The organism is Nonomuraea sp. NPDC050547, from assembly GCF_044457345.1.
Taxonomy (GTDB): domain Bacteria; phylum Actinomycetota; class Actinomycetes; order Streptosporangiales; family Streptosporangiaceae; genus Nonomuraea.
In genome coordinates this window covers 56,182-113,245 of sequence record NZ_JBITGW010000006.1, presented here as the reverse complement: position 1 = coordinate 113,245, position 57,064 = coordinate 56,182, and the positions used below count along the sequence as shown (strand labels likewise).

Sequence of the window (57,064 nt, the reverse complement as noted above, 5' to 3'; positions counted from 1 at the left end):
CAGGAGCGCGCCCACCGTGAGGGCGGCGGGCTCCCACAGATGCGCCCGGCCGCCGAGCAGGGCGATCACGGCCAGCGCGGTGGCGGTCCAGGTGACCGCGGGGCGCCTCGCGGTCCTGATCGCCGCTTTCATCCGGTACGGCTTCGCCGATGTCGTTGTCGCCGGCATGGGTGCCGTGAAGGGCAGCGTCGGAGTGCCGGCCGGGGCGGCGCTTCGGCCGGCGCGGGGCTGGTTCGGTTCGGTGGGGGGTCTGGCGTGGTCCGGGTCCCAGGGGTCGCCTGGGGAGTGGCCGGAGCGGGCGATGCCGGCGAGGGTGGACAGGGCGCCTCGGGCCCACCAGGCGGCGAAGAAGACCGCGGCCACGTAGCCCGCCAGCGTGAGGAGGTCGACGGCGCGGGTCAGGGTGTCGGCGGTGCCGTACAGGCCGGACTCGCGGAACAGGCGCGGCACCGTGTAGCCGAGCAGCAGTGTCACGGTCCAGCACGCGGCGACCCCGAGCCGGCTCAGGGCGCGGGTGAGAGGGGCGCCGGTGACGGCGTAGAGCTCCAGCTCACGCCGCCGCACCCGGCGCATGCGCACGCCCCACACCGCCTGTGTCGCCGCCAGCGCGGGCAGGGAGGCCAGGGAGAGCAGGAGTGCCGCGACGGCGTACGGCAGTGTCTCCTCCCTGGTCGCGGCCCGTTCGGCGAGCATCTGGACGGCGGCGGGCAGCGCGATCGAACCGGAGAGCGCGATGAGCGCGAGCCGGCGCGCGGCCCTGGCGTGCGTGCGCAGCCCGGTCACCACCCGTGCGCCGGGGAGGGGGGAAATCTCGGTCGAAAGCATGACGTCATGATGGCGTCACCGAGCGTGTCCGTGCCGGTGAACGGGCTACTCGGATGGAGCCCTAGATCCTTCGTAGACGATCAGGTCGAGGAGGCCGGGGAAGCGGTCGTCGAGGTCGGCGCGGCGGAGCCTGATGAAGAGCTTGCGGCCCTCGGGGCGCTGGCAGATGACGCCGCTCTCGCGCAGCACCCGCCAGTGGGCGGTCAGGGTGGACTTGGGCACATCCGGCAGGATCGAGCCGCAGAACTCTTCCTCTTCCGAGGCGGCCAGTTTCCGCACGATCGCGGCGCGGACCGGGTGCCCGATGGCGGCCATCACATCCACCAGGTCGATCTGGTCGCGTGTCGGATGCAACATACGGCCCATTGTACGCATCTCCCGAACAGTGATTTGACAGGCACGGTACGTCCGTACGAGGATTCCGAACTGACAAACGGTGTCGGCTTCCGGTGGCGTCGGGTCGTGAAACCGGGGTGGGGGTTGTGGTGTTCGGGTGGGGGAGTCGGCTGAGGAGGGTCGGATGTATGACGTGGTGATCGTGGGCGGCGGGCCGGTCGGGATGTTGCTGGCCGGGGAACTGGGGTTGCAGGGGGTGCGGGCGCTGGTGCTGGAGCGGCTGGCCGTACCGACGGGGGAGTCCAAGGCGGGGACGCTGCACGCGCGGACGGCGCAGAGCCTCGACCGGCGCGGGCTGCTGGAGGCCGTCGGGAGGGCGAGCTACGGGAGCCTGCGGTTCCACTTCTCCGGGATGTTCGGGCTCGATCTCGGGGCGGTGGCCGGGGACGGGCCCAGCCTGGTGGGGAGCCCGCAGGCGTGGGCGGAGCGGGTGTTCGCGCGCCGGGCGGCGGGGCTGGGGGCGGAGATCCGGCGGGGGCAGGAGGTGACGGAGCTGGTTCAACATGAGGACCGGGTGGTGGTGACGGTCGGCGGGCGGGAGGTGGCGGCCCGGTTCGTGGTGGGGACCGACGGGGCGCGGAGTGTGGTGCGGAAGGCCGCCGGGATCCCGTTCACGGGGACGGGGGCCCGGGTGGCCGCCTTGATGGGGGATGTGCGGCTGGAGGATCCGTACGGGCTTCCTGGGGGCTACCACCGCACGCCCCGCGGCTGGCTGATCGCCTGGGTGAATCCCGCCGGGCACAGCCGGATCACCACCTATGACTTCCGCGCGCCCCACGCCGACCGGGAGGCGCCGGTCACGCTGGAGGAGCTGCGGGAGGCGGCCGAGCACATCGCGGGCGTTCCCGTGCCCATGCGCGATCCGCGTGCCCTTTCCCGGTACGGCGACGCCGCCCTGCAGGCCGAGCGCTACCGGAGCGGCCGGGTCCTGCTGGCCGGGGACGCGGCGCACGTGCACTTCCCGTGGGGTGGGCAGGGCCTCAACACCGGACTGGAGGACGCGGTCAACCTGGGCTGGAAGCTGGCGGCGGAGGTCCGGGGGCGGGCGCCGGCCGGGCTGCTCGACAGCTACCACGCCGAGCGGCACCCGGTGGCGGCGCGGGTGCTCTGGAACGTCAGGGCCCAGACGGCGCTGGCCAACCCGGATCCGTCGGTGGATCCGCTGCGGGAGCTGTTCGCGGAGCTGATGGGCTTCGACGAGGTGAACACCTACCTGAGCGGGATGATCAGCGGCGTCGACACCGCCTACGACGTCGGCGTGCCGGGGGCGGGGCGGATGGCCCCCGATCTGGCGGTCAAGACCGAAGACGGCGACATACGGCTGACAGAGTTGCTGCGCGGCGGGAGACCGTTTCTCCTGGACCTGGCCGGGCGGGACGATCTCGTCGAGGCGGTGTCCGGATGGCCGGTGGAGGTGGTGCGCGGCCGGGCGGAACACGAGGCGGAGGCCCTGTTGATCCGTCCCGACGGTTACGTGGCGTGGACCTCTCGGGCCGGGGCGGACACGCTGGGTGAAGCACTGGGACGCTGGTTCAAACCTGTTACGGACGACTATTTGTGGTGATCGAGTGAAATTTCCGGACAGGAGGTGGTGGAGTCTGTTAGGAAGGTCGCGATCCACACCCGGTAGCTAGAGAGGTACACCGTGTCGCGCGACGAGAAGGACAGACCATTCGAGGACGAGCAGGGCAGGTCGTTAAACCCGGACATGACCGGTGACGTGCTCTCCGACCGGTGGGAGACGGACGCCGCGGACACCGACGAGCAGCCGGCCGTCGTGCTCAGCGAGACCTACCACCTGCCGGGCGACCCGGGCACGCCCGGGGAGCGTTCGGAGACCTACCATCTGCCCGAGCCGGACGCCCTGGTCCACCAGGACATCCTCCTGGACCAGAGCGCCCTGAAGAGCCACCCCGACCCGGCCGACCCGCTCGACCTGAACACCGGCGCCGACCACGGCCTGGACCGCCCGGCAGGCACCGCCTACGACGCCGTGGCGGGCTACGACTCCGGCACGCCCGCCTACGAGCCCGGCACGGCCTACGAGCCCGGCACCGGCTATGAGGCCGGCACGGGTTTCGAGTCAGGCACGGGCTATGAGGCCGGAACGGCGGGCTACGAGGCCAGCACGACGGGACCTGGATACGACGCCGGAGCCGCGGGAGCCGGTTACGACGCCGTAGCAGGGCCCGACGGAGACCGCGACGAGAACGAGCCCGGATACCTGCCGCTGGACAAGTCCTACGAGCGCCCGTTCGGCGGCGATGACGACGAGCCGCGCCGGGGCTTCCTCGGTTCGGGCTGGAGCGGTTCCGACGAGCAGGACCAAGGGCAGGGGGAGGTGCGGCGCCGTACCAAGATGCTGATCGTCGCGGCGGCGGCCATCGTGGTGATCGGCGTGGGCGCGGGCTGGATGCTGACCGGTTCCGGCTCCGAGCCCTGCAGCGGCGCGCAGTGCTCAAGCGCCGGCCAGGTGAGCACCCCGGTGGCCCCGCCCGCCGAGGAGACGGAGGACCCGGCGGACCAGCCCATCGAGGCCACCCCCGAACCCGACATGTCCGAGTCGGTCACCCCGACGCCCACGGTGAGCCGAGCCCGAGCCACCCGTACCCCGGCTCCCCGCGCGACCCCGACCCGCGACGCCGACCCCACCCCCAAGGCGACCTCCAAGGGCACCCGCGCCCCGGACCCCAAGGACCCGGTCACCGACAACGCCAACGACCCCGAGCAGCCGCGCGCCACCGAAGCCCCCTCGGCCAAGCAGACCACCCAGCCCGCCCAGGCCCCCACCACCGCCGCCCCGGTCCCCGCGCCGACGGAGAGCAAGAAGCCCGGCGGCCTCCTGGACTGGCTGTTCGGCTGACGACCTCCGGGGCTCGCTTGGCAGGACGAGCCGCGGAACCCCAACGCGGGCGGCCCCGGCCGCCCGCGTTGCGCTGTGATGCGGGCTGCGGTGTGGACGGTGCCTCCGCGGTGTTGTGCGGGCCGCGGTGTGTTGTGGCATCGCGTGGGGGTTGCTCCCGGTTGCGGTCCCTTCAGCCCGCCATCCGTTACGGCACAGCCGCCCCACCGCCACCCGCCGACGTGAGCGTGCGTGTCGTGGGGGTCGCTTCTCCCGTCGGACGGGGTCCCCGCCACAACGGCGATGCGGTTACCGGTCAAGATGCCGTAACCGGCCAGGATGCGGCCATCGGCCAACACCAGGAGACCGGCCAACATGCGGTAGCCGGTCAGTGGGTCGCCTTGATGGCCGGCTTCCTGGGCGCGGCCTAGCTGGATGACGGGGTCGCCACTTGGCGGGCTGACGGATCGCCGTGGCGGCGAGTGCCACGTCCGACGTGAGAAGCGATCCCCCCGATCGGCGCCGGCGGGCGTCGGCGGGTGGTGGGGGTGTGGCCGGCCGTAACGGATGGTGGTGGGTTCGGGGGTGAGAGGTAGACGCGCGGGCGAGAGCGGGAGGCACGGGGAGAGCGGGAGGCACGGGGAGAGGGGCGGCGCGGGGAGGGGAGAGTCTGGCACACTGGGAAATCGCTTTCCAGGAGGTGTCGTGGTCACCCTCGAAGATGTGGCGAGGCAGGCGGGTGTTTCGCTGGCGACCGCCTCGCGTGTGCTGAACGGCAGTACCCGCCAGGTGGGCGCCGGCCTGCGTGCCCGCGTCGAGCAGGCCGCCGACGAGCTCGGATACCGGGCCAACATCGCCGCCCAGACCCTTGCCCGCGGTGCCAGCAACGTGATCGGCATCGTGGTGCACGATCTCACCGACCCCTACTTCGCGGCGCTGGCCGACGGGGTCATGCGGGCCGCGGCCGGGGAAGGGCTGCTGGTCATGGTCGGCACCACCCACCGCGACCCCGAGCAGGAGATCGCCTACGTCGCCACGCTCAACGCGCAGCGCGTGCGGGCGGTGCTGCTGGTGGGTTCGCGGCTCGACGATCCCGAGGTCACCGGACGGCTGCGCGCCGAACTCGACCGCTACCTGTCCAGCGGCGGCCGGGTCGCCTGCGTCGGCCAGGACCTGCTCGGCGTCGACACCGTCGCCCCGGCCAACGGGGAGGGGTCGGCGGCGCTGGCGCGTTCGCTGGCGGGGCTGGGGCATCGGCGGTTCGCGGTGCTCGCGGGCCCGCCGCGGCTCATGACCGCCGCGGACCGTTGCGCCGGATTCGTCACCGCTCTCGAACAACTCGGACTCCCGCGCCCCCGGATCGTCCACGGCCCGTTCGACCGCGACGGCGGTTATCAGGCGGCGCAGGAGACGGGCGACGCGACCTGCGTGTTCGCGGTGAACGACGTCATGGCCGTGGGCGCGCTGGCCGCCTACAGGGAGCGGGGCGTGCGGGTGCCGGAGGACGTGTCGGTGGCGGGGTTCGACGACATCGCGACCCTGCGCGACCACGCGCCCGCGTTGACGACGGTGCGATTGCCGCTGGCCGACATGGGTGCGCGGGCCCTGGAGCTGGCCCTCACTTCGGCCGACAAGCCCGTGGTTGAGCCGGTGCGCGGCGAGGTGGTCCTGCGCGAAAGCGTCCGCCCGCTCTGATGCCCGCACCCCTCGCCGCCGTGGGCCCGCACCCGACCTCCTTGCCTGCCGTTGTCCACACCCCAGATCCGTGCGGTTGCGGCTCGGGTCCTTTGTGCCGGTACGGCGGCGGCCCCGCCGTACTCCCGCGTGTCGCTTGATCGGCGGCGCGCGTGCCACCACCCCCTTGGGAGAACACTGTGAAACTGTCCGTCAGCACGCTGGGAATGCCGGGCGACAAGCTCGACCGGGCGATCGAGGTGGCCCTGGGACACGGCTGCCAGGGGCTGGAGCTGCGGCTGCACCCCGACACCGGCGTACACGCGGGACTGAGCCGCGACGAGCGCGCGGCGGCGCGGAAGGCGGTGGAGAGCACGGGTCTGGAAATCTCCGCCCTGGCAGGCTATGTACGCGTATGTGAGCCAGGTCCCGACGAACCCCTCATCGAGGCGCTCCTCGCCGACCTCAAGCTCGCCGCCGACCTGGGAGCGCCGGGCGTGCGGGTGTTCCCGCGCGGCGACGACCCGGCCGTGGGCGCGCGCCGCCTCCAGGCGGTCTCCGGTACGGCACGCGAGCTCGGCCTGCGCGTCCTCGTGGAAACCCACGACCTGATGGCCACCGGCGCCAAGGTCGCCGCACTCCTGGACGCCGCCGGCTCCCCGGACACCACCGGCGCCCTCTGGGACCTCCTTCACCCGTGGCGCCACGGCGAATCCCCGGCCGACACGCTGTCCGCCCTGGGCTCGCACCTGGCGTACGTGCAGGTCAAGGACGCGGTGTCGGCCAACGACAGTACACCGGTGCCGATGTGGTCGGGTTCCGTGCCGCTGGACGAGTGCGGGGACCTGCTCCAGTCGGCGGGGTACGACGGGTGGGTGTCGCTGGAGTGGGAACGCACCTGGTACCCCCAGGTCGCCCCGGTAGAGGACATCCTCCCCGGCGCCGCCGAATGGGTCCGCCGCTACCAGCCCTGACCCCGCTCACCCGACCCGCCGCCCCTCCAGACACCCGGTTGCCCGCAGCCGGCCGACCCTGGAGCCCTCCGCCTGCCCGCATCGGCGCCACACCTGCCCACCAGCCCCTGTAGTCCTCCAGGCACCCGCCGCCCGCCCGCTGCCCAGTAGTGGCCCGCCGGTGCGCGGTGCGCCGTCTCCGGTGGGATGCGGCTGGGTTTGTGTCCTGAGGCGGCCGTCCGTGGCATGCGGCGGGCCTTGGCGGTCCAGGGTGGCGTTGGGGGGTGGGTGGGGCGCGCGTAGGGTGGCGGCGGCGGTGTGTCGTTGCGGTGGTGGGAGAGGGGAGTCGCGTGAAGGACAAGGTGCTTGTCGTCGGCATGGACGGCCTGCGGTTCGACCGGTTGCTGGCGTTGCGTCCCAAGGTGCTGGGGGAACTGCTCGATACCGGTGCGCATGGGACGAGCCTGCTGCCGTATGGGGAGGCCGGGGCCGTCTCCACGGGGGCCAAGGGGGAGGTCATGCGGCTGGGGGAGAGGTCGATCGCGTCCAGGACCGACTCGGGGCCGGGGTGGTCGTCGATCGCCACCGGTGTGTGGCCGGACAAGCACGGCGTGGTGGATAACAGCTTCACCGCTCCTGATTTCGCGAAATATCCGGACTTCCTGACCCGGGCCAAGCGGGCCGACCCCGCCCTGACCACCTCGGCCCTGTTCTCGTGGGCCGCGCTGGCCGAGCACGGGGCGTTCGGGCAGAAGATCGACACCCGCGTGGTCCTGGACGGCTTCGCGATCACCTTCACCGAGGGCGACAGGCAGATAGCCGACGCCGCCGAACGCCACTTCGCCGAGCAGGCTCCCGACCTGGCCTTCGTCTACTTCGGCGACACCGACGAGGTGGCCCACCGCCTGGGCCCCCACTGCCCGGAGTACGCCGACGCCCTCCACACCCAGGACAACTACCTGGGCCGCGTCCTCACCTCGATCAAGAACCGCTCCTCCTACCCCGCGGAACGCTGGACCATCCTGGTCACCACCGACCACGGCCACCTGGACGAAGGTGGTCACGGAGGGGTCTCTCCCGAGGAACGCACCACATTCGTGATCGCCGCCCGCCTGGGCGAGAACCTCGGCGGCCGCACCCTCCCAGAGGCCCGCCTGGTGGACATCGCCCCCACCGCCCTGGCCCAGCTGGGCATCACCCCCACCTCCGCCTGGAACCTGGACGGCCACCCCCTCCCCCTCTAACCCACCCGAGATCCGCCACCCATCCGGGATCCGCCACCCGCCCGGGATCCGCCACCCGCCCGGGATCCGCCACCCGCCCGGGGGTTCCAGGGCGCCCGCTTCACGCGCCCGCCTTGACCCCAAGCGCGCCTCCAGGGTCGCGAGCGCCTGCCTCCCGACTCCGGGGCTCCGCCTGCCCATGTGGACGCGCCGCCCCAGGCGCCGTACCCGCCAGAGAGGCCACGTGCCGCAAGAGCCCACCAATCGCGAGAGCCCACGGACCGAGAGGGCCCACCGACCGCGAGGGCCACGGACCGCGAGGGTGGTCGCGTGCCACGGAGGCGCGTGTCGTGAAGGTCCTGTGGTGTGAGGAGGTCCACGCCCGAGGGCAGGCGCGCCACGCGGGGAAGCATCGCTGCGAGGGGGCGCGTGTCGGGAGAGGCGCCTGGCACGTGACTGCACGTTGAAAGGGCCGCGTGGCGTGAGGAGCGGTCCCCTTCTGCCCAAGTTTTTCATCACTTGTTGAATTCTCGCCATCCACGCGCCACACTGTGAACGAAGGGTGTCTCTCAGGAGGACGGCGAATGAAGACCGCACTGGAGTTTTCCGAGATCCACGCCGGCATGCTCGCCGAAGCAGGCGGCAAGGCCGCCAACCTGGGTGAGCTGACCAGGGCGGGCCTACCGGTCCCCCAAGGCTGGGTACTGACCACGGACGCCTACCACCAGGCAGCGGAAACCGCGGGACTCCAGGAGGTCATCGCCCAAGGCGGCGACCTGGCGGCGAAGGCGCGGCAACGCCTCCTGGAAACCACCATCCCCGCCGAGGTGGCCGAGGAAGTCAGGAAGGCCTACGCGGGGCTGGGGGAGTCGGCCCCGGTGGCGGTGCGGTCGTCGGCCACGGCCGAGGATCTGCCGTTCGCGAGCTTCGCCGGCCAGCAGGACACGTTCCTCAACGTGGTGGGGCCGGACGACGTGCTGCGGGCGGTGCGGAAGTGCTGGGCTTCCCTCTGGACGGACCGGGCGGTCGCCTACCGCGAGGCGAACGGGATCGACCACGCGGCGGTCCGCATCGCGGTGGTGGTCCAGGCGATGGTGGACGCGGAGGTGGCGGGGGTGATGTTCACCGCGAACCCGGTCACCGGCCGCAGGCGGGAAGCGGTGATCGACGCCAGTCCCGGCCTGGGCGAGGCGGTGGTGTCGGGGGCGGTGAATCCGGACCGGTTCGTGGTCGACGTGGCCACGGCCGAGATCCGCGAACGCCACGCCGGTGACAAGAAGATCGCCATCAGGTCGTTGCCCGGCGGCGGCACCGAACGCGTCGAGACCGACGTCGACGGCTTCTGCCTCACCGACGCGCAGGTGCGGGCGCTGGCCGAACTCGGGGCCCGGGTCGAGGGACACTATGGCGCGCCGCAGGACACCGAGTGGGCGATCGACGCCGGCGGGCGGCTCTGGCTGACGCAGGCGCGGCCGATCACCACGCTCTATCCAGTGCCCGAGACCCTGCCCCAGACCCCGCCCGGCACCGGACACGACGGGCTGCGCCTGTTCTTCTCGATCAACGTGGCGCAGGGGGTCATGGGGCCGTTCACGCCGATGGGGAGCGCGGGCATCAAGCTGATGAGCGCGGGCGCGGCCAGGATGGCGGGGTACCCGCCGGCCGACCCCCACCAGGGCGCCGGCCCGGTGGTCGAGGCGGGGCAGCGGCTCTGGGTCGACCTGACCAAGGCGGCACGCAGCCGCGTCGGCCGCGCCGTACTGCCGAGAGTGCTCTCTGTCGCGGAGGCGCGCACGGCGGTGCTGTTCAAGGCGCTGATGGACGACCCGAGACTCTCGATGACCTACCCGTCGCGGCGGCCGTTCCTTCGTGCGGCGCGGCGGATCGCGCGGGCGGCGGGCGCGCCGCGGCGGATGCGGTGGGCGCTCACGCGGCCCGAACGCGCGCTGACCTACACGCGGCGCGTCGGCGACGAGCTCACGCGGCGCCTGGAACTCCCGGAGGACGTTTCCCCGCAGGCACGGATCGACCATGCCGAACGCCTGCTCGGCGCCACCTTCCCGATGATCTTCTCGATCATGCCGATCGTGCTCGTGGGGTACGGGATGTTCGGGCTGGCGTCGAAGCTCTCGGGCGTGCCGATCTCCGACATGCAGGACGTCCTGCGGAGCATGCCCCACAACCCGACCACCGAGATGGACATGGAACTGTGGCGGCTGGCCACGCGCATCGAACCGTTCGGTGACCGGTCGGTCGAGGAGGTCACCCGCCTCTACCAGGCAGGACAACTGCCCCGTGTGACCCAGGAGGCCATCTCCGGCTTCCTCGCCACCTACGGTCACCGCGGCGTCGCCGAGATCGACCTCGGTGTCAAGCGCTGGTCGGACGATCCGTCCCACATCATCGGCGTCCTGGCCAACTACCTGCGCATGGACGACCGCCTCGCGCCCGACGCCCTGTTCGCGCGCGGCGCCGCCGAAGCGCAGGCCGCCGTCGAGCGCGTCGCTGCCGCCGCCGCGCGCAAGGGCCGGTGGCGCGCCGCGATCGTCCGCCGCGCACTGGACCGCACCCGCCGTCTCGGCGGGCTGCGCGAGCTGCCCAAGTACTACGCGGTGCTGATCTTGGCAGGGGTACGGCGGAGCATGCGCGTCGTCGGCGAGCACCTGGTGGCGCAGGGCGTCCTCGGCACCCCCGACGACATCTACTTCCTCACCTTCCAGGAGGCCAGAACCGCCCTCCAGCCCGCGAAGAGCGAGGACGACCTTCGCGGACTGGTGGCCGGGCGCAAGGCGGCCCACGAGCGGGAGGAGCGGCGCAGGCACGTCCCCCGCCTGCTGCTGTCGGACGGCACCGAACCGGAGGCGCTGTCGATCGCCGCCGCCGAGGGCGCCATCACCGGCACCCCGGCCTCGGCGGGCATCGCGACCGGCCCGGCCCGCGTGGTCATGGACCCGGCCGGCGCGCACCTGGAGCCGGGCGAGATCCTGGTCTGCCCGTCCACGGATCCGGGCTGGACGCCGCTGTTCCTGACGGCGGGCGGCCTGGTGATGGAGATGGGCGGCGCCATGTCACACGGCGCGGTCGTGGCCAGGGAGTACGGCATCCCCGCGGTGGTCGGCGTCACCCGCGCCACCGAGCGCGTCACGACCGGCGAGACCGTCACCGTGGACGGCGCCGCCGGAACCATCACCCAAGAAGCCGCCGGAACCATCACCCAGGAAGCCGCAGACACGATCACCCATGAACGCGCGTGACACGATCACGAAGGAGCACGACCAAGCCCACGACCCCGCCTAACCGACCACCTCGGCATAACGCCGCTTCATCGCGGCCACCACCTCGTCCGGATCGGCGGCCCAGACGTCGGCGTTGAAGATCTCCACCTCGATGTCACCGGTGTACCCGGCGGCGAGCACGGCACGGGTGATCGGCGGGAAGTCGATCACCCCGTCGCCCATCATCCCCCGCCCGAGCAGCACGTCGGCAGGCAGCGGATGCAGATAGTCGCACACCTGGTAGGACGCGATCCGCTCACCCGCCCGAGCGATCTGCTCGAACACCTGCGGGTCCCACCACACGTGGAAGGTGTCCACCACCACCCCGACCTGCTCACCGGGGTACGGCATGGCCAGATCCAACGCCTGCCCAAGCGTGGACACGACAGCCCGATCGGGGCAGTAGAGGGGATGCAGGGGCTCCAACGCCAGCCGTACGTTCCGCTCCCCGGCATAGGGCGCCAGCTCGGCCAGCGCCTCGGCCACCCGCTCCCGCGCCCCGGCCAGATCCCGCGAGACTCCATCCTCCAGCGGACTCCCAGGGGTCACCCCCGGCAGCCCGCCCACGACCAGGACGAGACAGGCGGCCCCCAGCTCGGCGGCCTCGTCGACGGCCCGACGGTTGTCATCCAGGGAGGCGGCCGCGGTCATGAAGCCGCCCCGGCACAGGGACGACACCCGCAGCCCCGCCGCGCGCACCAGCTTGGCGCTGGCGGCCAGACCCTGCTCGGCCACCTCCTCGCGCCACAACCCGACGGCCTCAAGCCCGTGCCGCACACAGCCGTCCACGGCCTGGGCGACGGTCCAGCTCTTGGTGGTGCGCTGGTTGAGCGACAGCGGGTTCACCGGCCGTTCACCGCCAGCAGCGCCGTCATCCGGCGGACCGCGAGCTCCTGGTCCGCCAGCAGCCCCGCCTGGTCGGCCAGCCGGAACACCTCCGCCAGGTGGGTGATCGACCGGGCCGACTGCGCCCCATTGACCATGCTGAACGCTTCCTGATGACCGTTGAGCCAGGCGAGGAAGACGATGCCGGTCTTGTAGTGGAACGTCGGCGTCTCAAAGATCTTGCGGGACAACGCCACCGTCGGCTCGAAGATCGCATCGTAGAGAGCGAGGTTCCGGGTGCGGAGCTGCTCGTCGGGAGCCGACTCCGCGGCTGTCAGCGCCCGCAGGGCGGCGGCCGCCGCGGGGGCGATCGCGTCGAAGATGCCGAGGAGGGCGTGGCTGCCCGACTTGATGAGCGACGGGTAGTTGAAGTCGTCGCCGGTGTAGAGCCGGACGCCCTGGGGGAGGGCGGCGCGCAGCCGTACCTCGTGATCCTCGTCGAGGAGGGAGACCTTCACGCCGTCGACCATCGCGGCGTTGGCGTGGATCAGCTCCAGGAACGACTCGGTGGCCGCCTCCACGTCGCGCGAGCCCCAGTATCCGGCCAGCTGGGGGTCGAACATCTCGCCCAGCCAGTGCAGGATCACCGGCCGGTCGGCGAGGCCGAACAGCTTGCCGTACACGCGGTGGTAGTCATCGGGGCCGGTGGCGGTCCCGGCGAGCTGGCGCGAGGCCATGATGATCACGCCGGCGCCGGTGGCCTGGACGGTGTCGATCTGCTCGGCGTAGGCGTCGGTGATCGCCTGGACGGTGTCGGCTTCCGGCGCGTGGTCGGTCCCGGCGCCGCATGCGACCAGCTCGGCCGGGTCGCCGAACGCGCGGGCCTCGCCGGCGCTGCGGCTGATCAGCTCGCGGGTCGCCGCCCAGTCCAGGCCCATGTTGCGCTGGGCGGTGTCCATGGCGTCGGCGACGCGCAGGCCGTACGACCAGAGGTGGCGGCGGAAGCGCAGTGTGGCGGACCAGTCGACCGCGGCGGGCGCGCCGGGCGTGTTGTCCCCGAGCGGGTCGGCCACCACGTGCGCGGCCGCGTAGACCACCCGCGCGCCGGCGGGGCCGGCGCCGGGCTCGGGCCAGGTGACGGGGTCGCGCAGCGTGTACGCGCCGCCGGGCAGCCGGATTCTCACAGGCCCGTCACCTCGATCCTGCGGCCCTCGGTCGACGAGCGCAGCCCCAGCTCGGCCAGTTGCACGCCGCGGGCGCCCGCGGCGAAGTCGTAGGGGAACGGGGCGTCCTCCAGCACGTGGCGCAGGAACAGCTCCCACTGGATCTTGAACCCGTTGTCGTACTCCGCGTTGTCCGGCACCTCCTGCCAGTCGTCGCGGAAGCGGGCGGTGACCGGAAGGTCCGGGTTCCAGACGGGCTTCGGGGTGCCGGCGCGGTGCTGGATCCGGCAGTTGCGCAGCCCGGCGACGGCGCTGCCGTGCGTGCCGTCCACCTGGAACTCCACCAGTTCGTCCCGGTTCACCCGCACGGCCCAGGAGGAGTTGATCTGGGCGACGATGCCGCCCTCCAGCTCGAAGATCCCGTACGCGGCGTCGTCGGCCGTCGCGTCATAGGTCGCCCCCTGCTCGTCGACCCGGGCCGGGATGTGGGTGACGGCCTTGGCGTAGACGGACTGGACGCGGCCGAACAGGTTCTCCAGCACGTAGTGCCAGTGGGGGAACATGTCGAGGATGATGCCGCCGCCGTCCTCGGCCCGGTAGTTCCAGGAAGGACGCTGGGCCTCCTGCCAGTCGCCTTCGAACACCCAGTAGCCGAACTCCCCGCGTACCGACAGGATCCGCCCGAAGAAGCCGCCGTCGATCAGCCGCTTGAGCTTGAGCAGGCCGGGGAGGAACAGCTTGTCCTGGACGACGCCGTTCTTGACGCCGCGGGCGGCGGCGGCCTCGGCGAGTGCTACGGCCTCCTCGACGGACTCCGCGGTGGGCTTCTCGGCGTAGATGTGCTTGCCGGCCTCGATGGCCTTGAGCACCGACTTGACCCTGGCCTGGGTGACCTGGGCGTCGAAGTAGATCTCGGCGCGCTCCAGCGCGGCGTCGAGGTCGGTGGTGTAGTCGGTGAGCCCGTGCCTGGCGGCGATCTCGGCCAGCTTGGCCTCGCTGCGGCCGACGAGGATGGGATCGAGCCTGACCCGGGTGCCGTCGGAGAGGGCCAGCCCGCCCTGCTCGTTGATGGCCAGGACGGACCGGACCAGATGCTGCCGGTAGCCCATCCTGCCGGTGACGCCGTTCATCACCACGCCGATTCTGCGCATCGAGACCTCTTCCTTGGAAAGCGCTTTCCAGGACCGTACGGCGGGCGCGGGTGCCGTTGCAATACTGTGTGCCACACAATAACGTGCGACCATGCCCGACGACGTGCCGCTCGCCACCCACCTCCAGGAGCTCCGGCGGGGCACCGTCGTGCTGGCCTGCCTGCTCGCGCTGGAGCGGCCCAACTACGGCTACGCCCTGCTCGACGACCTCGCCAGCAGCGGCTTCGCGGTCGAGGCCAACACGCTCTACCCGCTGCTGCGGCGGCTGGAGAGGCAGGGGCTCCTGGTCAGCGAATGGAGCATGAAGGAGTCGAGGCCGCGCCGGTTCTACCGGACGAGCGAGGCCGGGGCGGCGCTCGCCGCGCTCCTCGGCCGCGACTGGGAGCGGCTCGACGCCGCGCTGGCGACCCTGAGAGGGGCTCCGGGCAAGCACGTACCCGGGAGGTAGGGGACGGGTGGTACCTGAGACCGACGCGAGCCGCGCGCGCCGTCGCATACGGTCGTGAACCATGCGTCGTTTCCTGTTGGGTGCCGTGCTCGCCCTGACCGTCGCGGGTGCCGCCTCCCAGCCGGGCGCGCAGCCACTCGACCTGCCCGCGATCACCGCGCCCGCCCTGGCCGAACGCTACGCCGCCAACGCGCGGGACGGTTCCGGACGGCAGTTCCTGGCCCTCGACCGGACGGGCGACGGGCGGGCCGTCGAGGTGGTGGGCGACCTGGCCGCCGCCGACTCGGTGATCATCTTCGTGCCGGGCACCGGATACGGCCTGGCCCAGTTCAACGACAGCACCGCCGCGCCGGGCGGCGCCGCCCGCGCCCTGCACGCCCGCGCCCAGGCCCTGGCCCCCGGCACGAAGGTCGCGGTCATCGGCTGGCTCGGCTACGACGCGCCCGAGATGACCGACCCGGGCGTCATCACCACGCTGCCCGCCGCGAAGGGCGCCAAGGCCCTGCGTACCCTGGTGACCGCCCTTCTGCCCAAGCGGATCGCCCTGGTCTGCCACAGCTACGGCACGGTCGTCTGCGGCGAGGCCGCGCCCGCCCTGCCCGTCACCGACATCGTCGCCCTGGGCAGCCCCGGCATGGGCGTCGCCGGCGCCGCCGACCTCCGCACGCCGGCCCGCGTGTGGACGGCGCTGTCCGGCCGCGACGACGTCTTCCGCCCAGGGGTACGGCTCGGCCCCATCGGCTTCGGCGCCGACCCGAACGTCGCGGCCTTCGGCGCCCGGATCATCGACGGCGGCGACGGCCGCCACACCGACTACCTCCGCCCCGGTCCCACCCTCGACCGGATCACCAGAATCGCGCTGACCGGCCGAGCCTGACGGCCCCTCGTCGCGAGCCAACCCGGGGCCAACAACGATCCAACGGCCGCGCCCTAGCGTTGCTCGACGACTGGCCGGAGGAATCTCAGGAAGGCACCGATCGCCATGATCGACGGGGACGGCACGACGGCACGCCCGGACATGCACTGGACCGAGGGGTAGAAGCGCGGCGCCGCCTCCGCGGAGGCGGCGTCAGACCTCGCCCTTGGTCTCCAGCCGGTCCAGGGCCTTGGTGAGCGGATGCGCCGTGAGGCCGATCTGCCACTCGCGGGCCCCCAGCGAACGCAGCCGCTCGGCCACCGTCGCGTCGTCGAGCACCGCGGGCGGCTCCCACGTCAGGCGGCGGACCGCGTCGGGCTGCAGGAGGTTCTCGGTGGGCATCCGGTGCTCGTCGGCCAGCGCCGCCACCACCGCGCGCGCGGCGGCCAGGCGCTTGGCGGCGGCCGGGTCACGGTCGGCCCAGCGGTTGGCCGGCGGCGGGCCGTCACCGGGCGAGCTCGGCGCGGGCAACTGGCCGTCGGGCAGCGCCCGCGCGCGGCTGACCGCCGACAGCCAGTCGGACATGTAGCGCCGCGCGCTGCGCCCGGTGAACGCGGAGATCTCGGTGAGCGCCTTCTTGGTGCGCGGCACCTCCAGCGCGGCGGTCACGATCGCGGCGTCGGGCAGGACGCGGCCGGGGGCCAGATCCTTCTCCCTGGCGATCGTGTCGCGCATCGTCCACAGCTCGCGCACGATGGCCAGCGCCCGGACGTTGCGGACCTTGTGGATGCCGGAGGTACGCCGCCAGGGGTCGGACCGCGGCGACGGCGGCGGCGTGGCCAGCACGGCCGCGAACTCCTCCTGGGCCCACTCCAGCTTGCCGCTCTCCTCCAGCTGCGCGTGAAGCTCGTCACGCAGCTCCACCAGCACCTCGACGTCGAGCGCCGCGTAACGCAGCCAGTCCTCGGGCAGCGGCCTGGTCGACCAGTCGGCCGCCGAATGGCCTTTCTCCAGCCGCAGGCCGAGGACGGTCTCGACCATGGTGCCCAGGCCCACGCGCTCGTACCCGAGCAGTCGCCCGGCCAGCTCGGTGTCGAACATCCGGCGCGGCCGGAAGCCGATCTCGGCCAGACACGGAAGGTCCTGCGAGGCGGCGTGCAGGACGACCTCGGCATCGGACACGGCCGCGTCGAGCGCGCTCAGGTCGGGACAGCCCATGGGGTCGATGAGCGCGCTTCCCGCGCCGATGCGGCGCAGCTGGACGAGATAGGCGCGGTTGCCGTAGCGGTAGCCGGAGGCCCGCTCGGCGTCGACCGCGACGGGCCCGCTGCCGGCGGCGAACGCCTCGATCGTGCGGGCCAGCCCCGCGGCGTCGGCGATCACCGTCGGGATACCCTCGCGCGGCTCTAGCAGCGGGACGACGGTCTGTTCTTCTGTCACTGCCGAAAGGACTCCGGATCTTCACGATGGCGCGGCAGCGTGGCCACGTCGGGCGGGAGGGGTGGGATCCCCGCCGCCAGGCACATGAGGTCGCACCAGGCGGCGACGTGACCCGAGAGGTCCTCCTCCGTCGGGGACCAGGACGCCCTCAGTTCCAGCTCGGTGGTGACCGGGTCTTCCGCTTTGTTGCCGAACCCCTCGGACACGGCCCTTGTCACAGTACCGCCAGCGGCGGTGTAAGCGGCGTGGTGGGACTCCAACGCCTCGGTCAGCCAGCTCCACGCGACCGGGCCGAGCAGCGGATCGGAGGTGATCTCCGGCTCCATGTCGGCCCGCACGTAGGCGACGAGGCGGAAGGGGCCGTCCCAGCCACGCTGGCCGTCAGGGTCGAACAGCAGGATCAGCCGCCCCACCGCCAGCTCGTCGTCGTCGCGGTAGACGGACGCGCCGATGGCGGCCGAGTAGGGCGCCAGCCGCTGGGGGGCGGGCAGGTCCTCGAGTTCGATCTCGGGCCGCACGTCGATCGGCCGCAGGCTCTCCGCGGCGCGCAGGAACGCCGGGGGAGGCGGCGGCCGGTCACCGACGGTCATAGTCGAAGCGTAGGTCGCTGACGGACGGAAGGGGACCACGGGGGTGCTCATACGATGTGCTCAAGCCGCGGCCGTCACCAGCGTCCGGGTCCGCGCGGGCACCTGTGGCGCCCCGAGGAACACGGCCAGCCCGCAGTCCGTGCACGCCCAGTCGGGGCACGTGTCAGGCTCGTGCCCGTCAACGCAGAGCGGCTGCTCGAACAGCCGCTCGCCGGCGCAGTCGGGGCAATGTTCACTGCGGAGGGAGCTCCACAACGCGGTCATCGCACGGGGCCTTTCTTGTGATCGTGGGTCTGACGGTGACACGGCTCGCTGACAATTCCCCGCAACGCGCTCGGCGTGTCCCGAAAGTGGTTGCCGAATCGATGCCGCGCGGCGGCTTGGCGAACTCTTGATCCAGAATTTCCCGCCTTGCTCCGGTGCGCGGACCACGCGAGTGCCGTGGCAGGCTTGGAGCGTGAATCTCGACGACTCCGCCTTCCTGCGCGCCTGCCGCCGTCAGCCCGTCCCGCACACCCCCGTGTGGTACATGCGGCAAGCCGGCCGTTCGCTGCCCGAATACCTGAAGGTGCGCGAGGGCACGGCGATGCTGGCCGCGTGCGCCGACCCGGACCTGATCGTCGAGATCACCCTGCAGCCGATCCGCCGCTACGGCGTCGACGCCGCCATCTTCTTCAGCGACATCGTCGTCCCGCTCAAGGCCATCGGCGTCGACCTCGACATCAAGCCGGGCGTCGGCCCCGTCATCGCCAGCCCGATCCGCGACGCCAAGGGCCTGCAGGCCCTGCGCCCCCTGGAGCCCGGCGACGTCCCCTACGTCACCGAGGCGATCGGGTCGCTGGTGGGCGAGCTCGGGTCCACGCCGCTCATCGGCTTCGCGGGCGCGCCGTTCACGCTGGCGTCGTACCTGATCGAGGGTGGCCCCTCCAAGAACCACGACCGCACCAAAGCCATGATGTACGGCGAGCCGGACCTCTGGCACGCGCTCATGGACCGCCTGACCGGCATCGTCCTGGAGCACCTGCGCATCCAGGTCAGGGCCGGGGCCTCGGCCATCCAGCTGTTCGACTCCTGGGTCGGCGCGATCGCGCCCGCCGACTACCGCGAGTTCATCGCGCCCCACACCAGCCGCATCTTCGCCGGGGTGCCGGAGGTGCCGCGCATCCACTTCGGCGTCGGCACCGGCGAACTGCTCGGCGTGCTCGGCGAGGTGGGCCCCGACGTGGTGGGCGTCGACTGGCGGGTGCCGCTCGACGAGGCCGCCCGCCGCGTCGGCCCCGGCAGGGCGCTGCAGGGCAACCTCGACCCGGCCATCCTGCTGGCCCCGTGGGAGGTCGTCGAGGAGCGCGCGCTCGACATCCTGCGCAGGGGCCGCGCGGCCGAGGGCCACGTCTTCAACCTCGGCCACGGCGTCCTGCCCAGCACCGACCCGGACCAGCTCAAGCGGTTGACAGATCTGGTCCATTCCTTTGACCCCGATACCGCCCGGCTATGACCCCCTGACATACTTCGGGCGACTTAGTATCGTCGGGGGCGTCGGGTGCGAGGCAACCGGGGGGAACCGGCGTGGAGTTCGGCGTTCTGGGGGAATTGGCGATCGTCCGTGACGGCAGCGCGGTCGCGCTGACCTCGGCCAAGCAGCGCAACATCCTGGCCGTGCTGCTGAGCAGGGCCAACCGGGCCACCCCCGACGGCAGGCTCGCGGAGGCGGTGTGGGGGCAGGCGCCGCCGTCCCCGGCCACGGTCCGCTGGCACGTCCACCACGTACGGCAGGCGATCGGCGACGACCGCGTCGCCCGGCGCGGCGAGGCCTACCTGCTGCTCCTCGACCCGGCCGAGCTCGACGCCGCCCGCTTCGAGCGCCTGCTCACGCGGGCCCGTGCGGAAGCCTCCCCCGAAGCGGCCGCCGCCACGTACGGCGAGGCGCTCGCCCTGTGGCGCGGCGAGGCCTACGCCGGCCTTCACGCGGTGAGCTGTGAGGCGGCCCGCCTGGAGGAATTACGCCTGGCTGCGGCGGAGGAACGGGCGGAGAAGCTGCTCGCCCTCGACCGTCCCGCGGAGGCCGCCGCCGAGCTGGCGCCGCTGGTGGCCGCCCAGCCCCTGCGTGAACGCCTGCGCGCCGCCCACCTGCTCGCCCTGCACCGATCCGGCCGCCGGGCCGAGGCGCTGAGCTCCTACCGGGAGGGCCGTTCGCGTCTGGTGGCCGAGCTGGGCGTCGAGCCCGGCCGCCACCTGCGCGCCGCCCACGCCCAGGCCCTGGACGGCGACCAGCCGCCGCCGCACCCCGCCCAGCTGCCCCAGGACGTCGCCGCCTTCACCGGCCGCCGCCTGGAGCTCGCCGCCCTCGACCGCTCGCTCGAAACGGGCGCGACGGCCGTCATCACCGGCCCGGCCGGCATCGGCAAGACCGGGCTGGCCCTGCGCTGGGCGCACGCGCGGGCGGCCCGCTTCCCCGACGGCCAGCTCGCCGCCGACCTGCGCGCCAGGACCGGCCCGCTGCCGCCCGCCGAGGTGCTGGCCAGGTTCCTGCGCGCGCTCGGCGTCACCCGCGTCCCCGACGGCCTCGACGAGCGCGCCGCCCTCTACCGCACGCTGTTGCGCCGCCGCCGCGTGCTGCTGGTCCTGGACGACGCCGCGTGCGCCGCCCAGGTACGCCCGCTGCTGCCCGGCGCGCCCGGCTGCCGGGTGCTGGTCACCGGGCGCGGCCGGTTCGAGGGCCTGGTGGGGGAGGGCGCCTCGTCCACGCGACTCGACGTGCTGCCCAGCGACCAGGCGGTGAACCTCCTGCGCCGCCTCGTCCCCTCTCCTCCGGCGCGAGAGGACGAAGGCCTCAAGCAGCTCGCCCAGCTGTGCGACGGGCTGCCGCTGGCGCTGCGCATCGCCGCCGCCCGGCTCGCCACCCGCCCCGGCTGGACCGCCGGGCTCCTGGCCGGACGGATGCGCGCCGAGCACAGCCGCCTCGACGAGCTGCGCGCCGGCGACCTCGACGTCCGCGCCGCCATCGCGTCCGGCTACGACGCCGTCGGCGAGCGCGAACGCCTGCTCTTCTGCCTGCTCGGCCTGCTGCCCGCGGCCGTCGAGTGCACCCCGTGGCTGGCCACCGTCATGCTCGGCGCGGGCATCGAGGAGGCCGGCGGACTGCTCGACCGCCTCGCCGACGAACAGCTCCTGCGGCACGAGCGCGCCGACGAGCAGGGCTGGGAGCGCTACCGCATGTACCACCTGGTCCGGCTGTTCGCGGCCGAGCGGGCCGCCGCCGAGGTGCCCGCCCGCCTGCGCGAACAGGCCGTGGCCCGCGCCATGGCCTCCCCGATGGGCCGCCGCCGGACCATCTCGTCCAAGCTCTGCGTGGTGTGAGCTAGGTGGCGGGCGTCTCCTCCGGCGCCGCGGGGGTGGCCGGTTCGCCGGTACGGCGGCGCCGTACCAGGAAGATCACGAGCAGCACCACGGGCGCGACGATCAGCAACCAGGGCAGCACCACGCCCACGACGGTCACCACGACCTTGAGGAAGTCCACGAGCGCCCGCCACCCCGCGGCGAGGCCGCCGAGGAAGCCGGGCGGGTCGTCGTCGGGCGGCAGCACCTCGGCGGCCGGGCCCACCAGCCGCAGCGTCACCGTGGCCATGCCGACCTGCGCGGCCAGTTCCTTCTGCCGGGCCTGGAGAGACTCCAGCTCGGCCTCGCGGTTCTGGATCTCGCGCTCGACCTGGAGCACCTGGCCGATGGTCTTGGCCTTGCCCAGCAGCGAACGGAGCGAGGCGAGCGCTCCCTCGGCCGACTTCAGCCGGCTGTTGACGTCGGCGACCTCCATGGTCACGTCCTGGGTGCCCTGGGTCATGGACAGCCGCTTGCCGAGGTCGCGGCCGAGGACGGTCAGGATCTCCTGGTATCGGGCGGGCGGGATCTTGAACTCGAGGGTCGCGCTGGCCTCCTGCTGTTCGGCGGCGCTGGACTCCTCCTTCGACAGGTGCCCGCCGGCGCCGGTGACGAGCGTCTTGGCCCGGTCGGCGGCGGCCGTGACGTCCCTGGCCCGCACGGTCAGGGTGGCGATGTAGATGATCTGACGTTCCTCGGCGGTCACCTTCACGTCCGAGGTGATCGTCTTGCCGCCTGCCTCGTCCTTCGCCTCGTCCTTCGCCGAGTAGTCGGCATCCGCGCGGGCCGGACCGACCGCCGCGCTCTCGGGCCGGGAGACGTCGCTGCTCTGGGCGACACCGCCGCTGCCGCTGCCGCCGCAGCCGGACAGCAGCACGACGGCCAGTGCCGCCGCCAACGCCATTGTCTTCATGACCATAAGGACGGGTCGCGCCCGGCGCCGGTTCTAACGGAGGCGTCTCGATAGGGTCACGCGTCCGACCGGCCCCGGCAGGCGGTAGCGTCAGGAAGCGTGGAAGGGAACCGGGCGCACGTCGTCATCGTCGGAGGCGGGATCTCAGGGCTGGCCGCGGCGTGGCATCTGCGGCACAACGGCGGCGAACGCGTCAAGGTGACCGTGCTCGAAGGCAGCCCGCGCATCGGGGGCAAGCTGCACGCCTCCGAGGTGGCGGGGGTCCGGGTGGACGAGGGCGCCGAGGCGATGCTGGCCAGGCGGCCCGAGGGCAAGGACCTGGCCAAGGCCGTGGGGCTCGGCGACGACCTGGTCAGCCCCGGCACCACCTCGGCCGCCATCTACTCGCGCGGCATGCTGCGTACGATGCCCAAGGGCCAGGTGATGGGCGTCCCCGCCGACCTCACCGAGCTGGCCAGGTCGGGCATCATCTCGCCGGCCGGGCTCCTGCGGGTCCCGCTCGACCAGGTGCTCCCCGCCACGCTCGTGCGCACGGACGTCTCCGTCGCCGCCTACATCCGGGCCCGCATGGGCGCCGAGGTCCTCGACCGGCTGGTGGAGCCGCTGCTCGGCGGCGTCTACGCCGGGCGCTCCGACATGCTCTCCCTGGAAGCCACGATGCCGGGCATCGCGATCGCCGCCCGCACGGAGCGTTCCCTGCTCGGCGCCACGCGCGAGATCGTCGGGGACGCCCCCAAGGCGGCGGGGCCGGTCTTCAACTCGCTGCGCGGCGGGCTGGGCAGCCTGCCCGAGGCGGTGGCCAAGGCCTGCGGCGCCGACATCAGGACCGGGGTGACGGTCAGGGAGCTGCGCCGTACCGAGTCGGGCTGGCAGCTGGTGACCGGGCCGGTGCCGCGGCCCGAGGTGATCGAGGCGGACGCGGTGATCCTCGCCGTCCCCGCCGCGCCCGCCGCGCGGCTGCTGCGCGAGGAGGTCCCGAAGGCCGCCGCCGAGCTGGCCAGGATCGAGTACGCCAGCATGGCCATCGTCACCCTCGCCTACACCCCCGACGCCTTTCCCGAGCTGCCGACCGGCAGCGGTTATCTGGTGCCCCCGGTCGAGGGGCGGCCGGTCAAGGCGGCCACGTTCAGCTCCGTCAAGTGGCCGCACCTGTCCGACGACCTGCTCATCGTGCGCTGCTCGGTGGGCCGCATCGGCGAGGAGCACCTTCTGCAGCGCGCGGACTCCGAACTGGTCTCGCTGGCCACGGCGGAGATGGCGGAGGTGATGGGGGTACGCGGGCTGCCCGTGGACACCCGCGTCACCCGGTGGGGCGGCGCGCTGCCGCAGTACAACGTGGGCCACCTGGATCGGGTGGCCAGGGTTCGCGCGGCGGTGGCCGTGCAGCCGGGGCTCGCCGTCTGCGGCGCGGCCTACGACGGGCTCGGGATCCCCGCGTGCGTCGCCACGGCTCGCACGGCGGCCGCCCGGATACTGGGAGAATTGACACATGACTGAGGGCGCGCAGAGGCCGAAGGCCCGCGATCTTAACCAGGTGATCCGCTACACCATGTGGTCGGTGTTCAAGGTCACCGAGCCGTGTCCCGGCAACCGCGAGGGGCTGGCCGACGAGGTCACCGAACTGCTGGAGCAGGAGGCTCGCAAGGGCGTCGTCACCCGCGGCCTCTACGACGTGGCCGGGTTCAGGGCCGACGCCGACTACATGTTCTGGTGGCACGCGGCCTCGCCGGAGGACCTGCAGGACGTGTACTCGCGCTTCCGCCGCACCGGCCTCGGCCGGGGCAGCGAGCCGGTGTGGTCGGCGATGGCGCTGCACCGGCCGGCGGAGTTCAACAAGTCGCACATCCCGGCCTTCCTGGCCGAGGAGGAGCCGCGGGGCTACGTGTGCGTCTATCCGTTCGTGCGTTCGCTGGAGTGGTACCTCCTGGACGACGCCGAGCGGCGGACGATGCTGGCCGAGCACGGGCTGATGGCCCGCGACTACCCGGACGTGCGGGCCAACACGGTGGCCTGCTTCGCGCTGAACGACTACGAGTGGATGCTGGCCTTCGAGGCCGACGAACTGCACCGGATCGTCGACCTGATGCGGCACCTGCGGGGCGCGAAGGCCCGCGAGCACACCCGGATCGAGATCCCCTTCTACACCGGCGTCCGCAAGCCGGTCGGCGAACTGGTCAACGCGCTGCCGTAGGCGGTATTGCCCGGTGCCTTCCGACGGGCCGGGCAAAACCTCCATCTCCCGTACCTGATCTCCTGGTTCTTGCCACAATCGTGAAGGAAATCCCTTGGGAGCGGGGGTGTACGGGTGGCACGTTCCAGAACTCCCGGAAGGCACGGACGGCGGCGGGCGACGTCGCGGTGGCCGTGGCGGGCGGGAGCAGGTGGGGTGGCGCTGGTGCTCGGGATCCTGGCCGGGTGGTTCGCCCTGGAGCGCCCGGATGCGGGCGGAGCGGGGGCGCTGCCGTGGTCGGCGCCCGCCGCGGCCGGCTCGACGAGCAGGTCAGGGGCCGACGCGGGAAGGCCGGTCGTCACGGACCGGCCGGCCGCGACAGACCGGCCGGTCGCGACGGGCACGCCCGTAGCGACGGGCGCGGCGAGTCAGGCGAGTGTGGCGGAGCCCTCCGCGATCACGGCCGAGGGGCAGCACACCGACAAGAAGGCGGCCGAGCACTTCCGGACCCGCTGGGGATCCGGCGACCCGGCCGTCAAACACCTCAAGGACATCCGCACCGTCGGCGGATATCTGCGCATCTACACCGATCTGCCGGAAGAGGCGGACAACTCGAAGAAGGCCCTCACCCTGTGCGAACGCGGCCTCGACTACCTCCGCGAGCAGGGCGTCACCGACCCCGTGGTCTTCGTCCAGGCGGAGTTCGGGGAGAACGGCAACCCGATCCTCGCCAACATCCTCGGCCCTGCCGACACGACCTGCCGTGTCACCCATCCCGACACCGACTGAAACCCGTGGGGTGCTGCCCTGGGGCTCAGCGGACACGGACGCGGGTTTTGAGGCAAACCTCGCACCGCTGCGTGATGACGCGGCCGATCGCCTCAATCGTCACCCAGCGATGACGAAAATGGACAAGGCTCACATAGATTTCCCTACCCGCGCTGGGCGGTCGGTACGCGCTGTCGCCAGCTGATCACTCGGTGGGTTCGAGCCTGAGCGAGACGGAGTTGATGCAGTACCGGTCGTCGGTGGGCGTGGCGTAGCCCTCGCCGTGGAAGACGTGCCCGAGGTGGGAGTCGCAGCGCGCGCAGCGCACCTCGGTGCGGACCATGCTGTGGCTGTGGTCCTCGATCAGGGTGACGGCATCCGACTCCGACGGCTCGAAGAAGCTCGGCCACCCGCAGTGCGATTCGAACTTGGCCTGCGACCGGAACAGCTCCGCCCCGCACGCGCGGCAGGAGTAGACGCCCTCGGTCTTGGTGTCGACGTACTCGCCGGTGAAGGGGCGCTCGGTGCCGGCCTCGCGCAGCACGTGGAACTCCTCGGGCGAGAGCTTCACTCGCCACTCGGCCTCGCTCTTGACCACCTTGTCCATGAGTCCAGCGTACGAGATCCGGCAAAAAGAGATCTCCGCAGGGGGAAGCATCCTTTCTGGGGCGAATCTGCGTCTTTATCAGTATGGGGGGCGTCATCGCCTCCTGTACTGGGGTGAGATCACCCGTCTGGTCGTCCGAGCGGCACAGCCCACGCCCGTGCTGGCGTCGCCGACGACCGTAAGGCCGGCCGGGCGACGCGCCAGCGCCCGGAACGGTGTCGAGTGATCTTCTGTCCGTCCGTCGAGCCCCCGGTCCCGCCACCGGCCGGGCTCCGGACGGCGCCCCTATCTTGTTCCTCTTCGTGGTTCTCTGTCGTGCCGGTCTGTTTTCACAGCGAGTTTCCGTTACGGCGAGCCGCCCCCACCGCCACCCGCCGACGCGGGCGGGCGCCGATCGCCGGGATCGCTTCTCACGTCGGACAGATAGCTCGCCGCCACGGCCCTTCCTTGACCACCCGGCCGGGAACCCGCTCCTGGCGACCGGTGCTCGGTGCGGGCTTCTTGACGGGGGCGGCGAGTATGGTCGTGGGCATGGCATCGCCGTACATAGAGCTTGAAGTCGGAGAGCGGATCGTCAAGGTCACCAACCCCGACAAGGTGTACTTTCCCGATATCGGGATCACCAAGCGGGAGCTGGTGGAGTACTACGTCAGCGTGGGCGAAGGCGCCCTGCGGGCCATGAAGGATCGCCCCACCAACCTCAAGCGCCATCCCGACGGCATCCAGACCGAGGCCATCTATCAGAAGCGCATGCCGCCCAAGCATCCCGACTGGCTGCAGACGGCCACGGTCACGTTTCCGAGCGGGCGCAAGGCCGACTCGCTGCGCGTGACCGAGGTCGCCGCCATCGCCTACTGCGCCAACCTCGGCACCATCGACTTCCACCCCTGGCAGGTGCGGGCCCAGGACGTCGAGCATCCCGACGAGCTCCGCATCGACCTCGACCCGCAGCCCGGTCTGCCCTTCGACGCCGTGCGGAAGGCCGCGTTCCTCACCCGGGAGGTGCTCGACGAGCTGGGGATGACCGGGTTCGCGAAGACGTCCGGCAACCGGGGCGTGCACGTCGCCGTCCGCATCCAGCCGAACTGGGACTTCATCGAGGTGCGGCACGCCGGGATCGCCCTGGCCAGAGCCGTGGCCGACCGCGCGCCCGACCTGGTCACCACCGCCTGGTGGAAGGAGGAGCGGGGCGATCGGGTGTTCATCGACTTCAACCAGAACGCCCGCGACCGCACCGTCGTCAGCGCCTACTCCGTCCGCGCCCGCCCGGAGGCGCTCGTCTCCGCCCCCGTCACCTGGGACGAACTGGCCGACGCGGAGCCCGCCGACTTCGACCTGCGGACGATGCCCGCCCGCTTCGCCGACAAGGGCGACGTCCACGCCGCCATCGACGACCAGGCCCACCCCCTCGACCAGCTCCTGGAGTGGTACGCCAAGGACGACCGCGGCGACATGCCCTACCCGCCCAACTACCCGAAGATGCCCGGCGAGCCGATGCGCGTCCAGCCCAGCAAGGCCAGGGCCAACAAGGACAAGGACTAGCGGGTCGAGCGCATCGAGCAGGAATCGAGAAGCGGGCCCGTCCTGGCGCGCCTAGCGTGGGGGCCATGGCCTACCTGGAATTCGTCACCCTAGAGGTGCCCAACCCCGCGGACGCCGAGCGCTTCTACGCCGCCGCCTTCGGCCTCGACGACCGGCTGCGCCTGCGAGCCTCGGACGCGCCCACGTCGGGCTTCCGCGGCTTCGCCATGTCGCTCGTCGTCGCCCAGCCCTCCACCGTCGACAGCCTCTACGGCACCGCTGCCGATGCCGGCGCCAAGACCCTGAAGCCGGTCGCGAAGTCCCTGTGGGGCTACGGCGGCGTGGTGCAGGCCCCGGACGGCACGATCTGGACGATCGCGAGCTCGTCGAAGAAGGACACCGGCCCGGCGACACGGAAGATCGACGCGGTGGTGCTGCAGTTGGGCGTGCAGGACGTGGCGGCGAGCAGGCGGTGCTACGTCGAGCACGGATTCGAGGTGACGAAGAGCTACGGGGGCAGGTACGTCGAGTTCTCGCCGCCGTCGAGCCCTCTCGCGCTGTCGCTCTACAAGCGCAAGGCTCTGGCCAAGGTCTCCGGCGTTCCGGCCGAGGGGAGCGGGTCGCACCGGCTGGTCATCGGCAGCGACGCCAAGCCCTTCACCGATCCGGACGGCTTCGTGTGGGCGCCGTCAGCCTGACCCCAGGCCGTCCGCCTTGTGGTTTCGGTGAGGACGAGGGTTAGCGCTCTGGGGCCGTTCTGTAGAGGGCGAAGTGGGTCAGGTACGGCTGGGCGCGGTGGGCGGTGACGCGGAGGCGGAACTCCTGCCCGGTTACCGGCTCGGCCAGGGTGAGGATGCGCTTGTAGCCGATCGTGCCCGCGGCGGCGATCTGGCGCCAGGTGCCGTCGGCCTGCCGTACCTCCACCACGGCGGACTCGACCTGCTGGCCGTGGCGGATGTCCTCCGCCAGGACGACCTTGTCGACCTCGTGTGGGATGGGCAGCGTGATCTCCAGGGGGCCGGTGACCTTCCAGGAGGTGTCCCGGTCGCCGTCCAGGGCCGGGTGGCCGGTGGGCTTCGCGCCGGTGGCCAGGTTGAAGGGGAACTCGCGGTCCAGTCTGGCCCGCCACTCGCGGAGCCTCGCCACGTCGGCGGCGGGTAGCCTGCCCTCTGTGTCCGGGGGGATGTTGAGCAGCAGGACGGCGTTGCGGCCCACGGACGTGAGGTAGATGTCCAGGAGCTGGTCGGCCGTCTTGGGCTGCTGCTCGGGGTGGTAGAACCAGCCCGGGCGGATGCTGACGTCGACCTCGGCGGGCCACCACTGGAGGTGGGTGGCGGTGGCGGCGGCCTCGGTGATGGCGGTGCGGCTGCCGGTGTCGGGGCTGCTGGGGAGGGCGGCGTAGTCGAGGTGGGCCTCGCCGGTCAGGCGGATGGGGATGGGGCTCCACTCGTTCTCGCGGGCCAGGCCGCCCTCGTTGCCGACCCAGCGCACGTCGGGGCCGGCCACGGCGATCGTGGCCTGGGGCGCCAGGTCGCGGATGAGGGCGTACCAGCTGTCGAAGTCGTATGTCTCGGTCTTGCCGGGTGGGATGCGGCCCAGCGAGCCGTCGAACCAGACCTCGTCCACCTGCCCGTACCCGGTGAGCACCTCGTGGAGCTGGTTGAGCATGTACGCGCCGTAGTCGGTGGCCTCATAGGTGCGTGTTCTGGCAGGAGGGCGGGTGTCGCCTTCGACCGGGGTGGGGATGCTGCGGGGGGAGCGGGGGCTGCCGTTGGCGTAGACGCCGCGGGCGTAGGAGTTCTCGTCGGCCGGGGAGATGTACACGCCGACCTTCAGGCCGTGCTCGCGGGCGGAGTCGGTGAAGGCGCGCAGGACGTCGCCCCCGCCGTCGCGCCAACTGCTCGCGGCGACGGTGTGGGCGGTGTAGCGGGAGGGGTAGAGCACGAAGCCGTCGTGGTGCTTGACGGTGAGGACGGCCAGCCCGAACCCGGCCGCCTTCAGCTCGCGGGCCCACTGATCGGTGTCGAGGCCGGTCGGCTGGAACAGATCCGGGTCCTCGTCGCCGTAGCCCCACTCCTGGCCGGTGAAGGTGTTGACGCCGAAGTGCAGGAAGGCGGTCTGTTCGAGGCGTTGCCAGTCGTACTGGCGCGGGGTGGGCCGGAGCATCGCGGCCTTGGCCACCAGTGAGGCCGGGTCCTCCGCCGCGCTCACCGGCAGCCGCCAGCCTGGCTCCAGGCCGCCGGTCGGGAGCGTCCCTTCGTCCGTGGCCGGGGTTCCGATCCGCCCGGCGGGGAGGAGGCGAGGCGCGAAGGCGCCGGTGAACGGGGTGGCTACGGCCCGGCTGACCAGCGCCTTGATGCCGTGGCCGGAGGACGACGGGTGCGCGTCGTTGCCCAGGCCGATGGTGTCGGCGAGCTTCGGGGCCCTGGCCTCGGGCGAGGTGACCGGGGGGAGCGGGGCGCCGTCCAGGTACGCCCGCAGGGTCGCGCCGGCCGGGGCCGGCTCGTAGGCGAGGGCCACGGTGTGTTCCCTGCCCGGCTCGGGGGCTTCCACCGTGGCCTTGACGTCGGCGAAGCCGTACTCCATCTCGGTGGCCGTGCGGTGGCGGAACCAGATGCCGCCGCCGATGGACAGGAGAGTGGCCGACGCGTTCTGGGCCGGGTCCGGGGTGTACGCGGCTTCCACGGCGATCGGGTGGTCCACGGTGGCCGCGCCGAGCGGTCGCGCCGGGTGGTAGGTGAGGCCTTCCGCACCGCCCTTCAGGCGTACCCCGGCGCCGATCTCGTGTTCCTCGCCGCCGGTGCGCCTGGTCAGCTGCCCGGCGGCGACCTCGCCGGTGGCCGGGGTGTAGCCGGTCCTGGTCGTGAACGATCCGCCGAACCCGACGTCCAGCACCATGCTTGCCCCTTGCTCCATCAGAGGTCGGATGACCGCCGAGATCGTATGCGGGTTTCTGCGTGGTTGGCCAGAGTTGCCGACAGATTCGTCCAACCTTGAACGCGACCGAACAAGGTTCTAGAGTCGGCCCATGAGCATCGGACTGACCGAGGAACACCGGGCGCTGGCCGAGTCCGTACGCGGGCGGGCCGGACGCGGGATCGACCGGGCGGCGCTGGCGCGGCAGGGCCTGTTCGGCGTCCACGTGCCGGAGTCGCACGGCGGCCAGGGCTTCGGGCTGCCGGAGCTCTGCGTCGTGCTGGAGGAACTGGGCCGGGCTCGCGCCGGCGGCGCCTTCCTGCCCACCGTCCTGGCCGCCGCCGCCCTCGCCGCCGGCGACCCCCTGCTCGACGGCCTCGCCGATGGCACCCTCACCGCCACGGTCGCCCTCTCCGGTACGGCTACCGCCCTCGGCCCCGCCGACGCCGATCTCTTCCTCGTGCCCGTGGACGGCGGCTGGGCACTGCTCGACGGTTCGTCCGTCACCGCCGACCCCCTGGAGGGCGTGGACCTCGACCGCCCGCTCTGCGCGGTGACCGTGACCGAGGTGCCCGCGGGGCGGGAACTGGGGCCGGTGCCGGTCAGGGAGCTGGCGGCCGTGCTGCTCGGGGCCGAGGCGTGCGGCCTGGCCGCCTGGGCGGTGGACACCGCCGCCTCCTACGCCAAGGTCCGCGAGCAGTTCGGGCGGCCGATCGGGCAGTTCCAGGGCGTCAAGCACCGGGTCGCGGCCGCGCTGGTCGCCCTGGAGCAGGCCCGCGCCGCCGTCTGGGACGCCGCCCGTGCCCTCGACACGGCGAGCAGTACAGAAGCGGATGAGGTGGGGCTCGCGGTGGCGGTGGCGGCGGTGCTCGCGCCCGACGCGGCCGTACGCTGCACCGCGGACGCGATCCAGGTGCTGGGCGGCATCGGCTACACCTTCGAGCACGACGCGCACCGCTACTACCGCCGCGCCCTGTCCGGCCGCATGCTGGCCGGCGACCCGGGCGAGTGGAGCGAGCGCGTGGCCCGCCTGGCCGCGGCGGGCACGCGGCGGGCCATGGAGCCCGACCTGCCCGAGGAGGCGGCGGCGCTGCGGGCGGAGGTCCGGGCGCAGGCGGGGGAACTGGCCAGGGAAGAGCCTCTGGCCCGGCTCGGCCGGTTCGCGCGGGAGGGCTGGATCATGCCCCATCTGCCCAAGCCGTGGGGCCGGGCCGCCACCCCGCTGGAGCAGGTCGTCATCCACCAGGAGTTCCGCGAGCTGAAGCGGCCCAACCTGGGCATCGCGGCCTGGGCGGTGCCCTCCATCGTCGCCTACGGCACCCGCGAGCAGCAGGAACGTTTCCTGCCCAGGACGTTCACCGGCGAGATCGTGTGGTGCCAGCTGTTCAGCGAGCCCGGCGCCGGCTCCGACCTGGCGGGCCTGTCGGCCAAGGCCACCCGGGTGGAGGGCGGCTGGTCGCTGAGCGGGCAGAAGATCTGGACGTCGCTGGCCCAGTACGCGCACTGGGGCATCTGCCTGGCCAGGACCTCCCCTGACAAACACCGGGGCATCACGTACTTCCTGGTCGACATGGCCACGCCGGGCGTCACCGTCCGGCCGCTCAAGGAGATCAACGGCGAGGAGATCTTCAACGAGGTCTTCCTGGACGACGTCTTCGTCCCCGACGACCTGGTGGTCGGCGAGGTGGACAACGGCTGGAAGGTGGCCCGCGACACCCTCTCGCACGAGCGCGTCGCCCTCGGCGACTCCTGGGGACCCGGCTCGCAGCACACCGACATGATGCGGCTGGTCACCGCCCGCGACGGCCTGCGCCCGTCGCAATGGGAGCAGGCCGGGCGGTTGTGGGCGGAGGGCCAGGCGATCTCCGCCCTCGGCCTGCGGGTCACGTTGTCCCAGTTGTCGGGCGGCGGCACCGGGACCGCGGCGAGCGTACGCAAACTGCTCGGCATGCGACACGCGCAGGCGATCTCGGAGTTCTGCTGGTCGGTGGACCCGTCCAGCCGCTACTGGAACCGCATGATCCTCACCACCCGCGCCTTCACCATCGGCGGTGGAACCACGGAGGTGCAGCTCAACATCATCGCCGAGCGCGCGCTCGGGCTGCCCCGCGACCCTTAGAGTGATCGTCGTGAGTGAGGCCGCCGACACGATCCGGGCGCGGCTGCTGGCCGCGCTGCACCGCGAGGCCGGGCCGCCGTCCGCCGCGCCGGGCCCCGACGGCCTCTGGGCCGACATCGACTACGCCGACCTGGACGTGACCGTCTGGGCGCCGTTCGAGCATCTGGTCAGGCTCAGGGCGCTGGCCCCGGCCGAGCCGGAACCGGCCGGGCGCGCGCTGGACGCCTGGCTGCGGATGGACCTGCGCTGCCCCAACTGGTGGTACGACCAGCTCGGCGCCCCGCGCGTCCTCGGCGACGCGGCGCTGCTGCTGGGGATCGCGCACGACCCGCGGCTCACCCGGATACTCGGGCGGGCCGCCGTGACCGGGATGACCGGCCAGAACCTGCTCTGGGCGGCCGAGGTGGTCATCCGCCGCTGCCTGCTCGACGGCGACGACGAGGGGCTCGCCGAAGCGTTCGGCCAGGCCGCGACGCTGCTGGTCCCGAGCGAGGGCGAGGGGATCCAGCCCGACCACAGCTTCCACCAGCACGGCCCGCAGCTCTACTCGGGCGGCTACGGCCACAGCTTCGCCGTGGACATGGCGGCCCTGGCCACGCTGGCCTCCGGCACCCCGATGGCGATGCCGGAGGAGGCGATGGAGGTCCTGGCGGCCTACCTTCTCGACGGGCAGCGCTGGATGATCCACGCCGGGCGCTACGACATCGCCTGCATGGGCAGGGAGAGCACCCGCGAGGGCAACGCCGCCCGCGGCCCCGCCCTGGAGGCGGCCGCCAGATCCCTGGCAGCGGGCGGCGGGCCCCGCGCGGAGGAACTGCTGCACTTCGGGCAGGGCCCCGGCACCGGCGCCCGCTACTTCTGGCGCTCCGACTACCTGGCCGTCTACCGTCCGGGCTGGTCGGCGGCGGTCAAGACCTCCTCGACCCGCACGGTCCTGTCCGAGGCGGGCAACGGCGAGGGCCTGAGCGGGCGGCACCTGTGCGACGGCGTGACCCACCTGTGGCGCACCGGCGAGGAGTACCACGCGCTCTGGCCCGTGCAGGACTGGCGCCACCTGCCGGGCACCACCGTCGCCTACCGGGGCGGGCCGCTGCCCGCCGCCGACTTCGGCCAGGACACCGGCGGCTCCGACTTCGCCGGCGGCCTCACCGAAGGCCCCTACGCGATGGCCGCCATGCACCTCGACCGCGACGGCGTCCGGGCCCGCAAGTCGTGGTTCTTCTTCCTGGACGAGTACGTGGCGCTCGGCGCCGGCATCACCTGCGCCGACCCGGACGTCCCCGTCCACACCACCATCGACCAGACCACGCTGACCGGCGAGGTACGCCTGGCCGACGGCACCCTCCACCACAACGGCGTCACCTACTTCTTCCCGCACCCGGCCCCGCTGACGGTCCGCTCCGGCGCACGTTCGGGCAGTTGGGCCGCGGTCAACCGCTCGCAGTCGGCGCGCGAGCTGTCGGCGGACGTCCTGGAGATCTGGCTCGACCACGGCCACGCCCCCTCGGACGCGTCCTACGCCTACCTCGCCGTCCCCGGCCCGCCCGCCGACACGCTGACCGCCCCGCGCCCGCTGACCGTCCTCGCCAACACCCCCGGCATCCAGGCCGTACGGCACAGCACCCTCGACCTCACCCAGATCGTCTTCCACCGCCCCGGCACCCTCGCCCTGCCCGGCGGCTCCATCACCACGGACCGCCCGATCCTGGTGCAGGTACGCGGCCCGTCGGCCCTGTCCGCCGCCTGCCCCTTCGGCACCGGCGGCCAGGCCAACCTCACCCTCGACCACCACGGCACCACCCGCGAGCTGGCCCTGTCCCTGCCGCCCGGACCGACCCTCACCCTTCCGGCCGCCCGCTAGATCGCGGGTAGTACGGGGCGGCCAGGTGGGCGTAGACGATCGTGTTCTCCTCGTAGCTGCCCGCCCTGGCGTCGAAGGCGCCGCCGCAGGTGACCAGGCGCAGACCGGGGTAGGCCAGCCTGCCGTACACCTTGCGGGTGGGGAAGCGGGTCTTGGGGGTGTGCTCGACCCTGTCCACCAGGAACACCGCCACCGACCGGTCGGCGCGCAGCACCTGCACCTGGTCGCCCTTCCTGACGTTGCGCAGGTACGCGAAGACGGCCGGCCCCGTCCGGGTGTCGAGGTGGCCGGTGATGACGGCGGCGCCGCGCTGGCCGGGGACCGGGCCGTAGCGGTACCAGCCGGCCAGATTCGAGGGGTTGAGCGGCGGGTTCTCGATGGCCCCCCGGGCGTCCAGGCCCAGCTCCATCAGCGGGGCGGACACGCCGATGGAGGGGATGTAGACGGCGGTGGGGCGGGCGGGCTCCATCGGGGCGGCGATCCGGCCGCCCTTGGGGATCTTGATGTCGCGCGGCGGGGCGGGTGTGGCGGCGGCCGGGGCCGTGGCCGGGGGCGGGGTGAAGAGGCCGTTCAGGCCGAGGGCGATCAGCGCGATCCCGGCCAGGGAGACGGCGCCCGCCCCGGCCAGGATGAGCTTCTGGGCCAACTACGCGCCGCCCTTGCGCCGCCGTACCGCGAAACCGGTGAGACCCGCGCCCGTCAGGAGCGCGGCGCCGCCGACGGCGAACGGCCAGACGGCGCCCTCGCGCGCCAGCCCGCCGGCGCCCGTCTCGGGGTGGCCGTCGGGGACCCTGCGCTCGTCCTCGTCCACGGGCTTCCACGGGTGCTTCGGCTCGTCCTCCTGCGGGGGCGGGCCCTCGGACCAGGAGTCCTGCGGCTTCGGCTCGCCCGACCAGCTGTCGACCGGGTTCGGGGCCGACGACCACGGGTCCTCCGGCTCGCCCTCGCCCGAAGGCTCGTCGCAGGGGATCAGCGGGAGCGGCAGGCAGGTGGAGACCACGGTGGCGGCTTCCGATCCGGTCTCAGCGGCGGCCGTGCCGATGCCCGCGGCGAGGCTCACCCCGCCGATCACGAACGCCACCAGGGCTCCGGCGGCTGCGAGTCGTCGCGCTAATGCCATGGGCCGAGCCTCGCGAACTATTGGACATGAAGTCAAGTAGTGTGACCGAAGTGAAACGCGTCACTCCTAGGTCTGGATGATGGCAGCCTTCTCCCTGGTGTACTCCAGGACGGCGTCGTGGCCGTAGCCCGAGTCCTTCACGCCGCCGAACGGCAGGCCGGGCGGCATCTGGCGGAAGGTGTTCACCCAGACCGTGCCGCTCTGCAGGTCGCGGACGAACCGGTGGGCGCGGGCCAGGTCGCGGGTCCAGACGCCGGCGGCCAGGCCGTACGCGGAGTCGTTGGCGATGGCGAGCGCCTCGTCGTCGGTGTCGAACGGCATGGCCACCGCCACCGGCCCGAAGATCTCCTCCTGGCAGACGCGCAGCGCGTTGTCCCCGGCGGTGTAGAGAGTGGGGGAGATCCAGTAGCCGCCGGGCAGCCCGGCGACCACGTCGGCGCCGGTCAGCCCGCCGAAGACCAGCTCCGCCCCCTCCTTCTCGGCGATCTCCAGGTAGGAGGCCACGCGCTCGTACTGGCCCGCTGAGACGATCGGGCCCATCGTGGTGGCCAGGTCGAGCGGGTCGCCGAGGATGATGCCCCTGGCGGCCGCGGTGATGCGGGCGAGCATCTCCTCCCAGATCGAGCGGTGGATCAGGATGCGCGAGCCGGCGACGCAGACCTGCCCGGCGTTGCCCGTGTAGATCGAGTTGACCGTCACGCCCTCGGCCGCCCTGTCGAGGTCGGCGTCGGGGAAGACGATGTTCGGGGACTTGCCGCCGAGCTCGAACGTCATCGGCTTGATGCCGGCCGCCCTGGTGATCGCCAGGCCGGTCTCGGTGGAACCGGTGAGGCTGATCTTGTTGACGCCGGGGTGGCGGACCAGCGCGTCGCCGACGTCCTCGCCCATGCCGCCGACGATGTTGAGCACGCCGGGCGGGAAGACGTCCGCCAGCAGCTCGCCCAGCCGCAGCACCGAGACGCTCGCCTGCTCGGCCGGTTTCACGATCACCGTGTTGCCGGCGGCGAGGGCGAAGGCGGCCTTGGCGGAGAACGTCGAGATCGGGCTGTTCCAGGGGATGACGCAGACCGCCACGCCGTACGGCTCGCGCCGCGTCATGCCCAGCGCGTCGGGGCCGAGGATGACCGTATCGCCCTTGACCGCCTCCAGGCACTGGCCGGCGGCGATCTGCCACAGGTAGGCCATGCCGGGCAGGTCTCTCTTCAGGGTGTCGCGCAGGATGCGGCCGTTGTCCGTGGTCTCCAGCGTGGCCAGTTCCTCGGTGTGCCGGGTGAAGATCTCGGCCACCTGCCGCAGGAAGTGCGCGCGGCCCAGGGCGGGCAGGGCGGACCATCTGGGCAGCGCCTTCCTGGCGGCGGCGACGGCGGCTTCCGCGTCGGCCTTCCCGCCTGCGGGGATGCGGGCCCATACCTCTCCGGTGGCCGGATTGACCGAGTCGAGGGTCCTGCCGTCGGCCGCGGGGGCGAGCTTTCCGCCGATGAGGTTGCGGTAGTCAATCACGGGACCAAGCATATGCTTGGTTGGGATCAGGGGCCATAGGATGGCCGCCATGCAGCTGGCTCCCGGCGTCCGTGCCGCCGTCACCGACCGCTACGGCGGTGTGAGTGCCCCGCCGTACACCTCGCGCAACCTCGGTGGGCTGGTCGGCGACGACCCGGAGGCCGTGCGGGCCAACCGGGCGGGCCTCGCCGCCGAGCTGGGCGTGCGCGGGATCGTCTTCATGAAGCAGGTGCACGGCGCGGACGTCGTCCACGTCGGCGAGCCCTTCGGGGACGACGCGCCGCCGGTGGACGCCGTGTTCACCGGCGAGCCCGGCCTGGCGCTGGCCGCGCTCGGGGCCGACTGCCCGGCCGTGCTGGTGGCCGATCCGGTGGCGCGGATGGTCGGTGCGGCCCACTCCGGGCGGCCCGGCACCGAGGCCGGCATCGCGGGCGAGCTGGTGCGGGCCATGGTCGGCAAGGGGGCGCTGGCCGCGCGGATGGTGGCGCTGATCGGGCCCGGGGCGTGCGGGCGCTGCTACGAGGTGCCCGAGGACCTGCGCGCGCGGGTGGCGGGCCGCGTACCGGAGACCCATTCCACGACGTCCTGGGGTACGCCCGCGCTCGACCTGCCCGCGGGCATCGAGGCGCAGCTGCTGGCGGCGGGCGTGGGCGAGGTGCGCCACGACGCGCGCTGCACGATCGAGACCGGCGACCTCTACTCCCACCGGCGCGAGCGGGTCGCCGGGCGGTTCGCCGGGCTCGTCTGGCTGGAGTGAGCCCGGGTCAGCTCTTGCGGTCGCCGTGTCCCCGGGCGAAGGCCCAGTTGACCAGTGCGAGGCCGCCCCAGATCGGCACCAGGCCGCTGATGCTGGAGTCGAGGGCCAGCAGGACGATCGTGGCGGCCGTGCCCAGGACCAGCGAGACGATCGCCAGCGCCAGCCGCATGGCGTCGGACACACTGCTCTGGCGGGCCACCTGCTTGGCGCTGGGCAGCCTGGCCACGCGCTCGTCGACCCTGCGGTCGATCTCGGCGCTCATCTTGTCGATGAAGGACTCGACCACCGCGTCCTCGTACTCGGGTCCGAGATCGCGGCGGGCCGAGACTGCCGCGCGTACGTCATCGCCGGTGCTCATATGTCGAGATATAACGGCTTTGGGGGTCAGCGGGCAAGGATGTCGTCGAGGTTATAGGCAACAGGTCTTTCAAGCTGCTCGTAATTGCAGGATTCGGGCGTCCGATCAGGCCTCCAGCGCCGGAACTGGGCCGTATGGCGGAACCGGTCGCCTTCCATCGCGTCGTAGGCCACCTCCATCACCAGCTCCGGCCGCAGCGGGATGAACGACAGGTCCTTCTTGGCGTTCCACCGCGAGACCGCGCCGGGCATGCGCTGGCCGCCGCGCGCGGGCGTCGCGGCCGGGCCGCCCTCCTGCGCCTGCAGGATCGCCTGGTCGGCCCACGCGCCCCACGGATGCTCGCCGAGCTGGGCGAGGTACGGCTTGAGCTCCTCCACCAGCTCCGCCCGGCGCGCCATGGGGAACGAGGCGGCCACGCCCACGTGGTGCAGCTTGCCGTCGGGGCCGTAGAGGCCGAGCAGGGTCGAGCCGACGATCGGGCCCGTCTTGTGCTCGCGGTATCCGGCCACGACGACGTCGGCGGTGCGTTCGTGCTTGACCTTGAACATGGTGCGCTTGTCGGGGATGTACGGCTGGTCGCCGGGTTTGACGATGATGCCGTCGAGTCCGGCGCCCTCGAACATCTCGAACCACTCGCCGGCCTGCTCGTCGTTCCTGGTGACCGGGGTGAGGCGGATGGCGCCCGTCTGCCCCTTTTCAGGAAATATCCCCTCAAGGCGGGCGCGGCGGTCGGCGAACGGCGTCTCCATCAGCGACTCCTCGCCCAGCGCCAGCAGATCGAAGGCGATGAACGAGGCAGGAGTCGTCTCCGACAACATCTTCACCCGCGAGGCCGCCGGATGGATGCGCTGCTGGAGCTGCTCGAAATTGAGGTGCGTGTCATGGATCAGCACGATCTCGCCGTCGACCACGCACTTGTCGGGCAGCTCGCGTTTTACCGCCTCGACCAGCTCGGGGAAGTACCGGGTGAACGGCCGCTCGTTGCGGCTGCCCAGGAACACCTCGTCGCCGTCGCGGAAGATGATGCAGCGGAAGCCGTCCCACTTCGGCTCGTAGAAAAGGCCGCCGTCCTGCTTCGGCATCGCCTTGACCGCCTTGGCCAGCATCGGCGCCACCGGCGGCAGCACCGGCAGGTCGAGCTGGATCTCGGTGGGCTCCTCCATCGGCTCACTCCCTCACATAGCGGTTGAACAGCACGCCGTCTTCCTCGAGCACCTGGGCCAGCGTCAGGCCGACGTTCGCGCTCTCGCCGTTGAGTATGCGCGCCGCCGTGCCGCCGACCAGCAGCGGGCTCACCGACAGGCACAGCTCGTCGATCAGGTCGGCCGCCGCGAGCTGCGCGTTGAGCCGCGGCCCGCCCTCGCACAGGATCCGGTCCAGGCCACGCTCACGCAGCGCCTGTACGGCCAGCGGCAGGTCGACCCGGTCCGCGCCCGCCAGGATCACCTCGGCCTGCCTGCCCGCCGCGGCCCGCCGGTCGGCGGGGGCCGCCTCGCAGGTGATGACGATCGTGGGCGACTCGGCCTCGGTGAACAGCGGGCTGCCCAGGTCGAGGTCGAGCCGGCGGGTGATCACGGCGATCGGCGGGGGGACCTGCCTGCCCGGTCTACGTTTGGCGGGGCCGTACCCCTCGGTGCGGACGGTCGCGGCGCCCGCCAGGATCACGTCGGCCAGCCCGCGCAGGACCCCGAACACCCGGCGGTCGCCCTTGCTCGACAGCCCCCCTGACAGGCCCTTGAGCCAGGCGGCGCCGTCGGCGCTGGCCACCATGTTGACCCGCAGCCACGGCCGGCCCTCCGGGTAGGCGTAGGCCTGGGCCAGGTCGGGGTCGTCATGGGTGTCCGGGTGAATGCGACGCACCCCCCTACCTTGGCACACACCCCCGACAACCAGCCCCACCTCCCACCCCCGGCGACCCGTCACCGTTGTCCCGCGGGCAGGAGCGGCGAAGCACCCAAGGACCCGGCCGGAGCGCCCGGCCTCCAGGAGCGCTCGGGATCCGGAGGGGGTGCGCGTGCGCAGGGGAGGGCGGTCCTCGGCCGGACGGCGTGTCCGGCCGCCGGAAAGTGCCGGGGATGCACGGGCAAGAGCGGGGTGGAAGGGCGCAGGACGGGCCGGGTGGGCGGTTGGAGGAGGATATAGCGCTTTCGTGGATCTGAAAGACGTACGTGATGTCTTGTGCTTAACGTGGCGATAGGGCGTGGGGACTACAAGGAGGCCCGGTGGGTCTGGTCACTGTCGTGACATGGCTGTTCACTGCGATCGTCGGCATCTACCTGCTCTACCTCTGGCTGTCAGGCGGCGGCCTGCGACAACAGGCGACGAAGGTCACCCGTTTCCCGGTGGCGCTGATCTTCTCCCATCCGGCTCTCGCGATCTGCGCGCTGGCCTGCTGGGTCGCGTTCCTGCTCACCGGGAACCGGGTGCTGGCCTGGGCCGCGTTCGGGGTGCTCGCGGGCGCGGCGCTGCTGGGGTTCACGCTGTTCACGCGCTGGCTCGGCGCGGGCCGGCACGCCAAGGGCGCGGAACGGCGGCTGCCCGTGCTGGCGGTGCTGCTGCACGGGGTGGCGGGGGTGACGACGTTCGTGCTGGTGCTGCTCACCGCGGCGGTGGCACGGGGCCAGTAGAGCCCCTGACCACGAGCTCGGGCCGCATCAGCAGCGAGCGGCCGGTGGCCGGCTCGTCGGACTCGACGCACTCGCGCAGGTGGGTGAACGCGGCGGCGGCCATGTCGGCCATGGGCTGGCGGACGGTGGTGAGCGGCGGCGCGGCCAGGTCGGCGAGGACGATGTCGTCGAAGCCGACGACGGAGACGTCCTGGCCGACGCGCAGCCCGGCGTCGCGCACACCCGCGCTGACGCCCAGCGCGCACATGTCGTTGATGGCGACGATCGCGGTGGGCGGGTCGTCCTCGCGCATGAGGTCTGCGGCGGCGCGCCGGCCGAGCCCGGCCACGTCGAGGTCGCCGTAGGGCTCGTCGGCGGCCCCCGACCACACGATGGCGTCGTCGGGGGAGAGCCCGGCGCCCTCCAGGGCGTCGCGGAAGCCGCGGAAGCGCTCGCGCCGGTTGACGCTGCGCAGCGCGCCGGAGACGAACGCGATCCGGCGGTGGCCGAGCTCCAGCAGGTGGCGGGTGGCGAGCTGGGCGCCGATGACGTTGTCGACGCTGATGTTGACCATGCGGGACGGGTCGCCGGCCTGGGCGGTGCGGTCAAAGGCGACCAGGTTGAGCCCCTGCTCGACGAGGGGCAGCACGTGGTCGAGCGAGGGCAGGGAAGAGCAGAGCACGACGCCGCGGATGCCGTCGGCCCACAGCTCGTCGATGTAGGCGCGCTCGCGCTCGGGGTCACGGGCGCTGTTGCAGAGCAGCACGTGGTATCCGGCGGCCAGGGCGGCCCCTTCCAGGTGGAGCGCGAACGCGCCCCAGAACGGGTTCGCCACCGACGGCACGACCAGCCCGACCACCTGGACGCGCCCGGTGCGCAACTGCCGCGCGGCGCGGTTGGGCCGGTAGCCGAGGTGCCTGATGGCTTCCTCGACCCTGGCCCTGGTCTCCGGCAGCATGCGGCCGGGGCGGCCGTTGAGGAAGTTGGACACGGTGCTGGGGGAGACGCCCGCGGCCTTCGCTACCTGGTGGATCGTTGCACCGCTCATGGCGGTCATTGTAGCGCCCTGCTGGAGGGTCCTGCTGCCCATGGTCTAGGGTGAAGTCTCGGTAAAACGTTGCACAAGGAGGTCGTGTGTTTCCCGTCGACGGCCTGAGGGACCCGCTCACCACGACGCACGCCGCGCAGTGGCGCCGGTTGCACGAGCAGTGCGACTGGTACCGCCGCCAGCGGCCGCCCGCCGAGCACCCGCGCGCCAGCATCACCTACTTCGGCCCCGCCGCCGCCAACCTGGCCCTGGCCTACCGGCTGACCGGCAACCGCGCGTACCTGGAGGAGGCCTGGCGCTGGATCTCGACCGCGATCTCCTATCCTCACTGGGGCAAGGCCCACCTGCCCGACCACGACCTGGACGCCGGCTGGCTGCTCCACGGACTGTCGATGGCCTGCGGCTGGCTCGGCGACGACCTCGGCCCCGGCCGCCTGGAGGCACTGCGCGCCAAGCTGCGCCTGCAGGGGCGGCGCCTGTACGACCACGCGGTCGCGAGCGAGGGCGGCTGGTGGTCCTCCAGCTACTGGCAGAACCACAACTGGATCTGCCACGCGGGCCTGGCCGCCGCCGGGTACCTGCTGGACGAGCCCGCCTGGACCACGCGTGCCCGGCGCAACCTGGAAACCGTCCTGGAACTGCTGCCCGAGGACGGCTCCGACAGCGAGGGCGTTGTCTACTGGAGGTACGGCGTGCCGTGGCTGGCCATACACGCCGACCTGGTCGAACGCCTGGAGGGCGTGAGCCTGTGGGATCGCGGCGGCTTCCTGGGCAACACCTTCGGCTGGCGGCTGCACCAGTGCGCGCCCGGCTTCGAGGAGAACGCCGACCACGGCGACTGCCACGACCGCCGCAGCGGCCACAGCCCGGCCCTGTACTACAAGCTCGCCGCCGCCTACCGCGACGGCCGCGCGCGCTGGCTGGCCGATCTGGTGTCGGAGCGCTTCCTGTGGCGCGAGGCGTACGAGTCGGGCGTCAAGCCAGGGGTCATGCCCGAGGCCTACCTCGAACTCCTCTGGTACGACCCGTCGGTCGCCCCGGAGCCGCCGCGTGAGACCAGCGCCTACTTCCCCGACCTCGGCCAGCTCACCACGCGGACGAGCTGGGCCGGCGACGCCGCGTACCTCAGCTTCAAGTCCGCGCCCGGCGGCGGGCACCGCGCGTGGCGGGAGTCGCGGCGGCTGCGCGACGAGCGCGGCTGGGACACGCTGAGCGCCGGGCACCACCACCCGGACGCGGGCTCGTTCGTGCTGGCCGCGCACGGGGCCTTCCTCGCCGTCGACGACGGCTACTGCAACGCCAAGCGGGCCGCCCACCACAACCTCGTGCTGGCCGACGGCTCGGGCTGGGCGGATGAGGGCCGCTACCACGTCTACAAGGACCTTCCCGACGACCGTGTGCCCGGCATGCGCGACGTGCTGGCCCGCGACGGCTTCGCCCACGCCACCTCCTCGACGGCGGTGATGTTCCCCGAGGAGCTCGGCGTGCTGCGCTGCGACCGCACGCTCGTGGTCACTCCGCGCGGCCGTACCGTGCTGCTCGACACGCTGGCAGCCGCCGAGCCGCGCGCCTGGACCATGCTCCTGCACACCGACTGGCCCGCCGATCCGAGCGCCCCCGACCTGGCGCTGGTCTCGGGCCCCGCCCTGGCCTGGGTACGCCGCCTGTCGACCGAGCCCGTCCAGGTCACCCGGGACGTCACCGAGATCGAGGCCAACCCCACCTCCTCCACGCCGAGCCTGCGCATCGTGAAGACGCTGCACACCGTCCGCACCACGACCGCGCGCGTGCGGGAGGCGTGCCTCCTGCACACGATCGAGCCGTCCGCCGCCCTGAACCCCACCCCGCCGACGTCCGCGCGCCTCCCTGTCGACAGCGGGTACGGCACGGCGCTGTCGTTCGACGGCGAGGTGGTCCTGCTGTCGCCCGCGGAGCGGAAGATCACGGCGGCCGGCATCGAGGCCGAGGCGGCGGCGGTCATCGTCTCCGGCGGCAGGGCGGCGCTGGTGGAGGCGGTCAGCGTCCGGCGCGACGGCGAGCCGGTGCACGCGTCGCCGCGCCCGTGGACCGGCGTGGTCGACTGGCCCTAACCGCGCCCGGCGCCGAGGTGCAGGGCGAGCAGGAGGGGGACGGTGGGCCCGTACAGCAGCGGCCCGAACGGCAGCACGATCGTGAGGATGCCCGCCGCCACCGCCGCCCCCAGGATCGCGAGGCTCGGCCCCGGCGCCCCGAACCCGCGCAGCGCCGTCAGCGCCCACGCACGGGCCCCCGCGCCGGGTGCGCGGGCGGCGGCCACGGCCAGGTGCACGTGGTAGACGAGCGCGACGGCGAGGACGCCGAGCTGCCCCCACAGCAGCGGCCCGGCCAGCTCGCCCGGCCGCCGCAGCAGGAACAGCACGTTCGCGCCGAGCAGCGCCATGACGGCGGTGGAGGCGAGCGCGTGCGGGAGCAGCGGGCGCAGGTAGCCGGGGAAGGCGCGCAGCACCCCGGTGAACACCCGGTGCTCGCCCTCCTCCCGCCAGGCCCGCAGCGCTGCCGCGGCGGCGGCCAGCGCGGGCAGCCACGTCACCACGCCCAGCGCCAGCAGGCAGAACGCGGCCCCGGCGAACGCCGGAACGGTCGCGTACCCGAGCCAGCGCACCATCGCCTGATCCCAGCGCCGCCCGCTCACGGCAGCCGACGCTCCTCTGCGTCCCCGCCCGCACTCACCAGGAGATGCTCCTCGGCAGCACCGCCCGCTCTCGGCAGGCGGTGCTCCTCGACGGCGCCGCCCGCCAGCGTCACCCTGAGCGCGCCGTCCGCCACCGCCACGCCGAGCACCCCGGGCTCGGCCCCCGCAGCCTGGTACACCGAGCAGAACGTGACCGGACCCCGCGCCGCCCAGTCCAGGCAGGTGCGGGCCCGCTGCGGGTCGTCGGCCAGGCCCGGCGCGGGGAAGGCCGAGAGCACGGCGGGGGCGTCGGCCACGTGCAGGCCGCGCAGTTCCTCCTCGCCCCGCCACACGGTCGTGACCACGCCGTCGCCTTCGGCCGCCTCCACCGGCACCCCGGGCCGCAACCGCAGCACCACCGGCTCGTCCGCCTTCGGCGCCAGCGCGCACAGGTCGGCCAGGTAGCCGGAGCCGGTCAGCACCGTCCGGGTGAGGCGCACGCCCGGATAGGCGTCGTCGCAGCTCGCCGTGACCCGGCCGGGGTCGTCGGCGTCCAGCGTGCCGGTGGTCTCGGCGGGTTCCAAGCCGGGCAGGCCGGGGGCGGGGTGGGCGTCGGGCCCGGCGAAGTAGGCGCGCCAGCGGTCCTCGGCGTAGGGGACCTGGCCGGGGTCGGGCTGCCAGGGGGTGTGCTCGCCGTACAGGTAGAGGGCGAGTTTGTCGTGGTGGCCGTGGCTGCCGCCGTGCGGGCCGTAGTCGAGCACGGCGTGCACGCCGCCCGCCCGCAGCACCGCGAGGCCCGCGTCGGGAAAACGCGTCCCCGGCGGTACGGCGGCGCGCGGCGGCCCGGCGAACCACCCGGAAAGGAAGGACTCCAGCCGGTCGTGGCCGGGCCCGGCGCCGGCCACGGCGCGGGCGGTGACGGCGGCCAGATGGTCCGGCGCGGCGAAACCGGCGGCCAGGACCCCGAGCTCGGCGTGCTCGGCGGCGGTGGCGGGGCGGTCGTAGGGGCCGTCGTGGAGCGCGGGCAGCACCCCGCCGGGTGAGGCCGTCCCGGCCAGCGCCGCGATCATGCCCAGCAGCCTGGCGGCGACCGCGTCCGGCAGGTCCCCGGGGCGGGTGCCGCGCAACTGCAGCAGGTAGGCGCGCAGGACGAAGCCGTGGTAGTAGGTCGAGGCCTCCCACTCCCAGCCGTCCGGCGCGACGGCGGCCAGGATGTGCGCGTGCAGGCCGTGCGACCCCTCCAGCCAGTCCGCCTCCGCCGTGCTGTCGCGGGCCTCTTGCGCGTCCGTCGTGCCGCCGCGGATGAGGGCCGCGGCGCGGGCGGTGACGGTGCCGGCGGCGTTGAGCCAGGCGGTGTAGTTGGAGGTGAAGCGGTCCTGGGCGACGAGCGTGGCGCGGGCCTCGCGGGCCGCGCGCTCCAGCGAGTCCAGCAGCGGGAGGAGCGGGTCCAGGCCGTGGATCTCGTGTTCGGCCAGCGTCCAGGCGGCGTGGCCGAGCGAGACCGCCCAGATCGCCTCGCTGAGCGCCTGGTGGAACATGCGGCCCCGGAGCATCCACGGCTGAGCCTGTTCGTGGCGGCCGCCGGAGGTGAGTTCCGCGTACCGCTCGCCGTACTCGATCAGCGGGGGGAGGGCCTGCGCGGGGGAGACGGCGGCGAGCAGGCGGATGCGGCGCGCGCACGCCTGGTGGGCCAGGGCGGCCCACGCGCCGCGGACGGCGGGGGTGTCCAGGCGGCAGCCGTACGGGCAGCGCGCCCCCTCGGGCGGGAACGCGCCCGACAGCAGGCCGTCGTGGGCGAGTTCGACGCCGTGCGCGCCGCAGACGTAGGCGTGCCACCAGCCGCCGCGCTCGCGCGGCAGGCGCGGCGCGCTCAGCGGGGCCATACGCCACCGTCGATGTCGAGCGTGGTGCCGGTGACGAAGCCGTTGCCCGGCGCGGCCAGGTAGACGGCGGCGGCGGCCACGTCGGCGGGGTGGCCCTCGCGACCGGCGGGGATGCCGCCGACGATGGCCGCGCGCGCCTGCGCGGAGGTGAACGTGTCGTGGAAGGCGGTCTGGCCGATGAATCCGGGGGCGAGGGCGTTCACGGTGATGCCCTGGGGCGCGAGCTCCTTGGCCAGGGCCTTGGTGAAGCCGATGACCCCGGCCTTGGCCGCCGCGTAGGCCGCAGAGCCGGGGCCGCCGCCGTTGTGGGCGGCCAGCGAGGACATCGTGATGATGCGGCCCTTCGCGCCCATGTGCGGTACGGCGGCGCGGCAGGTGCGGAAGGTGGCGCCCAGGTTCACGTCCAGCGTGGCGGCGAACTGTTCGTCGGACATGTCGGCCACGGTAGACCGTCCTACCAGATGCCCGGCATTGCACACCAGGACGTCCAGCCCGCCCAGGAACGCCACCGCCTCGCCGACCAGGCGGCCGGCCTCCTCCGTGGAGGTCAGGTCGGCCCGCACGGCCAGCGCCTTGCGGCCGCACGCCTCCACGCGCGCCACGGTGTCCGCCGCGCCCGCCGAGCGCCCGTAGTGCACCACCACGTCAGCCCCGGCCCCGGCCAGCGCCACGGCGATGGCCGCGCCGATGCCGTGTGCCGCGCCGGTGACGAGGGCCCGGGTGTCACGCAGGTCAGAACTCATCAGAACTCCTTAGGAAAACAGGGAACGCAGGGCCGCGAACTTGCGCGGCAGGTCGTACTCGGCGCCGCCCTCGTGGCCGTTGTAGCGGTACACCTCGATCGAGGCGGGACCGGCGTAGCGGTTGAAGGCGGCGTAGACCGTGGAGGGCGGGCAGACGTTGTCCATCAGCCCGACCGAGAACCAGCCGGGGCAGGAGGCGCGGGCGGCGAAGTTGACGCCGTCGAAGTAGGACAGTGTGGTGAAGGCCGTCTCCGCGGCGAAGCGGTGGCCGCTCAGCCAGCGGCGGATCTCCGCGTAGGGGCCGTTGTCGGTGATCTCGGCCGCGCGCCGGTAGTGGCACAGGAACGGCACGTCGGCCAGCATGCCCGCCACGTCGTCGCGCAGCCCGGCGACGGCCAGCGCCAGCCCGCCGCCCTGGCTGCCCCCGGCCACCGCGACCCGCGAGCCGTCCACGTCGGGATGCGCCCTGACCGCGTCGACCGCGCGGACCGCGTCGGTCATGAGACGCCGGTAGTAGTGGTGCTCGGGATCCTCGATGCCGCGGGTGACGAAACCGGGCGCGGAGGAGCCGTGGCCGGCCGGGTGCACGTCAGGGGTGTCGGCGGTGGCCTTGCCGCCGCCGCCCTGGCCGCGGTTGTCCATGATCAGGTGGGCGTGCCCGGCCGCGCTGTAGGCCAGCGACTGGTACGGCAGGCCGCGCCCCCCGTTGTACCCGATGTACTGCACGACGGCGGGCAGCGGCGCGGTTCGATGACGGGGCAGCAGCAGCCAGGCCTTGACCGGCTGCCCCGCCCATCCGCCGAACGTCACGTCCAGGACCTCGACCGTGGCCAGGCCGCCCTCCCACGGCGCGAACTCCGCTCCGGCGGGGGAGTCGTCGAGCGTGCGTTTCCAGAACGCGTCGAAGTCGGCGGGCTCCTCGGGTTCCGGGCGGTAGTCGCGCAGCCGGTCGGGCGGCATGTCCACGAGCACGGGCGATCCTCTCCATCGAGCGATTTGTCGGGGGCTGTTCAGGCCAGGTCGGCGGTGAGGCTCGCCCCATGGCGGCCCGCGGTCTCCGCGGTGATCCGGACCCGGCCCGCCAGCGCCTGCACCCGCACCCCAGGATCGGCCCGCACCATCCGCAGCCCCGGCCGGAACAGCTCCACCACCACCCGGTCGCGCTTCTGCGTCGGATCGGACACCGCCACCGCCGTCGCCGAGCCACGCCTGCGGGTCACCACCGAGGCGGCCCCGTCGGCCGCCAGATCCACGGCCCGCCCGGCGCCCCAGAAGTTCGCCGCCAGGAAGTGACGGCCGGGACCGGCCACCGCGTGCACCGCCCCCGTCGCCGCCACCACCTGAGCGGCGGGCGCCGCCGACCATGCCGCCGTCCGCTCGGCGGAGGCCGCGGGAAGCTGGGTGTAGGAGTAGCCGGTGCCCGCCGCGTGCTCCAGCCACAGGGTCAGGTAGGTGCGGGTGATCTCGGTGGCGGAGCCGTACTTGATGTTGATGTCCTTCCAGCGGCCGGTACGCGCTTCGCGCAGGGCCCGCAGCCGTGTCGGGCCGGCCAGGACGTAGCCGCCGGTGCCCGCGAGGTGGGCCCAGCGCACGCCGGTCAGCGTCCCCGGGCTGCCCGGTACGGCGGCGCCGTTCACGGTCAGCACGGCCTGCGGATCGCGCAGCTTGCGGTTCTCCAGCACGGTCTCCACGTCCTGGCCGGTGATCCCGGAGCCGACGCAGACGATCGCGTCGTCGACGAAGAACCAGCTCTTCAGCGCGCGCAGGCCGGTGCCGAGGCCGCGCACATCCATGCCGTAGGCGGCCAGCGTGGTGTCGGGCAGCGCGGCGCCTCCGGCCCAGTCGGCGGCGGACACGCGCCGCTGGTCCTGCCCGTCGGCGAGCGCGCGCCGCTCGACGGTGGTGCCGGGCAGGCGGTGCGGATCCACGGTCGGCCAGTAGTCCTCGCTGTAGTGGCCGAGGTCGCCGTCGTAGACCAGGACCATGCCGTCGGACAGGTGCCAGCCGCGCAGGTTCTCGTTCTGGATGGACTCGTAGTTGTAGATCCGCGTGGAGTACGCGCTGACCGCGTAGCCGAAGCCGGGGCGGTGGTGGACGGCCTTGTCCATCCGCGGGTACTGCCGGTGCAGGACCGGCGGCGGGTAGGCGGGCGCGGCCGAGCCGAGCGCCTTGCGGGCCAGCACGATCGACGACAGGTCGGTGACCTTGAGGAAGTCGCGGTAGGTGTCCTCGGTGATCCAGCGCTTGATCAGCCGTGTCAGGTGGGTGGCCCGGCCCGGGTCGGCGCCCGCCAGCCGCAGCGCCGCCTCGATCACCGGCTGCGCCGCCGCGTGTCCCTGCTTGCTCTCCCGCGCCACCTCGCGGCCGCAGACGGCCGCCATCATGTCGCCGCGGAACATCAGCGGGTCGAACGCCTCGTCCACCCACCGGTACACGTTGTCCACGGCCGGGTCGCGCACCGCCCACGTGCTGCCGGCCAGCAGGTGCAGCAGCTTGGACAGCGTGCTGAGCAGTTCCTTGCCGTAGCCGCCGTTGTAGGGGTGCTTCCAGTGCTGCAGGAACGACCCGTCGGAGTAGAAGCCCTCGCCGGTGCCGCCGGCGCCGGAGTCCTGGAAGGCCAGCACGCTGTTGGCGCCGCCGCCGCGTACGTCGCTGAGCGCGTCACGGACCTCGCCCAGCGCACTCCCGTCCCCGTCCAGTACGGCCCGCAGCGCCACGACCGTGCACACCCACACCCGGTTGGCCCCGGTGGCGATCTGCCGGTCGGCCCGCCACAGGTTGGGGTCGGGCGTGTAGTGGTGGACCGCCGCCGTCATCCTGGCCAGGCGCTCGGCCCCCAGAACGTCGTGCAGCAGGACCATCGCGTCGTTGAGCTGGATGGGCGCGCCGATCTCCCAGTCCCAGTCGTTGTCGTAGCGGGCCAGGGCGGGGCCGTAGCGGCGCTCGGACATCCAGTCCAGCGCGTCCAGGACCACCCGCAGGGTCGGCGCGTGCGCGTGGTGGCCGGTGCCCGGCGTCGCCCACGACAGCGCGATCTTCGCCAGCCGCGAGAAGCTCGACGTCACATGGCCGGAACGGGCCGGATCGGCCAGATCAGGCCACAGCGCGGTATGGCCGGCGCCGGTGTCGAGCGTGGCGAGGAACCCGGCGGCGGTACGCCCGATCCGCGCCACCGCGGCGGCGATGTCCGGATCTCCGGCGTCGATGCCGTCGCCGCCGGTCAGCAGGGCCCGCCACCGCAGCCGCAACGCCGCGGTATCGGCCACAAGGGCCGTGGCCGGGCCGGCGGCGAAGGCGGCGGTGGCTCCTAAGCCCGCGCCGATCAGGACGGTACGCCGGGCGAGAGGCAGGGACATGGTAGATCCTTCCGGGGGGGGGTCACTTGATGCCGGCGGTGGCGAAGCCCTGGACGAAGTAGCGCTGGAAGGCGACGAACAGCAGCACCATGGGCAGCGTGGCCAGCGTCGTACCGGCCATCAGGAAGGCCCAATGTGTGTTGTTCTCGGTCTGGAACACCGACAGGCCCACCTGGATCACCCGCAGATCGTCCCGGCGCGTGATCAGCAGCGGCCACAGGAAGTTGTTCCACGACCCTTCGAGCGTGAGCAGCGCCACGGTGGCGAAGGCCGGCTTCACCAGCGGCGTCATGATGCGGGAGTAGATGCCGAACTCGCCGAGCCCGTCCAGCCGCGCCGCCTCCTCCAGCTCCACGGGCAGCGACAGGTAGAACTGCCGGAACAGGAACACCGAGAACGGCGCGACCGCGCCCGGGATGATCAGGCCCCACCACGAGTCGAGCCATCCGGTGCCGCCTTGGCCGAACAGGTCGTTGCCCCCGGCCAGCGGCATGAACCGGACGATCAGGAACTCCGGCAGGATCTTCGTGTACGCGGGGATCATCAGCGCGCCCACGAAGGCCGCGAACAACCATCTCGATCCGGGCAGGCGCAGCCGCGCCAGCGCGTACCCGGCCATCGAGGCGAAGGTGACGTTGATCAGCGTGTGGCTGACCGCGATGATCAGGCTGTTGCGGGCGTAGGTCGCGAACGGCGCCGCGGCGAAGGCCTCCACGTAGTTGCTCCACGCCCACGTGGTCGGCAGCAGGGGCGGCGGGCTGGCGCCGATGTCGGCGGGCGTCTTGAGCGAGGTGAGCACCATCCACGCGAACGGCGCGATCATGATGACCGCGATCACGCTCAGCGCGGCGTAGAGGCCGATCCTGCGGCTAAGCCGTGACACGGTCGCCTCCGATGACCCGCCGGTTGATCAGCGTGAGGGCGATCAGGATGGCGAACAGCACCAGCGACTGCGCGCAGGCGTAGCCCATGCGGAACTCGCGGAAGGCCGACTTGTACACCTCGTAGGTGATCATCGTGGTGCTGTGGGCGGGGCCGCCGTCGGTCAGGACGTAGATCTGGTCGAAGGACTGGAAGGCGCCGATCACCGAGGTGACGAAGACGAAGAACGTCGCCGGGCGCAGCAGCGGCACCGTGATCGTGAAGAACTGGCGCACCTTGGAGGCCCCGTCGACCGAGGCCGCCTCGTACAGCTCGGGCGGCAGGTTCTGCAGCGCCGCGAGGTAGATCAGCATCTTCATGCCGATGCCCTGCCAGACGCCGACCGCGATCACCGCGGGCAGCGCCCACGTCGTGGACGACAGCCAGTTGGGCCCGGCGACGCCGAAGAACGACAGCACCGCGTTGAGCAGCCCGCCGCGCGGGTTGTAGATCCACAGCCACACCAGCGCGACCGCGATCGTGGCCGTGACCTGCGGCAGGAACACCGCGGTGCGGAACAGCCTCCGGCCGCGCACGTTGCCGTTGAGCAGGACGGCGATCACCAGCGCGATGCCCATCGCCACCGGCACCGTGAAGATCGCGTAGACGACGGTGTTGAGCACGGCCCGGCGGAAGACCGGGTCGCCGAACATCTCGGTGAAGTTGGCGAGCCCGACGAACTCCGGCGCGCTCAGGATGTCGTAGGAGGTGAACGCCAGGAACACCGCGGCGACCAGCGGCAGCCCGGTCCACAGCAGCATGTGCAGGAACGCCGGCGCCACCATCAGGTATCCGGCGCGCCGGCGCGAGCGCGACGAGCGCGACGAGCGCGCGGGCCGGGGCGCCGCGCGCGGGGGACGCGGCGGGGCGAGCGTGCCGAGTGCCATCAGAGCCGGCCGATCGCGTTGGCGGCCAGGCCGGACAGCTCCTTGAGCGCCTCGGCCGCGCCGCGCTGGCCGACGACGGCGGTCTCCAGCGTCGGCTTGATCTTCTCGCGGATCTCCATCCAGGCCGCGGTGCCGCCCTCGGAGTAGGCCTTGTCCAGGTTGTCCAGCGCGAAGCCGACGAACTTGTTGTTCTTCACGTACTCGCTGTCGCGCAGGCTCCGCACCGCTGGCACCGACCCGCGCTGCCGGGACGCGGGCAGGATCACCTCCGGGCTGGCCAGGAACTCCACCAGCGCCCGCGCCACGGCCGGCTGCCTGCTGTGCGCCGACACCGAGGCCAGCGTGCCGCCCTGCAGCATCGCCTCGTTGGTGTTGCGGACCACGAACGTGCCGATGGCGTCGTCCTTGATCAGCTCGGGCGTCTGCTGCTCCATCTGCAGCCACAGCGCGGTCGTGGTCATCGCCATCGCCGCCTTGCCCTGCTGGATGAGGCTCGGCTGGCCGGTCTCGGACTTGAAGGAGTACTCGGTGCTCCTGTCGGCGATCAGGTCGAGGAAGAGCTGCAGCGCCGCGACGCCGCGCTCGTCGTCGAACAAGGGGGTACGGCCGGCCTCGTCGAACAGCCTGCCCCCGTTGGCGAACAGCAACGTCTCCCAGCACTGCCGCAGGTCCACGGAGAACGGGTCGAAGCCCGCGGTGGCCAGCTTGCCCGCGGCGTCGCGCCTGGTCAGCTCCTTGGCGAGGGCGCGCAGCTCGGTCCAGTCCTGGGGCGTCCCCTTGATCCCGGCCTTGTCGAACATGTCCTTGCGATAGGCGACCACCCGGGTGTCGAGCACCACCGGCAGCGCGTAGAGCTTGCCGTCGTAGCGGGAGGGTTCCAGCACCCTGGGCTCGTACTGGTGGCGGGCGGCCACGGAGTCGGGCAGCGGAGCCAGCACCTTCTTGTGGGCGAACGGCGGCACCCAGCCGACGCCCAGCATGAGCACGTCGGGCAGGAGCCCGCCGGCCAGCGCGGTGGTGATCTTCTCGTTGAGCGCGGCGTAGGTGGTGTAGTCGACGCGCACCCTGGCCTTGGGGTGCCGCTTCAGGAACGAGGGCAGCAGCGTGCCTTCGAGGAGCTGCTTGCCGCTGGACCCCTCGAACATCGGGGTCAGGAGCGTGATCTCGCCCTCCACGGCGCCGTCGGCGTTCCCGGCCGAGGAGCCGCCGGCGGCGCACCCGGTGGCGACCGCGGCCGTGCCGAGGGCGCCTAGCGCAGCAAGGAAACCCCGTCTCGTCAGGTCCATGGGATGCCTCTCAGTTCTGGGGGGAAGGGGCGCCGATGAATCGATGCACCAACCATAGGGACGCCTCTTTCCGTGGTCAACAGCGAGTTCACTGGGAGGGCGTCGAGATGTTGGGTCTCTTGTGGTGCATCGGTACACCAACCAAGGGGCCGTTACGGCGGGGACCACGTGCGACGTGAGAAGCGACCCCCACGATCGGCGCCCGCTCGGTGCGGCGGGTGGCGTGGGGGTGGCTTGCCGTACTTCTAAGAGGCTTTTACGGGGTTTTGCGCTGCAGGAGCTGCAGGCTGCGCGAGGCGACGGCGACCAGCGCGGCGGGCAGCCACTGCTCGTCGGGGAAAGGCTCGTCGCGGGCGGTGTCGTCGCTGGTGTCGAAGACGGTCTGCCAGGCCGCGCCGAACTCCTCGCCCGGCAGCGTGAACGTCATGTCCTCGTGGTGGGCGTTGATGAGCAGCAGGAACGAGTCGTCCTGGATGCGCTCGCCGCGCGGGCCGGGCTCGGTGATGGCCTCGCCGTTGAGATAGACCATGAGCGACTTGGCGTAGCCGGTGTGCCAGTCGCCGGCGCTCATCTCGGCGCCGGCCGGGGTCAGCCACACCAGGTCGCGGCCGTTGTCGGCGGTGCGGCCGCGGAAGAAGCGGCGGCGCTGGAAGACCGGGTGCTCGCGGCGCAGCCTGGCCAGCGACCGCGTGAACTCCAGCAGGTCCGACTCGGTGTGGACGGCCGTCCAGTCGATCCAGGTCAGCTCGTTGTCCTGGCAGTAGGCGTTGTTGTTGCCGCGCTGCGAGCGGCCCAGCTCGTCGCCGTGGGAGATCATCGGCACGCCCTGCGACAGGAAGAGCGTGGCCAGGAAGTTACGGCGCTGGCGGTGGCGCAGGCGGACGATGTCCGGGTCCTCGACCGGGCCCTCGGCGCCGCAATTCCAGGAGCGGTTGTCGTCGGTGCCGTCGCGGTTGTCCTCGCTGTTGGCCAGGTTGTGCTTGCGGTCGTAGGACACCAGGTCGGTGAGGGTGAAGCCGTCGTGGCAGGTCACGAAGTTGATGGAGGCGACCGGGCGGCGGCCCGAGGTGGCGTAGAGGTCGGCGGAGCCGGTCAGCCGGGAGGCGAACTCGGGCAGCGCGGAGCCCGTCCCGCGCCAGAAGTCGCGCACCGTGTCGCGGTACTTGCCGTTCCACTCCGTCCACAGGGGCGGGAAGTTGCCGACCTGGTAGCCGCCGGGGCCCACGTCCCACGGCTCGGCGATCAGCTTCACCTGCGAGATCACCGGGTCCTGCTGGATCAGGTCGAAGAACGCGCTCAGCCGGTCCACGTCGTGCAGCTCCCGCGCCAGCGCCGAGGCCAGGTCGAAGCGGAAGCCGTCCACGTGCATGTCCAGCACCCAGTAGCGCAGCGAGTCCATGATCAGCTGCAGCGCGTGCGGCGAGCGGACGTTCAGCGAGTTCCCGGTGCCGGTGTAGTCGAGGTAGTAGCGCCGGTCGCCGTCGTGCAGGCGGTAGTAGGCCGCGTTGTCGATGCCGCGGAAGCCGAGCGTCGGCCCCATGTGATCGCCCTCGGCCGTGTGGTTGTAGACCACGTCCAGGATGACCTCGATGCCCGCCTCGTGCAGGGCGCGCACCATCGCCTTGAACTCCAGCACCTGCTCCCCGCGCGAGCCCGCGCTCGAATAGGGGCCGTGCGGGGCCAGGAAGGCCATCGTGTTGTAGCCCCAGTAGTTCGTCAGCCCCCGCGCCACCAGGAAGTGCTCCGGCACGAAGTGGTGCACCGGCATCAGCTCGATCGCGGTCACCCCGAGCGAGACCAGGTGGTCGATCACCGCCGGATGCCCGATCCCCGCGTAGGTGCCCCGCTGCTCCGCCGGCACCGACGGGTGGCGCATCGTGAGCGCCCGCACGTGCGCCTCATAGATCAGCGTCTGGTGGTACGGCGTGCGCGGCGGCCGGTCGTTGCCCCACTCGAAGAACGGATTGATCACCACGTTCTTCGGCATGTACGGCGCGCTGTCGGCGTCGTTGAACTCGGCCGGATTGGTGAACCGGTAGGCGAACAGCGCCTCGTTCCAGGTCAGCTCCCCGTCGATCGCCTTGGCGTACGGGTCGAGCAGCAGCTTGGCCGGGTTGCAGCGGTGGCCCTGCGAGGGCGCGAACGGGCCGTGGACGCGGTAGCCGTACCGCTGGCCGGGGGCGATCCCGGGCAGGTAGCCATGCCAGACGAACCCATCCATCTCGGGCAGATCAACGCGCTCCTCGGAGCCGTCGTCCTGAAAAAGGCACAGCTCAATCCGCTCGGCGACCTCGGAGAACACCGAGAAGCTGGTGCCCACGCCATCCCAGGTGCCGCCGAGTGGATAGGGCTCGCCCGGCCAGACCTCACGCATGTGACCCAATTGTCGCACGCGATCGCCCCGTTGCTAGAGCAGTTCCGCTTTCAGGCTGATCGTGGTTCCCGTGAGGGCCTTGCTGACGGGACAGTTCGCCTTGGCCGTCTCGGCGGCTTCCTGGAACTGGCCGGGCGTCAGGCCGGGGACGTGGCCCTTCACGCTGAGCACGATGCCCGTGATGCCCTCGCCCGGCTGGAAGGTCACCTCGGCGCGGGTCTCCAGCGACTCCGGCGGCGTACCGGCCCCGGCCAGGCCGTGGGACAGCGCCATCGAGAAGCAGGAGGAGTGGGCGGCGGCGATGAGTTCCTCGGGCGAGGTCTTGCCGTTGGCCGCCTCGGCCCTCGACGGCCAGGAGACCTCGAAGGTGCCGACGCCGGAGGTGTCGAGCGAGACCGTACCGGAGCCGTCGAGCAGCGCGCCCTTCCACTGCGTGGTGGCCGTACGCGTGGTCGCCATGGCGATAGTCCCTTCATCGATTGCCGATACAGGTCCGAACATATCCTGTATCGCCGCGGTGACCATGAGTGGTCGGTTGTAATCGGAGCGGAGCGTCGTAATCCCCGCAGCGGAGGGCCCCGTGCCGGAGGACGATGAACGGTATGCCGCGTTGTACCACCGCCATTACTCCACGGTGCTGCGCTACGCCGCGCGCAGAGTAGGGCGGGACGCGGCGCCCGACGTCGCCGCGCGCACCTTCACCGACGCCTTCCGCCGTCTCGGGCAGGTGCCCGGCGAGCGCCGCGCCGAGCGGGTCTGGCTGCTCGGCATCGCCCGCGGCCAGGTCAGCAACGAGTGGCGCGGCCTGCGCAGAAGGCAGGCCCTGGCCGACCGGCTGGCCGTCTGGCGCGCGCCGGCCGATCAGGGCCTCGACGGAGAGATCGTCACCAGGCTCGCCTTCCACGAGGCGCTGGCCAGGCTGGCCGGCAAGGACAGGGAGGCCCTGCGCCTCTTCTACTGGGAGGGGCTCAGCGTGGAGGAGGCCGCCACGGTCGCCGGCTGCCGCGCCGGCACCATGGCCACCCGGCTCAGCCGGGCCAGGGCACGCCTGCGCGAACACCTGCGCACGCTCGGGTTCCAGGAGGGGAGCTGATGGACGAGCTCGCACGGCTGATGGCACGCCACGACCCGGCCCCGCACGAGGTGCCGCCCGACGAACTGCTGCTCGCCGAGATCCTCGGCACGGCCAGGCCGCGCCGCTGCTCCACCCTGTCGTGGCGGCTGACGTTCGGCGCCGCGCTGGCCACCGGGCTCGTCATCCTCGCCGCCGGCGCCATCCCCACCGCGAGGACGCCCGGCCAGCTGACCGTCACCGCCTACTTCCGCTACCCCGGCGCGCCCCTGGCGCTGTGCGGGGAACCGGGGCCCCGGCCGCGCAAACTGCCCGGGACCGGGGGCGGGGCCCGGCGCGTCGTACTCGGCCTGGCCGAGGCGGCCGCACGGGCCGGACGGGTGGCGGCGCGCGGCCACGGCCGGATCACGGTGGCGTCGTCGCTGCTGAGGCCGGGCGGGCGGGCCAGCGTGCTGTCCAGGCAGTGGACGCCGGTGCGGGGTTCCGGCCGCCGGGTGGAGTACACGCTGGCCGTCGACGGTGAACGCCTCGTCCAAGGGCAGGAGGGGCGGGAGGGGGCGTACCGGCCGGGACCCTCGCTCCCCGGCGACCT

49 protein-coding genes (2 of these 49 running past the window's edge) are annotated in these 57,064 nt (G+C 72.5%); 22 read left to right on the top strand and 27 right to left on the bottom strand.

Features of this window, described 5'->3' with window-relative positions; all coding sequences use genetic code 11:
• Together ACIBHY_RS16725 and ACIBHY_RS16720 are read right to left on the bottom strand one after the other, a co-directional pair.
• A protein-coding gene (locus tag ACIBHY_RS16725; RefSeq protein ID WP_397307079.1) for a hypothetical protein crosses the window boundary here: on the bottom strand, positions 1-825 show its 5' portion. It extends 39 nt beyond the left edge of the window; 825 of the gene's 864 nt are visible here — the first part of the coding sequence; its start codon is at positions 823-825; its stop codon lies beyond the left edge, outside the window.
• 45 nt (positions 826-870) lie between these two features.
• Positions 871-1,182, bottom strand: coding sequence for an ArsR/SmtB family transcription factor (locus ACIBHY_RS16720; protein ID WP_379613865.1), 312 nt, complete (start codon positions 1,180-1,182; stop codon positions 871-873).
• A gap of 163 nt (positions 1,183-1,345) precedes the next feature.
• On the opposite strand from ACIBHY_RS16720, the gene ACIBHY_RS16715 reads away from it, so the two are divergent.
• The 6 genes from ACIBHY_RS16715 (at position 1,346) to ACIBHY_RS16690 (ending at position 11,167) form a co-directional block, all read left to right on the top strand.
• The gene (locus tag ACIBHY_RS16715; RefSeq protein WP_397307078.1) at positions 1,346-2,785 is read left to right on the top strand and encodes an FAD-dependent monooxygenase; all 1,440 of its coding nucleotides are present in this window, start codon (positions 1,346-1,348) and stop codon (positions 2,783-2,785) included.
• Positions 2,786-2,866: 81 nt separating this feature from the next.
• Positions 2,867-4,084 (top strand): hypothetical protein, encoded by a 1,218-nt coding sequence (locus ACIBHY_RS16710; protein ID WP_397307077.1) that lies wholly within the window; start codon positions 2,867-2,869, stop codon positions 4,082-4,084.
• Positions 4,085-4,768: 684 nt separating this feature from the next.
• On the top strand, positions 4,769-5,758 hold the full coding sequence (locus ACIBHY_RS16705; protein WP_397242462.1) for a LacI family DNA-binding transcriptional regulator: 990 nt from the start codon (positions 4,769-4,771) through the stop codon (positions 5,756-5,758).
• A 179-nt stretch (positions 5,759-5,937) separates the two neighbouring features.
• Entirely contained in the window at positions 5,938-6,711 is a 774-nt protein-coding gene (locus tag ACIBHY_RS16700; RefSeq protein ID WP_397307076.1) for a sugar phosphate isomerase/epimerase family protein, read from the top strand.
• A 329-nt stretch (positions 6,712-7,040) separates the two neighbouring features.
• Positions 7,041-7,934, top strand: coding sequence for an alkaline phosphatase family protein (locus ACIBHY_RS16695; protein WP_397307075.1), 894 nt, complete (start codon positions 7,041-7,043; stop codon positions 7,932-7,934).
• Between the two features lie 563 nt (positions 7,935-8,497).
• Positions 8,498-11,167: a PEP/pyruvate-binding domain-containing protein gene (locus ACIBHY_RS16690; protein WP_397307074.1), complete on the top strand. Its 2,670-nt coding sequence runs from the start codon at positions 8,498-8,500 to the stop codon at positions 11,165-11,167.
• Between the two features lie 39 nt (positions 11,168-11,206).
• On the opposite strand, the gene ACIBHY_RS16685 is transcribed toward ACIBHY_RS16690, so the two are convergent.
• Genes ACIBHY_RS16685 through ACIBHY_RS16675 form a run of 3 tightly spaced genes read right to left on the bottom strand, consistent with a single transcriptional unit; the run spans position 11,207 to position 14,327 of the window.
• Entirely contained in the window at positions 11,207-12,034 is an 828-nt protein-coding gene (locus ACIBHY_RS16685) for a sugar phosphate isomerase/epimerase family protein (RefSeq protein ID WP_397242470.1), read from the bottom strand.
• Positions 12,031-13,197 (bottom strand): dihydrodipicolinate synthase family protein, encoded by a 1,167-nt coding sequence (locus ACIBHY_RS16680; RefSeq protein WP_397307073.1) that lies wholly within the window; start codon positions 13,195-13,197, stop codon positions 12,031-12,033. The genes ACIBHY_RS16685 and ACIBHY_RS16680 overlap by 4 nt, the downstream gene beginning before the upstream one ends.
• Positions 13,194-14,327 carry a Gfo/Idh/MocA family protein gene (locus ACIBHY_RS16675; protein ID WP_397307072.1) on the bottom strand — a complete coding sequence of 378 codons (1,134 nt, stop codon included), beginning with the start codon at positions 14,325-14,327 and terminating at the stop codon, positions 13,194-13,196. The genes ACIBHY_RS16680 and ACIBHY_RS16675 overlap by 4 nt, the downstream gene beginning before the upstream one ends.
• 91 nt (positions 14,328-14,418) lie before the next feature.
• On the opposite strand from ACIBHY_RS16675, the gene ACIBHY_RS16670 reads away from it, so the two are divergent.
• Both ACIBHY_RS16670 and ACIBHY_RS16665 read left to right on the top strand, forming a co-directional pair.
• The gene (locus ACIBHY_RS16670; RefSeq protein WP_397242476.1) at positions 14,419-14,775 is read left to right on the top strand and encodes a PadR family transcriptional regulator; all 357 of its coding nucleotides are present in this window, start codon (positions 14,419-14,421) and stop codon (positions 14,773-14,775) included.
• 61 nt (positions 14,776-14,836) lie between these two features.
• A complete protein-coding gene (locus ACIBHY_RS16665; RefSeq protein ID WP_397242478.1) occupies positions 14,837-15,652 on the top strand; it encodes an alpha/beta hydrolase in 816 nt (271 codons plus the stop codon).
• Positions 15,653-15,844: 192 nt separating this feature from the next.
• On the opposite strand, the gene ACIBHY_RS16660 is transcribed toward ACIBHY_RS16665, so the two are convergent.
• Positions 15,845-17,071: an HRDC domain-containing protein gene (locus tag ACIBHY_RS16660; RefSeq protein WP_397242480.1), complete on the bottom strand. Its 1,227-nt coding sequence runs from the start codon at positions 17,069-17,071 to the stop codon at positions 15,845-15,847.
• A complete protein-coding gene (locus ACIBHY_RS16655; RefSeq protein WP_397242482.1) occupies positions 17,068-17,661 on the bottom strand; it encodes a DUF3000 domain-containing protein in 594 nt (197 codons plus the stop codon). Before ACIBHY_RS16655 ends, ACIBHY_RS16660 begins: the two co-directional genes overlap by 4 nt.
• Positions 17,662-18,142: 481 nt before the next feature.
• On the opposite strand from ACIBHY_RS16655, the gene hemE reads away from it, so the two are divergent.
• The gene (gene hemE / locus ACIBHY_RS16650) at positions 18,143-19,156 is read left to right on the top strand and encodes a uroporphyrinogen decarboxylase (protein WP_397243779.1); all 1,014 of its coding nucleotides are present in this window, start codon (positions 18,143-18,145) and stop codon (positions 19,154-19,156) included.
• 71 nt (positions 19,157-19,227) lie between these two features.
• On the top strand, positions 19,228-21,018 hold the full coding sequence (locus ACIBHY_RS16645; RefSeq protein ID WP_397307071.1) for a BTAD domain-containing putative transcriptional regulator: 1,791 nt from the start codon (positions 19,228-19,230) through the stop codon (positions 21,016-21,018).
• 1 nt (position 21,019) lies between these two features.
• Here the strand turns inward: ACIBHY_RS16645 and ACIBHY_RS16640 are convergent, their stop codons facing one another.
• On the bottom strand, positions 21,020-21,949 hold the full coding sequence (locus ACIBHY_RS16640; protein ID WP_397307070.1) for a DUF4349 domain-containing protein: 930 nt from the start codon (positions 21,947-21,949) through the stop codon (positions 21,020-21,022).
• Positions 21,950-22,048: 99 nt separating this feature from the next.
• On the opposite strand from ACIBHY_RS16640, the gene hemG reads away from it, so the two are divergent.
• From hemG to ACIBHY_RS16625, 3 genes are all read left to right on the top strand, one after another.
• A complete protein-coding gene (gene hemG, locus ACIBHY_RS16635; protein WP_397307069.1) occupies positions 22,049-23,446 on the top strand; it encodes a protoporphyrinogen oxidase in 1,398 nt (465 codons plus the stop codon).
• The gene (hemQ, locus tag ACIBHY_RS16630; protein WP_379613830.1) at positions 23,439-24,140 is read left to right on the top strand and encodes a hydrogen peroxide-dependent heme synthase; all 702 of its coding nucleotides are present in this window, start codon (positions 23,439-23,441) and stop codon (positions 24,138-24,140) included. The genes hemG and hemQ overlap by 8 nt, the downstream gene beginning before the upstream one ends.
• Before the next feature lie 195 nt (positions 24,141-24,335).
• Positions 24,336-24,908, top strand: coding sequence for a hypothetical protein (locus ACIBHY_RS16625; RefSeq protein ID WP_397307068.1), 573 nt, complete (start codon positions 24,336-24,338; stop codon positions 24,906-24,908).
• A 184-nt stretch (positions 24,909-25,092) separates the two neighbouring features.
• Here ACIBHY_RS16625 and msrB read toward each other — a convergent pair whose 3' ends face one another.
• On the bottom strand, positions 25,093-25,494 hold the full coding sequence (gene msrB / locus ACIBHY_RS16620; RefSeq protein ID WP_397242492.1) for a peptide-methionine (R)-S-oxide reductase MsrB: 402 nt from the start codon (positions 25,492-25,494) through the stop codon (positions 25,093-25,095).
• A gap of 531 nt (positions 25,495-26,025) precedes the next feature.
• Between msrB and ligD the strand changes: the two genes are divergently transcribed.
• Together ligD and ACIBHY_RS16610 are read left to right on the top strand one after the other, a co-directional pair.
• Positions 26,026-27,036: a non-homologous end-joining DNA ligase gene (gene ligD / locus ACIBHY_RS16615; RefSeq protein ID WP_397242494.1), complete on the top strand. Its 1,011-nt coding sequence runs from the start codon at positions 26,026-26,028 to the stop codon at positions 27,034-27,036.
• A 65-nt stretch (positions 27,037-27,101) separates the two neighbouring features.
• Positions 27,102-27,713: a glyoxalase gene (locus ACIBHY_RS16610; protein ID WP_397242496.1), complete on the top strand. Its 612-nt coding sequence runs from the start codon at positions 27,102-27,104 to the stop codon at positions 27,711-27,713.
• A 40-nt stretch (positions 27,714-27,753) separates the two neighbouring features.
• On the opposite strand, the gene ACIBHY_RS16605 is transcribed toward ACIBHY_RS16610, so the two are convergent.
• A complete protein-coding gene (locus tag ACIBHY_RS16605; RefSeq protein ID WP_397307067.1) occupies positions 27,754-29,913 on the bottom strand; it encodes an alpha-L-fucosidase in 2,160 nt (719 codons plus the stop codon).
• Positions 29,914-30,043: 130 nt separating this feature from the next.
• On the opposite strand from ACIBHY_RS16605, the gene ACIBHY_RS16600 reads away from it, so the two are divergent.
• Together ACIBHY_RS16600 and ACIBHY_RS16595 are read left to right on the top strand one after the other, a co-directional pair.
• A complete protein-coding gene (locus ACIBHY_RS16600) occupies positions 30,044-32,050 on the top strand; it encodes an acyl-CoA dehydrogenase (RefSeq protein WP_397307066.1) in 2,007 nt (668 codons plus the stop codon).
• 10 nt (positions 32,051-32,060) lie between these two features.
• Positions 32,061-33,911 (top strand): polysaccharide lyase family 8 super-sandwich domain-containing protein, encoded by a 1,851-nt coding sequence (locus ACIBHY_RS16595; protein WP_397307065.1) that lies wholly within the window; start codon positions 32,061-32,063, stop codon positions 33,909-33,911.
• Here the strand turns inward: ACIBHY_RS16595 and ACIBHY_RS16590 are convergent.
• From ACIBHY_RS16590 to ACIBHY_RS16580, 3 genes are all read right to left on the bottom strand, one after another.
• Entirely contained in the window at positions 33,889-34,557 is a 669-nt protein-coding gene (locus ACIBHY_RS16590) for a class F sortase (protein WP_397307064.1), read from the bottom strand. The genes ACIBHY_RS16595 and ACIBHY_RS16590 overlap by 23 nt on opposite strands.
• Positions 34,558-35,031, bottom strand: coding sequence for a hypothetical protein (locus ACIBHY_RS16585; protein WP_397271449.1), 474 nt, complete (start codon positions 35,029-35,031; stop codon positions 34,558-34,560).
• 66 nt (positions 35,032-35,097) lie between these two features.
• The gene (locus ACIBHY_RS16580; RefSeq protein ID WP_397242508.1) at positions 35,098-36,531 is read right to left on the bottom strand and encodes an aldehyde dehydrogenase family protein; all 1,434 of its coding nucleotides are present in this window, start codon (positions 36,529-36,531) and stop codon (positions 35,098-35,100) included.
• Between the two features lie 49 nt (positions 36,532-36,580).
• Between ACIBHY_RS16580 and ACIBHY_RS16575 the strand changes: the two genes are divergently transcribed.
• Positions 36,581-37,288: a polyphenol oxidase family protein gene (locus ACIBHY_RS16575; RefSeq protein ID WP_397307063.1), complete on the top strand. Its 708-nt coding sequence runs from the start codon at positions 36,581-36,583 to the stop codon at positions 37,286-37,288.
• Positions 37,289-37,295: 7 nt separating this feature from the next.
• Here the strand turns inward: ACIBHY_RS16575 and ACIBHY_RS16570 are convergent, their stop codons facing one another.
• The 3 genes from ACIBHY_RS16570 to ACIBHY_RS16560 are packed head-to-tail and all read right to left on the bottom strand — an operon-like array spanning position 37,296 to position 39,506.
• A complete protein-coding gene (locus ACIBHY_RS16570; protein WP_397242512.1) occupies positions 37,296-37,646 on the bottom strand; it encodes a hypothetical protein in 351 nt (116 codons plus the stop codon).
• A gap of 26 nt (positions 37,647-37,672) precedes the next feature.
• Entirely contained in the window at positions 37,673-38,809 is a 1,137-nt protein-coding gene (locus ACIBHY_RS16565; protein ID WP_397307062.1) for an ATP-dependent DNA ligase, read from the bottom strand.
• A 4-nt stretch (positions 38,810-38,813) separates the two neighbouring features.
• The gene (locus ACIBHY_RS16560; protein WP_397242516.1) at positions 38,814-39,506 is read right to left on the bottom strand and encodes a pyrimidine reductase family protein; all 693 of its coding nucleotides are present in this window, start codon (positions 39,504-39,506) and stop codon (positions 38,814-38,816) included.
• 362 nt (positions 39,507-39,868) lie between these two features.
• Between ACIBHY_RS16560 and ACIBHY_RS16555 the strand changes: the two genes are divergently transcribed.
• The gene (locus ACIBHY_RS16555) at positions 39,869-40,273 is read left to right on the top strand and encodes a hypothetical protein (protein ID WP_397097583.1); all 405 of its coding nucleotides are present in this window, start codon (positions 39,869-39,871) and stop codon (positions 40,271-40,273) included.
• Here ACIBHY_RS16555 and ACIBHY_RS16550 read toward each other — a convergent pair.
• On the bottom strand, positions 40,245-41,300 hold the full coding sequence (locus ACIBHY_RS16550) for a LacI family DNA-binding transcriptional regulator (protein ID WP_397307061.1): 1,056 nt from the start codon (positions 41,298-41,300) through the stop codon (positions 40,245-40,247). The genes ACIBHY_RS16555 and ACIBHY_RS16550 overlap by 29 nt on opposite strands.
• A gap of 86 nt (positions 41,301-41,386) precedes the next feature.
• Here ACIBHY_RS16550 and ACIBHY_RS16545 point away from each other — a divergent pair, with 86 nt between their 5' ends.
• Positions 41,387-43,390 carry a hypothetical protein gene (locus ACIBHY_RS16545; RefSeq protein ID WP_397307060.1) on the top strand — a complete coding sequence of 668 codons (2,004 nt, stop codon included), beginning with the start codon at positions 41,387-41,389 and terminating at the stop codon, positions 43,388-43,390.
• Here ACIBHY_RS16545 and ACIBHY_RS16540 read toward each other — a convergent pair.
• From ACIBHY_RS16540 to ACIBHY_RS16495, 10 genes are all read right to left on the bottom strand, one after another.
• Positions 43,387-43,971 carry a hypothetical protein gene (locus tag ACIBHY_RS16540; protein WP_397307059.1) on the bottom strand — a complete coding sequence of 195 codons (585 nt, stop codon included), beginning with the start codon at positions 43,969-43,971 and terminating at the stop codon, positions 43,387-43,389. The two genes, ACIBHY_RS16545 and ACIBHY_RS16540, sit on opposite strands and share 4 nt — an antisense overlap.
• The gene (locus tag ACIBHY_RS16535; protein ID WP_397307058.1) at positions 43,968-45,833 is read right to left on the bottom strand and encodes a heparinase II/III family protein; all 1,866 of its coding nucleotides are present in this window, start codon (positions 45,831-45,833) and stop codon (positions 43,968-43,970) included. The genes ACIBHY_RS16540 and ACIBHY_RS16535 overlap by 4 nt, the downstream gene beginning before the upstream one ends.
• Complete coding sequence (locus ACIBHY_RS16530) at positions 45,821-46,576, bottom strand: SDR family NAD(P)-dependent oxidoreductase (protein ID WP_397307057.1); 756 nt, start codon at positions 46,574-46,576, stop codon at positions 45,821-45,823. Before ACIBHY_RS16530 ends, ACIBHY_RS16535 begins: the two co-directional genes overlap by 13 nt.
• 9 nt (positions 46,577-46,585) lie before the next feature.
• On the bottom strand, positions 46,586-47,548 hold the full coding sequence (locus ACIBHY_RS16525; protein ID WP_397242528.1) for an acetylxylan esterase: 963 nt from the start codon (positions 47,546-47,548) through the stop codon (positions 46,586-46,588).
• 38 nt (positions 47,549-47,586) lie between these two features.
• A complete protein-coding gene (locus ACIBHY_RS16520; RefSeq protein WP_397307056.1) occupies positions 47,587-49,932 on the bottom strand; it encodes a polysaccharide lyase 8 family protein in 2,346 nt (781 codons plus the stop codon).
• 22 nt (positions 49,933-49,954) lie between these two features.
• Positions 49,955-50,815 (bottom strand): carbohydrate ABC transporter permease, encoded by an 861-nt coding sequence (locus ACIBHY_RS16515; protein ID WP_397307055.1) that lies wholly within the window; start codon positions 50,813-50,815, stop codon positions 49,955-49,957.
• A complete protein-coding gene (locus tag ACIBHY_RS16510; protein WP_397307054.1) occupies positions 50,802-51,740 on the bottom strand; it encodes a carbohydrate ABC transporter permease in 939 nt (312 codons plus the stop codon). Before ACIBHY_RS16510 ends, ACIBHY_RS16515 begins: the two co-directional genes overlap by 14 nt.
• Positions 51,740-53,026, bottom strand: a complete 1,287-nt coding sequence (locus ACIBHY_RS16505) for an ABC transporter substrate-binding protein (RefSeq protein WP_397307053.1) — start codon at positions 53,024-53,026, stop codon at positions 51,740-51,742. Before ACIBHY_RS16505 ends, ACIBHY_RS16510 begins: the two co-directional genes overlap by 1 nt.
• Positions 53,027-53,282: 256 nt before the next feature.
• Positions 53,283-55,400, bottom strand: coding sequence for a glycogen debranching protein GlgX (gene glgX, locus ACIBHY_RS16500; protein WP_397242538.1), 2,118 nt, complete (start codon positions 55,398-55,400; stop codon positions 53,283-53,285).
• Between the two features lie 33 nt (positions 55,401-55,433).
• Positions 55,434-55,859 carry an OsmC family peroxiredoxin gene (locus ACIBHY_RS16495; RefSeq protein WP_397242540.1) on the bottom strand — a complete coding sequence of 142 codons (426 nt, stop codon included), beginning with the start codon at positions 55,857-55,859 and terminating at the stop codon, positions 55,434-55,436.
• A gap of 121 nt (positions 55,860-55,980) precedes the next feature.
• Between ACIBHY_RS16495 and ACIBHY_RS16490 the strand changes: the two genes are divergently transcribed.
• Entirely contained in the window at positions 55,981-56,493 is a 513-nt protein-coding gene (locus tag ACIBHY_RS16490; protein WP_397242542.1) for an RNA polymerase sigma factor, read from the top strand.
• A protein-coding gene (locus tag ACIBHY_RS16485; RefSeq protein WP_397307052.1) for a hypothetical protein crosses the window boundary here: on the top strand, positions 56,493-57,064 show its 5' portion. Its footprint extends 364 nt past the window's final position; the window shows 572 of its 936 coding nt (coding positions 1-572); the start codon lies at positions 56,493-56,495; its stop codon lies beyond the right edge, outside the window. Before ACIBHY_RS16490 ends, ACIBHY_RS16485 begins: the two co-directional genes overlap by 1 nt.

Bases quoted from the DNA above. Each gene is read 5' to 3' on its own strand.
- ACIBHY_RS16720 (WP_379613865.1), bottom strand. From the start codon at position 1,182: ATGTTGCATCCGACACGCGACCAGATCGACCTGGTGGATGTGATGGCC.
- ACIBHY_RS16715 (WP_397307078.1), top strand. From the start codon at position 1,346: ATGTATGACGTGGTGATCGTGGGCGGCGGGCCGGTCGGGATGTTGCTG.
- ACIBHY_RS16690 (WP_397307074.1), top strand. From the start codon at position 8,498: ATGAAGACCGCACTGGAGTTTTCCGAGATCCACGCCGGCATGCTCGCC.
- ACIBHY_RS16675 (WP_397307072.1), bottom strand. From the start codon at position 14,327: ATGCGCAGAATCGGCGTGGTGATGAACGGCGTCACCGGCAGGATGGGC.
- ACIBHY_RS16670 (WP_397242476.1), top strand. From the start codon at position 14,419: ATGCCCGACGACGTGCCGCTCGCCACCCACCTCCAGGAGCTCCGGCGG.
- ACIBHY_RS16665 (WP_397242478.1), top strand. From the start codon at position 14,837: ATGCGTCGTTTCCTGTTGGGTGCCGTGCTCGCCCTGACCGTCGCGGGT.
- ACIBHY_RS16655 (WP_397242482.1), bottom strand. From the start codon at position 17,661: ATGACCGTCGGTGACCGGCCGCCGCCTCCCCCGGCGTTCCTGCGCGCC.
- ACIBHY_RS16640 (WP_397307070.1), bottom strand. From the start codon at position 21,949: ATGAAGACAATGGCGTTGGCGGCGGCACTGGCCGTCGTGCTGCTGTCC.
- hemQ (WP_379613830.1), top strand. From the start codon at position 23,439: ATGACTGAGGGCGCGCAGAGGCCGAAGGCCCGCGATCTTAACCAGGTG.
- msrB (WP_397242492.1), bottom strand. From the start codon at position 25,494: ATGGACAAGGTGGTCAAGAGCGAGGCCGAGTGGCGAGTGAAGCTCTCG.
- ligD (WP_397242494.1), top strand. From the start codon at position 26,026: ATGGCATCGCCGTACATAGAGCTTGAAGTCGGAGAGCGGATCGTCAAG.
- ACIBHY_RS16610 (WP_397242496.1), top strand. From the start codon at position 27,102: ATGGCCTACCTGGAATTCGTCACCCTAGAGGTGCCCAACCCCGCGGAC.
- ACIBHY_RS16605 (WP_397307067.1), bottom strand. From the start codon at position 29,913: ATGGTGCTGGACGTCGGGTTCGGCGGATCGTTCACGACCAGGACCGGC.
- ACIBHY_RS16600 (WP_397307066.1), top strand. From the start codon at position 30,044: ATGAGCATCGGACTGACCGAGGAACACCGGGCGCTGGCCGAGTCCGTA.
- ACIBHY_RS16585 (WP_397271449.1), bottom strand. From the start codon at position 35,031: ATGGCATTAGCGCGACGACTCGCAGCCGCCGGAGCCCTGGTGGCGTTC.
- ACIBHY_RS16575 (WP_397307063.1), top strand. From the start codon at position 36,581: ATGCAGCTGGCTCCCGGCGTCCGTGCCGCCGTCACCGACCGCTACGGC.
- ACIBHY_RS16570 (WP_397242512.1), bottom strand. From the start codon at position 37,646: ATGAGCACCGGCGATGACGTACGCGCGGCAGTCTCGGCCCGCCGCGAT.
- ACIBHY_RS16565 (WP_397307062.1), bottom strand. From the start codon at position 38,809: ATGGAGGAGCCCACCGAGATCCAGCTCGACCTGCCGGTGCTGCCGCCG.
- ACIBHY_RS16550 (WP_397307061.1), bottom strand. From the start codon at position 41,300: ATGAGCGGTGCAACGATCCACCAGGTAGCGAAGGCCGCGGGCGTCTCC.
- ACIBHY_RS16535 (WP_397307058.1), bottom strand. From the start codon at position 45,833: ATGGCCCCGCTGAGCGCGCCGCGCCTGCCGCGCGAGCGCGGCGGCTGG.
- ACIBHY_RS16530 (WP_397307057.1), bottom strand. From the start codon at position 46,576: ATGAGTTCTGACCTGCGTGACACCCGGGCCCTCGTCACCGGCGCGGCA.
- ACIBHY_RS16520 (WP_397307056.1), bottom strand. From the start codon at position 49,932: ATGTCCCTGCCTCTCGCCCGGCGTACCGTCCTGATCGGCGCGGGCTTA.
- ACIBHY_RS16510 (WP_397307054.1), bottom strand. From the start codon at position 51,740: ATGGCACTCGGCACGCTCGCCCCGCCGCGTCCCCCGCGCGCGGCGCCC.
- ACIBHY_RS16505 (WP_397307053.1), bottom strand. From the start codon at position 53,026: ATGGACCTGACGAGACGGGGTTTCCTTGCTGCGCTAGGCGCCCTCGGC.
- glgX (WP_397242538.1), bottom strand. From the start codon at position 55,400: ATGCGTGAGGTCTGGCCGGGCGAGCCCTATCCACTCGGCGGCACCTGG.
- ACIBHY_RS16495 (WP_397242540.1), bottom strand. From the start codon at position 55,859: ATGGCGACCACGCGTACGGCCACCACGCAGTGGAAGGGCGCGCTGCTC.